The 57671-nt window shown below is 29.5% G+C and carries 48 protein-coding genes, 2 tRNA genes and 1 other annotated feature (2 of these 51 cut by a window edge); of the genes, 15 read left to right on the top strand and 35 right to left on the bottom strand.

What is annotated here, in order from left to right:
- From F3K33_RS01560 to F3K33_RS01550, 3 genes are all read right to left on the bottom strand, one after another.
- A protein-coding gene (locus F3K33_RS01560) for a FadR/GntR family transcriptional regulator (protein ID WP_011967659.1) crosses the window boundary here: on the bottom strand, window positions 1-679 show its 5' portion. Its footprint begins 23 nt before the window's first position; 679 of the gene's 702 nt are visible here — the first part of the coding sequence; the start codon lies at window positions 677-679; its stop codon lies off the left edge, out of view.
- Between the two features lie 183 nt (window positions 680-862).
- Window positions 863-1705: a patatin-like phospholipase family protein gene (locus F3K33_RS01555; RefSeq protein WP_023976421.1), complete on the bottom strand. Its 843-nt coding sequence runs from the start codon at window positions 1703-1705 to the stop codon at window positions 863-865.
- A 234-nt stretch (window positions 1706-1939) separates the two neighbouring features.
- Window positions 1940-3649, bottom strand: a complete 1710-nt coding sequence (locus F3K33_RS01550) for a methyl-accepting chemotaxis protein (protein WP_039772619.1) — start codon at window positions 3647-3649, stop codon at window positions 1940-1942.
- 587 nt (window positions 3650-4236) lie between these two features.
- Here F3K33_RS01550 and F3K33_RS01545 point away from each other — a divergent pair.
- Window positions 4237-6900, top strand: a complete 2664-nt coding sequence (locus F3K33_RS01545; RefSeq protein WP_039772621.1) for a cation-translocating P-type ATPase — start codon at window positions 4237-4239, stop codon at window positions 6898-6900.
- A gap of 103 nt (window positions 6901-7003) precedes the next feature.
- Here F3K33_RS01545 and adhE read toward each other — a convergent pair whose 3' ends face one another.
- From adhE to F3K33_RS01525, 4 genes are all read right to left on the bottom strand, one after another.
- Window positions 7004-9598: a bifunctional acetaldehyde-CoA/alcohol dehydrogenase gene (gene adhE, locus F3K33_RS01540; protein ID WP_023976424.1), complete on the bottom strand. Its 2595-nt coding sequence runs from the start codon at window positions 9596-9598 to the stop codon at window positions 7004-7006.
- Window positions 9599-9896: 298 nt separating this feature from the next.
- Complete coding sequence (locus F3K33_RS01535) at window positions 9897-10223, bottom strand: DMT family transporter (protein ID WP_069187767.1); 327 nt, start codon at window positions 10221-10223, stop codon at window positions 9897-9899.
- 8 nt (window positions 10224-10231) lie between these two features.
- A complete protein-coding gene (locus F3K33_RS01530; protein ID WP_011967653.1) occupies window positions 10232-10621 on the bottom strand; it encodes a YvaD family protein in 390 nt (129 codons plus the stop codon).
- Between the two features lie 120 nt (window positions 10622-10741).
- Entirely contained in the window at window positions 10742-11185 is a 444-nt protein-coding gene (locus tag F3K33_RS01525) for a MarR family transcriptional regulator (RefSeq protein ID WP_236887883.1), read from the bottom strand.
- 203 nt (window positions 11186-11388) lie between these two features.
- On the opposite strand from F3K33_RS01525, the gene hydE reads away from it, so the two are divergent.
- Window positions 11389-12435 carry a [FeFe] hydrogenase H-cluster radical SAM maturase HydE gene (gene hydE, locus F3K33_RS01520; protein ID WP_039772624.1) on the top strand — a complete coding sequence of 349 codons (1047 nt, stop codon included), beginning with the start codon at window positions 11389-11391 and terminating at the stop codon, window positions 12433-12435.
- Between the two features lie 241 nt (window positions 12436-12676).
- Here hydE and F3K33_RS01515 read toward each other — a convergent pair whose 3' ends face one another.
- Entirely contained in the window at window positions 12677-13432 is a 756-nt protein-coding gene (locus F3K33_RS01515; protein ID WP_023976425.1) for a DUF3298 and DUF4163 domain-containing protein, read from the bottom strand.
- Between the two features lie 406 nt (window positions 13433-13838).
- On the opposite strand from F3K33_RS01515, the gene F3K33_RS01510 reads away from it, so the two are divergent.
- On the top strand, window positions 13839-14798 hold the full coding sequence (locus F3K33_RS01510; protein WP_039772626.1) for a polysaccharide deacetylase family protein: 960 nt from the start codon (window positions 13839-13841) through the stop codon (window positions 14796-14798).
- Between the two features lie 15 nt (window positions 14799-14813).
- Here F3K33_RS01510 and F3K33_RS01505 read toward each other — a convergent pair whose 3' ends face one another.
- Window positions 14814-15845: an anti-sigma factor domain-containing protein gene (locus F3K33_RS01505; protein ID WP_039772628.1), complete on the bottom strand. Its 1032-nt coding sequence runs from the start codon at window positions 15843-15845 to the stop codon at window positions 14814-14816.
- A 381-nt stretch (window positions 15846-16226) separates the two neighbouring features.
- On the opposite strand from F3K33_RS01505, the gene ispF reads away from it, so the two are divergent.
- The gene (gene ispF / locus F3K33_RS01500) at window positions 16227-16703 is read left to right on the top strand and encodes a 2-C-methyl-D-erythritol 2,4-cyclodiphosphate synthase (protein ID WP_011967647.1); all 477 of its coding nucleotides are present in this window, start codon (window positions 16227-16229) and stop codon (window positions 16701-16703) included.
- Between the two features lie 103 nt (window positions 16704-16806).
- On the opposite strand, the gene F3K33_RS01495 is transcribed toward ispF, so the two are convergent.
- The gene (locus tag F3K33_RS01495) at window positions 16807-17403 is read right to left on the bottom strand and encodes a hypothetical protein (RefSeq protein WP_023974744.1); all 597 of its coding nucleotides are present in this window, start codon (window positions 17401-17403) and stop codon (window positions 16807-16809) included.
- Between the two features lie 429 nt (window positions 17404-17832).
- On the opposite strand from F3K33_RS01495, the gene F3K33_RS01490 reads away from it, so the two are divergent.
- Window positions 17833-18237 carry an HNH endonuclease gene (locus F3K33_RS01490; protein ID WP_011967645.1) on the top strand — a complete coding sequence of 135 codons (405 nt, stop codon included), beginning with the start codon at window positions 17833-17835 and terminating at the stop codon, window positions 18235-18237.
- A 120-nt stretch (window positions 18238-18357) separates the two neighbouring features.
- Here the strand turns inward: F3K33_RS01490 and F3K33_RS01485 are convergent.
- From F3K33_RS01485 to F3K33_RS01475, 3 genes are all read right to left on the bottom strand, one after another.
- Window positions 18358-18432, bottom strand: a tRNA-Gly gene (locus F3K33_RS01485).
- Between the two features lie 4 nt (window positions 18433-18436).
- Window positions 18437-18521: transfer RNA gene (locus F3K33_RS01480), tRNA-Leu, on the bottom strand.
- 90 nt (window positions 18522-18611) lie between these two features.
- On the bottom strand, window positions 18612-21089 hold the full coding sequence (locus F3K33_RS01475) for a methyl-accepting chemotaxis protein (protein ID WP_023974745.1): 2478 nt from the start codon (window positions 21087-21089) through the stop codon (window positions 18612-18614).
- A gap of 204 nt (window positions 21090-21293) precedes the next feature.
- Window positions 21294-21558: a binding site (T-box leader), on the top strand.
- Window positions 21559-21686: 128 nt separating this feature from the next.
- Here F3K33_RS01475 and thrS point away from each other — a divergent pair.
- Entirely contained in the window at window positions 21687-23618 is a 1932-nt protein-coding gene (gene thrS, locus F3K33_RS01470; protein ID WP_039772630.1) for a threonine--tRNA ligase, read from the top strand.
- Window positions 23619-23769: 151 nt separating this feature from the next.
- Here thrS and F3K33_RS01465 read toward each other — a convergent pair whose 3' ends face one another.
- Both F3K33_RS01465 and F3K33_RS01460 read right to left on the bottom strand, forming a co-directional pair.
- The gene (locus F3K33_RS01465) at window positions 23770-26379 is read right to left on the bottom strand and encodes a transcriptional regulator (RefSeq protein ID WP_039772632.1); all 2610 of its coding nucleotides are present in this window, start codon (window positions 26377-26379) and stop codon (window positions 23770-23772) included.
- A 34-nt stretch (window positions 26380-26413) separates the two neighbouring features.
- Entirely contained in the window at window positions 26414-27004 is a 591-nt protein-coding gene (locus tag F3K33_RS01460; RefSeq protein WP_023974748.1) for a 5-formyltetrahydrofolate cyclo-ligase, read from the bottom strand.
- A gap of 281 nt (window positions 27005-27285) precedes the next feature.
- Between F3K33_RS01460 and F3K33_RS01455 the strand changes: the two genes are divergently transcribed.
- Window positions 27286-27903, top strand: coding sequence for a HutD family protein (locus F3K33_RS01455; RefSeq protein WP_039772633.1), 618 nt, complete (start codon window positions 27286-27288; stop codon window positions 27901-27903).
- Window positions 27904-27986: 83 nt separating this feature from the next.
- On the opposite strand, the gene F3K33_RS01450 is transcribed toward F3K33_RS01455, so the two are convergent.
- The 3 genes from F3K33_RS01450 to F3K33_RS01440 all read right to left on the bottom strand — a co-directional run bounded on the left by F3K33_RS01450 (window position 27987) and on the right by F3K33_RS01440 (window position 31304).
- The gene (locus F3K33_RS01450) at window positions 27987-28403 is read right to left on the bottom strand and encodes a hypothetical protein (RefSeq protein WP_011967639.1); all 417 of its coding nucleotides are present in this window, start codon (window positions 28401-28403) and stop codon (window positions 27987-27989) included.
- Window positions 28404-28560: 157 nt separating this feature from the next.
- Entirely contained in the window at window positions 28561-29148 is a 588-nt protein-coding gene (rbr, locus tag F3K33_RS01445; protein ID WP_017209758.1) for a rubrerythrin, read from the bottom strand.
- A 152-nt stretch (window positions 29149-29300) separates the two neighbouring features.
- Complete coding sequence (locus F3K33_RS01440; RefSeq protein ID WP_039772635.1) at window positions 29301-31304, bottom strand: methyl-accepting chemotaxis protein; 2004 nt, start codon at window positions 31302-31304, stop codon at window positions 29301-29303.
- Between the two features lie 336 nt (window positions 31305-31640).
- Here F3K33_RS01440 and F3K33_RS01435 point away from each other — a divergent pair, with 336 nt between their 5' ends.
- The gene (locus F3K33_RS01435; protein WP_039772637.1) at window positions 31641-32312 is read left to right on the top strand and encodes a helix-turn-helix domain-containing protein; all 672 of its coding nucleotides are present in this window, start codon (window positions 31641-31643) and stop codon (window positions 32310-32312) included.
- A 133-nt stretch (window positions 32313-32445) separates the two neighbouring features.
- Here the strand turns inward: F3K33_RS01435 and F3K33_RS01430 are convergent, their stop codons facing one another.
- The 8 genes from F3K33_RS01430 to F3K33_RS01395 all read right to left on the bottom strand — a co-directional run bounded on the left by F3K33_RS01430 (window position 32446) and on the right by F3K33_RS01395 (window position 39863).
- Window positions 32446-34707 carry a glycogen/starch/alpha-glucan phosphorylase gene (locus tag F3K33_RS01430; RefSeq protein ID WP_039772639.1) on the bottom strand — a complete coding sequence of 754 codons (2262 nt, stop codon included), beginning with the start codon at window positions 34705-34707 and terminating at the stop codon, window positions 32446-32448.
- Window positions 34708-34995: 288 nt separating this feature from the next.
- Complete coding sequence (locus F3K33_RS01425) at window positions 34996-35703, bottom strand: hypothetical protein (RefSeq protein WP_039772641.1); 708 nt, start codon at window positions 35701-35703, stop codon at window positions 34996-34998.
- Window positions 35693-36328: an ABC transporter ATP-binding protein gene (locus F3K33_RS01420; RefSeq protein ID WP_023974754.1), complete on the bottom strand. Its 636-nt coding sequence runs from the start codon at window positions 36326-36328 to the stop codon at window positions 35693-35695. Before F3K33_RS01420 ends, F3K33_RS01425 begins: the two co-directional genes overlap by 11 nt.
- A gap of 11 nt (window positions 36329-36339) precedes the next feature.
- Complete coding sequence (locus tag F3K33_RS01415) at window positions 36340-37038, bottom strand: hypothetical protein (protein ID WP_011967632.1); 699 nt, start codon at window positions 37036-37038, stop codon at window positions 36340-36342.
- Window positions 37039-37067: 29 nt separating this feature from the next.
- Window positions 37068-37865: a hypothetical protein gene (locus tag F3K33_RS01410; protein WP_011967631.1), complete on the bottom strand. Its 798-nt coding sequence runs from the start codon at window positions 37863-37865 to the stop codon at window positions 37068-37070.
- Window positions 37866-37928: 63 nt separating this feature from the next.
- Complete coding sequence (locus tag F3K33_RS01405; protein WP_039772645.1) at window positions 37929-38354, bottom strand: hypothetical protein; 426 nt, start codon at window positions 38352-38354, stop codon at window positions 37929-37931.
- Between the two features lie 473 nt (window positions 38355-38827).
- Complete coding sequence (locus F3K33_RS01400) at window positions 38828-39358, bottom strand: methyl-accepting chemotaxis protein (RefSeq protein ID WP_023974757.1); 531 nt, start codon at window positions 39356-39358, stop codon at window positions 38828-38830.
- A 16-nt stretch (window positions 39359-39374) separates the two neighbouring features.
- Window positions 39375-39863, bottom strand: a complete 489-nt coding sequence (locus F3K33_RS01395; RefSeq protein WP_023974758.1) for a MarR family transcriptional regulator — start codon at window positions 39861-39863, stop codon at window positions 39375-39377.
- A gap of 168 nt (window positions 39864-40031) precedes the next feature.
- On the opposite strand from F3K33_RS01395, the gene F3K33_RS01390 reads away from it, so the two are divergent.
- From F3K33_RS01390 to F3K33_RS01370, 5 genes are all read left to right on the top strand, one after another.
- Window positions 40032-40610 (top strand): cyclase family protein, encoded by a 579-nt coding sequence (locus tag F3K33_RS01390; protein WP_023974759.1) that lies wholly within the window; start codon window positions 40032-40034, stop codon window positions 40608-40610.
- 229 nt (window positions 40611-40839) lie between these two features.
- A complete protein-coding gene (locus tag F3K33_RS01385) occupies window positions 40840-41313 on the top strand; it encodes a MarR family winged helix-turn-helix transcriptional regulator (protein WP_023974760.1) in 474 nt (157 codons plus the stop codon).
- A gap of 382 nt (window positions 41314-41695) precedes the next feature.
- Window positions 41696-41935: a hypothetical protein gene (locus F3K33_RS01380; protein WP_031275800.1), complete on the top strand. Its 240-nt coding sequence runs from the start codon at window positions 41696-41698 to the stop codon at window positions 41933-41935.
- A gap of 83 nt (window positions 41936-42018) precedes the next feature.
- Window positions 42019-42414 carry a metal-dependent transcriptional regulator gene (locus F3K33_RS01375; protein ID WP_039772648.1) on the top strand — a complete coding sequence of 132 codons (396 nt, stop codon included), beginning with the start codon at window positions 42019-42021 and terminating at the stop codon, window positions 42412-42414.
- 32 nt (window positions 42415-42446) lie between these two features.
- On the top strand, window positions 42447-43772 hold the full coding sequence (locus F3K33_RS01370) for a CynX/NimT family MFS transporter (RefSeq protein ID WP_039772650.1): 1326 nt from the start codon (window positions 42447-42449) through the stop codon (window positions 43770-43772).
- A gap of 214 nt (window positions 43773-43986) precedes the next feature.
- Here F3K33_RS01370 and F3K33_RS01365 read toward each other — a convergent pair whose 3' ends face one another.
- Window positions 43987-44535 carry a flavodoxin family protein gene (locus F3K33_RS01365; protein WP_039772652.1) on the bottom strand — a complete coding sequence of 183 codons (549 nt, stop codon included), beginning with the start codon at window positions 44533-44535 and terminating at the stop codon, window positions 43987-43989.
- A 41-nt stretch (window positions 44536-44576) separates the two neighbouring features.
- Window positions 44577-45782: an alpha/beta hydrolase family protein gene (locus F3K33_RS01360; protein ID WP_039772654.1), complete on the bottom strand. Its 1206-nt coding sequence runs from the start codon at window positions 45780-45782 to the stop codon at window positions 44577-44579.
- A 129-nt stretch (window positions 45783-45911) separates the two neighbouring features.
- Here F3K33_RS01360 and F3K33_RS01355 point away from each other — a divergent pair, with 129 nt between their 5' ends.
- Window positions 45912-46523: a TetR/AcrR family transcriptional regulator gene (locus F3K33_RS01355; RefSeq protein WP_039772656.1), complete on the top strand. Its 612-nt coding sequence runs from the start codon at window positions 45912-45914 to the stop codon at window positions 46521-46523.
- Window positions 46524-46689: 166 nt separating this feature from the next.
- Here F3K33_RS01355 and glmS read toward each other — a convergent pair whose 3' ends face one another.
- The 5 genes from glmS to F3K33_RS01325 all read right to left on the bottom strand — a co-directional run bounded on the left by glmS (window position 46690) and on the right by F3K33_RS01325 (window position 54766).
- Complete coding sequence (gene glmS / locus F3K33_RS01345; RefSeq protein WP_011967598.1) at window positions 46690-48516, bottom strand: glutamine--fructose-6-phosphate transaminase (isomerizing); 1827 nt, start codon at window positions 48514-48516, stop codon at window positions 46690-46692.
- Window positions 48517-49182: 666 nt separating this feature from the next.
- The gene (locus tag F3K33_RS01340; protein ID WP_011967597.1) at window positions 49183-50328 is read right to left on the bottom strand and encodes a mannitol-1-phosphate 5-dehydrogenase; all 1146 of its coding nucleotides are present in this window, start codon (window positions 50326-50328) and stop codon (window positions 49183-49185) included.
- A 1-nt stretch (window position 50329) separates the two neighbouring features.
- Window positions 50330-50770 (bottom strand): PTS mannitol transporter subunit IIA, encoded by a 441-nt coding sequence (locus tag F3K33_RS01335; protein WP_011967596.1) that lies wholly within the window; start codon window positions 50768-50770, stop codon window positions 50330-50332.
- Window positions 50770-52821, bottom strand: a complete 2052-nt coding sequence (locus F3K33_RS01330; protein WP_039772659.1) for a BglG family transcription antiterminator — start codon at window positions 52819-52821, stop codon at window positions 50770-50772. The genes F3K33_RS01335 and F3K33_RS01330 overlap by 1 nt, the downstream gene beginning before the upstream one ends.
- 538 nt (window positions 52822-53359) lie before the next feature.
- Window positions 53360-54766, bottom strand: a complete 1407-nt coding sequence (locus F3K33_RS01325; protein ID WP_039772661.1) for a PTS mannitol transporter subunit IIBC — start codon at window positions 54764-54766, stop codon at window positions 53360-53362.
- Between the two features lie 349 nt (window positions 54767-55115).
- Here F3K33_RS01325 and F3K33_RS01320 point away from each other — a divergent pair, with 349 nt between their 5' ends.
- Entirely contained in the window at window positions 55116-55601 is a 486-nt protein-coding gene (locus tag F3K33_RS01320) for a MarR family winged helix-turn-helix transcriptional regulator (RefSeq protein ID WP_039772663.1), read from the top strand.
- A gap of 184 nt (window positions 55602-55785) precedes the next feature.
- Here the strand turns inward: F3K33_RS01320 and F3K33_RS01315 are convergent, their stop codons facing one another.
- Both F3K33_RS01315 and F3K33_RS01310 read right to left on the bottom strand, forming a co-directional pair.
- The gene (locus F3K33_RS01315; RefSeq protein ID WP_039772665.1) at window positions 55786-56922 is read right to left on the bottom strand and encodes a trans-sulfuration enzyme family protein; all 1137 of its coding nucleotides are present in this window, start codon (window positions 56920-56922) and stop codon (window positions 55786-55788) included.
- A gap of 33 nt (window positions 56923-56955) precedes the next feature.
- Window positions 56956-57671: the 3' portion of a trans-sulfuration enzyme family protein gene (locus tag F3K33_RS01310; RefSeq protein WP_039772667.1), read on the bottom strand. 433 nt of this gene lie beyond the right edge of the window; 716 of the gene's 1149 nt are visible here — the last part of the coding sequence; its start codon lies off the right edge, out of view; it ends in the stop codon at window positions 56956-56958.

The raw sequence follows: 57671 nt of genomic DNA, 5'->3' as shown, positions 1-57671 counted from the left end.
CTCGAATTAAATCAAAGTGCTCTACCATAGCATTATGAGCTTTACTAGCATCTCTGCATTTCAAAGCTCTTACTAAATTCTCATGAATCTCTAATAAATTCTCCCTAGTTTTTCCTGTATGTAAAATTTGCGCTCTTGATTTTCGAATGAATTCATCCATAAGCTGAGATATAACTTCAAGAACATTTATAAGTAAAGTATTTCTTGAGGTTTTTGCAATTAAATAATGGAACTTAATATCAAGTTCAAGACTCTCGTCCTCATTTTCTGCTATATACATTCTATCTAATATTGCTGTTAAAAGCTCTAGCTCATTATTTTCTATATTTTTAGCGGATAACCTAGCGCAACGAAGCTCCAGCGTTTCTCTTAAATCATACATTTCTTCAATTGAACTTTCTTGTAACATAAACATGACAGAAAGAGGTTCAAATAATGAATTATCAAAATTAGTTTTTATATAATTTCCTGCGCCTTGCCTGCTTTCCACAAGACCTACCACTTCTAATGCTCTCAATGCCTCTCTTATGGATGCACGTGATACTCCAAGAGATTCTGACATTTCTCTTTCTGATGGCAATCTATCTCCCTTTTTTAATTTACCACTTTTTATGTTGTTCTTAATTTGTTCTATAACTTGATGATATACTTTAGGTGTTTTGCTATTGGATGTAAACATATATATCTCCCTTGTTCGCTTTATTGTCTAAAATTTTATATTTTATTAGTACATTATACATCAAAAACAGCTAGAATCCTACATTTGTAGATTTTATAATTCATTCTATTCTATTTATAAACATTCATAATATATATAATTTATCTATTTGAAAATACTTCTCTAAAATATTATATTTAAATACTATCCAATATATTTAAGTATTTTTTCTTTATTTTGAATAATCAAATCATACCCATTTTGATATATTGCTTTTAGTTTACTTTTATTTCGCTCAAATCTACTTATATCCATACTTATACTTGGTCTTATTATAAATGCTTTCCCACTTTCCTCTAATTCTTTGCAGTAATCAAGTTGCTCATTATATTTAATATGCCTATTTTTTAGCACATCTGCAAGCTTTGGATACTTATTTTTATAAAGCCTATAAGTTACTTCATTGGCTTTAGATTTTGTCTTTCTATACCCCTCATTCCTTGTTAATACTATTATATGTTTGTCATTACCATCCTCTATTGACTTATTAATTGGTATAGGCTCTGAAAGGCCTCCATCAGCGTAATATTGTCCTTCTATCTTTTCAAATGGAAATACTAATGGTATCGCTATGCTTGCTCTAAGAATTGAATTTCTCTTATCCAATAAATCTTTATCAAAGTACTCATTCTTTCCAGTCTCAATATTAAAAGCACCTGCTAACATCTTTCCATCAAATTCATAAAACGCCTTATAATCAAATGGACAATGCTTATTAGGTATCTCGTCAAATACAAATTCTAAATCCATAAGAGATTTACATCTAATTAAATTTCTATAGCTGATATACCTCTTATTATCCATAAATCTTTCCATTATCTCTAAGTTTCTTCCTCTTTGCCTAGAGACATAAGAATATGCATTAGTGGCACCTGCAGATACTCCTACTATATATTTTATTTCTGCCTTTATATCTAGAAATGCGTCTAACACACCTGCTGTAAATAATCCTCTGAATGCTCCGCCTTCAAGTACAAGTCCTGTCATAAAAAAACCTCCATACACAATAAATACTATTATATATTATAACTTAAATAATAAATTTAATCACATAAAAACTTACATCAATGGAATTTCTAGTTTTTTAATCAAGTCATTTATTCTTAGTTACTATATATTAAATTTCTTAAATTTGTAATAAAAATGAGAACCTCTATAATTCTAATAGCATAGAGATTCCCATGATAAACTAATATTTATCCATATTTAATTATTTTTATTTTAAAGAACAAACTTCTCAATTTGAGATGTAATCTGCTGCATTATATCTTTCAATTCTTCTGCAGATTTAGAAACCTTATATGCTGAATTATCCATTTCATGGGCTGATGCGGATATCTCTTGGGATGCAGCAGAATTTTCTTCAGATACAGCGGATGATAATTCCACATTTTCTACTATATTATTTTTTCTATTATTAATATCAACTATTGCATCATTTATCTCATGAACTTGAGGTACTATATCACCTATAGATTCTACTATTTCTTTAAATGAAACTATAGTTGATGCTATTGTATGAATCTGCTCCTCTAATTTCTTGTTAGCAATACCTGTTGTTTCTTCAACTAATTTAGTTTCGGAACTTATGTCACCTAGCAAATTATTAATATCTTCTGATGAACTTTTAGATTGCTCTGCTAATTTTCTAATTTCATCTGCAACAATTGAAAATCCCTTACCTGCTTCACCTGCTCTTGCCGCTTCAATAGCTGCATTTAAGGCTAACAAATTAGTTTCATCTGCTATTTCATTAATCATATTAGTTATTTCTGTTATTTTATTTACACTTAGGCTTAATTTATTAACTTTCCTTTGTGCTTCATTATAAGATTCTGCAATTTCATTTATCGATATACCTATATTTCTCAATCTTTCATCACTAATATTGGCTTCATTACTAATATTAATAGTGCTTTTATCCACTTTCTCTACAGATCTTGTTATTGAATCTAATTTATCACTAAAAGAACTTAAATTATTGTTTATTGACATAAGTCTTTCAGATTGTTCATTAGATCCTTCTGCTATATCATGAATTGAACTGGATACATCTCCTATATAATGCTTCATTTTTTCTGAAACCCTTGAAAGCTCTATTGATTGCTCTGTAACAAGGCTCGAATCCTCCTTTACTGTATATATAATTGATGCGATAGATGTTATGGTCTTGCTTAATGCATTCTTCATCACTCCAAATTCGTTTGCGGATTCAGTATCAAACTTTACAGTGAAATTTCCTTCTGATAAGATTGAAACTTTATGTACAAATTCTTTAATAGAATTCTTAATCATAAATATTATATATGCTGACATAAACGCTAGAGCCAGAATTGACACGCTCAATATACTTATAAACATAAATATATTTTTTCTATATGCACTCATAGATTTATTAATCTCATTTGTAGCTTTATCCTTTTGAAGTTGAACTAGTGCTTTATTATCTTGAGCAATTTGATTTCCGTATACACCCATAGCATCATTTGTAATCTTTTTATCTGGAGTTAAATCTTGTTTTCTTTGGTCAATAATACCTGGTATGTACGAATAATATTGTTCATATTCTTCTTTAAATTTCATAACTAATTGGTGTTCTTCTGAATTATTTTCTGATTCTTTAGCCTGCCTATTCACTATTTCCGTTATATTTGTATTTAATTCTAGCATGGCCTTTTCATTTGCCTCATCAAATGGTCTATCTATTATTTTTGTTAAAGTATTTCTTAAAACACCCATGCTGCCATTAACATCACCCCAATCACTAAGTTTTGGAATAACATTATTATACATTGTCAAGTTGGCATCGTACATTTTAGATGTATTTAAATAACCCAAAACTCCAATAGTAATTGTTGATATCAAAGATAAAATTACTATTATAATTATACTCCTTATGATTTTTACATCTTTTACTTTTTTTAATCTCACTTCAACGTCCCCCTATGGCTTAAATATATAATTACATACATAACATAATATTGTTAACGTGTGCAGTTATAATTATACATATTAACCAATATGATAACAATAGTTATAATTTTACATATACCTTAAACAGTAATTTACTTATTTATATTTTTGTGAAATATAAATAATATATAGTACAAAATACCCCTTAGTGTGTTGACTAAAACTATATAAAATGCTATAATCATTCTATAAAATAAATCACTATATTAAAAGGGAGTAGTTATAAATATAACATCAACAATCGCGACTATATTGTTAGTCTGGTGTTATATACCCTAACAGGTAACGAGACTTTTAATATAACTTCAAATTGTTGAAGTTATATTAAAAGTCTTTTTTGTTGTTAATTTATCCAATATCTATCATTAGTAACAACTCTTCTTCACTTGGGTATAACAACTGTACATTTCTGGAGTATGTACCACTTGAGGGTATATGTTCAACTAAATTCAGTCAGAGTTAAACTCTACCTGAAAATGTTCACTTTATAGACTTTAGTTAATTATATACTTATTAAATTTTTTCTTTGAAAGGAAGATGCCATAATGAAAAAATATTTTTCTAAAACAGTAGAAGAATCTCTTAAAAACTTCGATGTGACTTTAAAAGGGCTGACGAGTGAAAAAGCTAATGAAATATTAGACTCTGTAGGCGAAAATACCTTAAATGAAAAAAAGAAAAAAAGCATTTTATCTGTATTTCTAGAACAATTTAAGGACTTATTAGTAATTATATTGATTGCTGCTGCTATAATTTCAGCTATGACTGGAAATATAGAAAGCACTTTTGTAATTTTAGCTGTTATAACTATGAATGCTATTTTAGGTACTGTTCAATACGTTAAAGCTGAACAATCTCTAGCTAGTCTAAAAGCGCTATCTGCACCTAATGCTAAAGTTATTCGGAATGGAGTTAAAATTGAGATACCTTCTAAGACTGTAGTCCCAGGAGATATTTTGATATTAGAGGCTGGAGACCTAGTTGTTGCTGATGGTAGAATTTTAGAAAACTTCTCTCTCAAAGTTAATGAGAGTTCATTAACTGGTGAATCCGAAAGTGTGGACAAATTCTCTGATGTTATTGACAAAGATGAAGTTGCTTTAGGTGATCAAAAAAATATGGTTTTCTCTAGTTCACTAGTCACTTATGGACGTGCTACTGTTCTTGTAACGAATACTGGTATGAATACTGAGCTTGGTAAAATAGCTACCCTTATGGAAGAAACTCAAGAAAAAAGTACCCCACTTCAGATTTCCTTGGATGAATTCTCCAAGAAGTTAGCCTTTGGAATAATTGGTATCTGTGTTATTGTATTTGGATTAAGTATGTATAGAGGTATTGATCTATTAGATTCATTAATGTTTGCTGTTGCTCTTGCTGTTGCTGCTATTCCTGAAGCGCTTAGTTCTATAGTTACAATTGTACTTGCCATAGGTACACAATCAATGGCCAAAGAGAATGCCATCATTAAAAAGCTAAAAGCTGTTGAAGGTCTTGGATGTGTATCTGTTATCTGTTCTGATAAAACTGGTACATTAACACAAAATAAGATGACTGTTAAAAAGATTTTCGTTGATAATAAGTTAATTGATAGTACTAAAATAGATTTCAAAAATTCTGATTCAAATTTCCTTTTAACTAGCTCTGTACTATGTAACGATTCTACTTCAAAAGATGGTGCTGAGATAGGAGATCCAACAGAGGTTGCTTTAGTAAACTTGGGTCATAAATACTCCTTAAATGAAATTGAATGTAGAAATAATTACCCAAGGCTTAAAGAGATTCCTTTTGATTCTGATAGAAAACTAATGAGTACTCTTCACGAGATTAATGGAAAATATATAATGGTTACTAAAGGTGCTCTTGATGTATTACTAGATAGGGTAACTTCCATAAAAACTTCAGCTGGCGTAACAAACTTCACTAACAACGATAAGATCAATATAAATAATGTTAATAGAGAATTATCATCTCAAGGATTAAGAGTTTTAGCATTTGCTTATAGAGAGCTTAATGAAAATAAAGAACTCACTTTAGATGATGAATATGATTATACTTTCTTAGGTTTAATTTCAATGATTGATCCACCTAGAGAAGAATCTAAAGCAGCTGTTAGTGACTGTATTAAAGCTTCTATTAAACCAATTATGATTACTGGAGACCACAAGATTACAGCTTCTGCTATTGCTAAAGAAATTGGAATATTACAAGATGGTGACTTAGCTGTAGAAGGCTTGGAACTTGATAAAATGTCCGATGACGAACTCAACTCAAAATTAAAGCACATTTCCGTTTACGCAAGAGTATCTCCAGAACATAAAATAAGAATAGTTAAAGCATGGCAAAACAAAGGTAAAATTGTAGCTATGACTGGAGATGGTGTTAATGATGCACCTGCACTAAAGCAAGCTGATATTGGTATTGCAATGGGTATAACAGGTACTGAAGTTTCAAAAGATGCTGCTTCAATGATTTTAACAGACGATAACTTTGCTACTATTGTTAAATCGGTCACTAATGGGCGAAACATTTATGCTAATATAAAGAATTCAATAAAATTCTTACTTTCAGGTAATACTTCTGGAATTCTTGCAGTACTCTATTCATCAATATTTGCGCTTCCTGTTCCATTTGCTGCAGTACACTTATTATTCATAAACTTATTAACAGATAGTTTACCTGCTATAGCAATTGGTATGGAGAAATCTAAGAAAGATGTTTTAAAAGATAAACCTAGAGATGCTAAAGAATCTATTTTAACTAAAGATTTTATCATAGATATCTTCAGTCAGGGCTTGCTTATTGGAATATTTACTATGATCTCTTACCATATTGGTTTAGCTACAGGAAGCCATGGGCTTGCGATGACTATGGCATTTAGCACTTTATGTTTAGCTAGATTATTCCACGGATTTAACTGCCGAGGTAAAAAATCAATATTTGCTCTTGGAGTTTTTAATAATAAATTCAGTTGGATTGCCTTTATATCAGGCGTTGTACTTGTAAATGCAGTTTTACTTATACCAGCACTTCAAGGATTATTTGAAATAACTCCACTTACTAGTAATGAATTAATGTTAGTTCACTTATTTGCTTTCATTCCAACTTTAATAATACAAACTGTTAAGGTTGTTAGAGATTTTATTGAAGAAAACAATGAAAAGAATAGAAATAGAGACGCTAATGATTCAACTATGAGAGCTGCATAAAACAACCTTTGAGATTATATAATTAGATTAACGAAAGAGCTGTATCAAGATTACTTGGTTGTCTTGATATAGCTCTTTTGTTTTTGTTTATTATTTATCGTTTTTATTTATTGCTGCCATTATACGATTTTATATACATCTCTTTAATTTCGCTCATTAAAGGATATCTTGGATTTGCACCTGTGCATTGATCATCAAACGCCTGCTCAACCATTTCATCCATTGAAGCATAGAACTTTTCTTCTGAAACTCCAAATTCTTTTATGCTCTTTGGTATTCCAACTTTGGCCTTTAAATCATCTATTGCTTTAATTAATAATTCAACCTTTTCTTCTTCTGTATTTCCTCCTAAATTTAAATAATCCGCAATTCTAGCATATCTCCATCCTGCATTTGGATATTTATATTGTGGGAACGCTGCTTGCTTTCTAGGTGCATCTGTTGCATTAAATCTGATTACTTCATCTATTAATAATGCATTTGCTATTCCGTGAGGTACATGATGGAATGCACCTAACTTATGAGCCATTGAGTGGCATATTCCTAAAAATGCATTGGCAAAAGCCATCCCTGCTACAGAAGACGCATGGGCCATCTTTTCTCTAGCTTTAATATTTGTAGTTCCTCCATTATATGCATGGGGTAAATATTTAAATGTTAACCTTATTGCTTCAAGTGCTAATCCGTTTGTATACTCAGATGCTAACACTGAAACATAGGCCTCAATTGCATGAACTAAAGCATCTATACCAGAGGCTGCTGTTAATCCTTTAGGCATGCTCATCATAAGTTCTGCATCTATTATAGCCATATTAGGAGTTAATGCATAATCTGCAAGTGGATACTTAACTCCTGTTTGTTGATCTGTTATAACTGCAAATGGAGTTACTTCTGATCCAGTTCCTGCTGATGTTGGAATTGCAACTAAAATTGCCTTTTCTCCCATTGGAGGGAACTCATATACTCTCTTTCTAATATCCATAAATCTCATTGCTAAGTCTTCAAATCTAACATCTGGATGCTCATACATTACCCACATAATTTTAGCTGCATCCATAGGCGACCCTCCACCTATAGCTATAATAACATCTGGATTAAAGTCTCTCATTGCATCTGCACCTAAATTTGCAGCCTTTAATGTTGGATCAGGTTCTACATCTGAAAATATCTTGTATTCTATATGATTTTCACTTAAAATATCTGTAATCTTATGCGTATAACCCAAATCAAATAATACTCTATCTGTTACTATGAATGCCCTTTTCTTCTTCATTGCGTTTAATTCTTCTAAAGCAATTGGAAGACATCCAAATTTAAAGTAGATTTTGTCTGGAACTCTGAACCAAAGCATATTTTCTCTCCTCTCAGCAATTCTTTTAACATTAATTAAATGCTTAGGGCCTACATTTTCCGATATTGAATTTCCCCCCCAAGATCCACAGCCAAGAGTCAATGATGGTGCTAACTTAAAGTTATATATATCCCCGATTGCACCCTGAGATGCAGGCATATTTATTAAAGTTCTAGCGGTCTTCATGGCTACTCCGAACTTCTCTATTCTGTCTACTGATTCCATTTGATTTGTATAAAGTATTGATGTATGACCGAATCCGCCTAATTCTATCATTCTGGAAGCTAATCTTAGCGCATCATCAAAAGTTTTAGCTTTATACATACCTAATATTGGTGACAATTTTTCATGTGAAAATGGTTCTTCTAATTCAGGTGATTCAACTTCACCTATTAATACTTTAGCAGCTTCTGATATCTCTACTCCAGCCATTTTTGCAATCTTGTAAGCTGACTGACCAACAATCTCTGAATTTAAAGATCCCTTTGAATCTAATATTATACTTCTGACCTTATCAATTTCTTCACCTCTAAGTATATAAGCTCCTCTTTCATCTAATTCCTTTAGAACCTCATCATATACTGATTCCATAGCTATTATGCTCTGTTCTGATGCACAAACTACCCCGTTATCAAAAGTCTTAGAAAGCAAAATCGAGTTTACAGCCATTTTTATATGAGCTGTATCATCAATTATAGCTGGAGTATTTCCTGCTCCAACTCCAATAGCTGGTTTTCCTGATGAATACGCAGCTCTAACCATTCCAGGACCACCTGTAGCTAGTATAATATCAGATTCTGCCATAACGTTTCTGGATAATTCTATTGATGGCTCATCTATCCATCCAATTATTCCTTTTGGTGCACCAGCTCTTTCTGCTGCTTCTAGAACTATTTTTGCGGCTGCTATTGTTGAATTCTTTGCCCTAGGATGTGGACTTATAATTATTCCGTTCCTTGTCTTTAATGCAATCAATGTTTTAAATATGGCTGTTGATGTTGGGTTTGTTGTTGGCACGATTGCAGCTATTACCCCTATAGGTTCAGCGATATGAGTTATTCCGAACATTTCATCTCTCTCTATAACTCCACAGGTCTTTGTATCTTTATATTGGTTATATATGTACTCAGCTGCGAAGTGATTTTTTATTACCTTATCTTCTACTATTCCCATTCCGCTTTCTTCTACTGCCATTTTAGCAAGAGTAATTCTCGCATCGTTCGCTGCCATGGCTGCTTGCCTAAATATTTCATCTACCTCTTCTTGAGAAAATTTTGCAAATTCTCTTTGGGCTTCCCTTATTTGCTCTATTCTTTTTGTCAATTCTTCTGGATTCGTAACTCTCATTTTCTACCTCCAACATTATCTTCTAAATTTTCATACTCAAGCTGCTTTTGTATAGCAATTTTACTTACTATAAACAAACTGTGTATAGTTTATCCTGAAAATAATATTTAATTTATCCCATCTCAAAAAAATTGCTAATGAATCTAATGAAAATATAAATTATATATTCATTTGCAATGAGAATAAAGCACATATTATTCTATTATTTTCCAAAAAACATAAAATAATAGACATGATAGAATAGATTATTCTTTTTCCTATTCTACATGCCTCTAACAAAACTTCTTTTATATTGATATTAATGTATTGTAGATGTTAAATTTAATCCTATGACTCCTATTATTATAAGTCCTATAAAAACTGTCTTCTGCAGATTAATCGATTCCTTAAAAAATATAATCCCGATAGCTGACAGCAATATTATCCCAATGCCTGACCAAGTTGCGTATGCAACTCCAATTTGTACTTTCTTTAAAGCTAATGTTAACATGCTTAAGCTTAATATATAAAAACCTAGCATAACAATTGCATATTTTATATTTGTAAAACCTTCTGATAACTTCATTGATATGGTTCCTGAAACTTCAAATATTATGGCAAAAATTAAATAAATCCAACTTATCATAATACACCTCACTCAATAGCATCCGTTAATAAACTTTTTATAAAGAATAATGGATATATCATTAAATACAAATTAAAAATCCACCACAATAAATCGAAATCATATCTCATAGTCCAGAAAGAAATGGCTTGAAGTCCTGAACAAAAAGTTAATACAAGCGAAATCAGACTAAATTTTTTCCATAATTCATTTGTAGTGTAATACATATACAAACTAATAAATCCTGTTAATGAAATTAATAAATCAAGCGGTAAGAATGACCAATTCCATGATACTAAAATAGGATTTTCGTAATCTTTAAATAGCAAGCTCTCTGGAATCAGATGGAATAAGGTAATAAACCAGTAAACTATAAAACCAATATCTGTGACTAAAAAAAACTGCTTTAATATTTTCATTTTCACTTCTCCTATTTTGATATAAGATTCTAAATTCAGATTTTAATTTTCTTGCATATTAATTCAAACAATTTAATTAAATTCATTTAACTAAATTTCTAAAAAAATTTGTTTTTCCTATTATTCTTTACTTTTTAATACTTTAACAACCTTACTAAAAAGAATACTTAGCTCCTCTAATTTCTCCTCCGACGTAATTTCACTTATTAAATTAGCGAATTGCTTATAGATTGCATTGTCGCCTTCTATTATCTTTATCCCCTTCTTCGTAACTTTTAAATAATAAATTCTTCCATCTTCTTCTGATTTTACTTTTTCAACTAGTTCATTTTTTATTAATCTCTTAGCCAATGCAGATATTGCTGGTTTAGTCAGTTTTAATTTTTCTGCTATCTCTCCTAGATTTGGATTTTCCATATTATATATTGTTGTCAAATAATAATAGTCCGTTATGTTAAACTGCTTCTTTTCTTCAGTTGATAAAATTAAATTAATATTATTCATGGACTGCTGCCATAAATAATTTGCTATATATTCAAAATGTTTTTCAATCAAAATATTCATCTCCTAAAATAGTTCAATTCATTTAACTAATTCTATGGGTTTATATTAATTTATTTGTATACCTGATGTCAAGGGATATATTCAAAACATATGTTTCAATGTGAATGTCATATTTTACACAAACTACTATGTTGTTATGTTGTTAGATTGTATAGTATACTAATATCAGTTAGCTATTAATTTCTTTTAACTTAGGAGGAACTATGAATAAAATTATTGAAAAAGCTAAAATTACACATGAGTTAAATAAAGATGAAATACTTGAATTACTACAAAGCGATGATATAAATGAAGAACTATTTAAAGCCGCTGATGAAGTACGTCAAAAATACTTAGGGGATTATGTTCATTTAAGAGGGCTTATAGAATTTACAAATATCTGCAAAAGAAATTGCCTTTATTGTGGTTTACGTAGAGACAATAAAAATCTTGAAAGATATAGATTAACTGAAGAAGAAATTCTAGACTTTGCTAAAAAGGCTGTTAGCTATGGCTACAAAACACTTGTGCTTCAAGGTGGAGAAGATGATTATTTTACTAAAGAAAGAATGACAAACATAGTAAAAGAGATAAAGAAATTAAATGTCGCTTTAACCTTAAGTTTAGGTGAAAAAACTTATGAGGAATATAAAGCATTTAAAGAAGCTGGAGCTGATAGATATTTAATAAGAATTGAAACTACTGATAAGAAGCTCTATGAAGATATGGATCCTAACATGAGCTTCGAGGAAAGATTAAATTGTTTAAAGAATTTAAGAGACTTAGGATATGAAGTTGGAAGTGGTATTCTAGTTGGTCTACCAAATCAAACATTAGAATCTATAGCTAGTGATATACTTTTCTTTAAAGAAATTAATGCAGATATGATTGGTATAGGTCCATTTATACCAAATGAAGATACACCTTTAAAGGATGCTCAAGGTGGAAATCTTACTCTAGCATTAAAGGTTATGGCTTTAACCAGATTAATACTTCCTGATATAAATATTCCTGCAACAACCGCAATGGAATCTTTAACTCCAAACGGAAGAATAGTTGCACTTCAAAGCGGTGCTAATGTTGTAATGCCTAACGTTACTGAAGGTGAATATAGAAAGCTTTATGCATTATATCCAGGTAAAATATGTACAGGCGATACACCTGCACACTGCAGAGGATGCATAACTGGTAAGGTAACTGGAATAGGCAGAATAATTTCAGATGGTTATGGATTTAGAGGAAATCAAAACACTAGTGCCTATAATAATTAAAAAAATATTAGTAACAATAAGTTAAATCATAGTATTAAGTAGAATATACCATACAGGATAGATAATATAATCCTATATGGTATATTTTTATGAATTGCTATGATTTAACTTCTATTTATATTTCTTTTATTTAAATTTGTTCTATTATTTATTACTATCTATTTTAAGTCTATAAGTTAAAGTTGATCATGAGATGTCAATTAGCTTATTATTTAATGACCTATCTAATTAAAATTATTATCTACTTCTTGCTTCCCGAATCCCAATTTTTATAATAAACAAAATCCTTATCAAATAGTTTTAGAGGAATTTTAAATTCAGGGATTCCAAATACATATGGCGCTATATCATACAGCTGGTAGTATATTACTAGGTTATCGTCTCTTATATAAAAACTTTGATTTTCACTAATGCCCTTAAATACATTACCTGAATCAAAATAATTTTCTGGATTCTCTTTTATTTGATTTTCTATTTCTTTATTTATTATGTCAGAATAATTATATCCTTCACTGAATAATTCCTTTAAAGTTAGCAGCGCTTCTTTCTTCTTATCTATTGTATATGAAGTCCTTGTTGTCATACCATGAGCTCCACCAAGAAACTCATAATAGTCATTATATAAGCTAAGAATTTGATTATTATCTGCTGAGGTTGTGTATCTTGAATAAATTTCATATGGAAATCTTGGGGTTTCTTGTCCCTTTTCTCCGAAGTATTCTTTCGCCGTTTTTTCGGACTCCTCAGCTCTTGGCAAAATATCTTGATTAATTACATTATTTATCAAATTTATTCTTTTTTCATCATTTCCACCTACTAATTGAGGCATATTTATGTCTAATTTTAAGTAATTTAGATTTTTAGTTATAGATTTATCCACAATTTTAATTTTGCTTTCACTTTGCATTTTATTAGTTATAAACATTTCCTGTGGACAAGCAGTGGATAACATTGAACTTACTATTAATAGCCCCGTTATATTAGCTATAATACCCATTTTAGCGCCTCCCTGATTTATGCATTTTGCGACATAATATATTTTATATCCACAAAACCAACATGTAAAATTATGTATGTTAACAGCTTTATAACATTTTATCCACAAGCGAATGTGGATAATGTTAGTAAGTTGTACTATTTTTATATTATGCTACTTTTTTCAATAAGTTATTCCGCTAAAACTCTATAAAAATAAATTTTTTATATAATATCTTTCAATAATAAATTTACATTTGCCCCCCTGGTAATCTAAGGGCTCAATTAAGGCTGAGATTTAGAATTTTAATTAGAATATATATCACAAATGACTTATATTAGGTCTTGTAGTTTTTCTTTAAGTTTAGGGTATAATTATAAAAGAAAATTATATTTGTTTTAATTGCAAGGAGGTGAATAATAACAACATGTTAAAAGGAACTTTACCACCAAGGAACATTTCTTACAAAAGACTTTTCAAAAATAAAACTTCCTTAAGTATTTTGGTATTCAGCTTATTGTTTGTAATGTTTTCTATTTACCTAACAACACACAATATATCTTATAAAAATTCTATAGCTTCTAATCATGGTTCTGATAATACAAGTATTGATGAAAATCATGTTGGATCTGAAAATATATTAAAAAAAGATCCTTCCAATGTAGACAAAAGTACACTTCAAAATGAAAGATCTTTTAATAATTCAAATTTAATTACTGACAATAGAGGAGTTCCCGTATTATATTACCATTCAGTGAGAGAACCGGCTGAGAATGAGGTTACAATAACTCCAGAAAATCTTCGGATACAGCTTGAGTACATAAAAAATCAAGGTTATACAACATTAACTTTAGATGAACTAAAAAATTACTTATTAAACAATTCCCCAATTCCTGAGAAGAGCATAGTTATCACTTTTGATGATGGCTATATGGATAATTACTACAATGCTTTTCCAATTTTGAAAAATCTAAATATGGTAGCAACAATATTTTGCATAACATCAGATCTAGATGGTTCCTATTATTTATCAAAAGAGGCTATAAAAGAAATGTCTGATTACGGAATAGATATAGAAAGTCATACTGTTAGTCATCCCAAACTTAATCAGCTTCCATATGATAAGCAATTAAATGAATTGAAGGAATCAAAAGAAACTTTGGAATCAATAACAGGAAAAAAAGTTGAAGCTGTTGCCTATCCATTTGGAGATTTTAATGATGATAGTATTATCGCCGCTAAAAATTCAGGCTATACGTTAGCATTTACTACTAAGAGAGGACTCTCCGATAGAGATGATAATATTCTTAAACTTGATAGAATTTATATTAGCTCAAAATATGATATGAATACTTTTAAGGAAGTTTTAGCACAAACTAAAAAATAACTCTTAAATAAAGAGTTATTTTTTTTCTTCCTTGCTATCTTCAGTTGAGTATTTGGGTAATTTTTGTTGATTTCCTGCATTATTTATAGCTATAGGTATATTGTGTTCGTATATAAATTTATTTGTTTTAGTAAGCTCTCCATATTTTAAAGCTTGTCCATTAATTGTTATTAATGTTTTCCTACTTAAATCTAACATTTCATTATCCAATGCGTATTCAAATATCTCCGATATAGCATCATCAACATCCTTGTTCAAAACATCAATATTTCCTATAAGTTCTTTTCCTTTATCTGTAGGCGAATAGGCATATATAACTTTGTGAAACTTATTAATATGAATCTTTATATTAGAAGTTGTTTCTATCACTATTATGCTTTGTGTTGTCCTATATTCAATAGTTATACCACTACCAATCAATATTAATATAAATAGTAATATTGATATATGTATTTTGTACCCCCTAATCCCTTTCTTTTCTTTTCCTTCACATACATCTCCAACCTTTGATCTATTAGAAGTCTTTATCTTTAAAAATTCTCCTTTTGAAGTTAATATATATGCTGAATTTTTAAAGGCTTTTATTACTATCCCTTTATATAGCTGTTGATTTTTACTTGAAATGCTTACAACTTTATTATCTTCTTTTAATTTTATTCTTAGATAATCTTGAATAAATTTATAATTTGAATTAGTTATTATAATGCAATAAGCTATTATGTAGTCCCTAAGTTTATTTATAATCTCAGATTTTATCCTAGTTAACTTACTTATTTTAGCTATCGGTAAAACTCTTTTTTCATTGATTATTCTTAGTAAATCCTCATCACTAGCTATATAATAAGCTATATTTAAAGCTATATTTCTGTCAGCTTCTTTAATCGGAAAGTTTACTAAATCTTTAAGTAAAACATTATATGAGCTTAATTCATTTATAAATAAAGATATCTGTTTTTTTCTAATATCCTCTGCAGTATCTCCTATTAGGAACATTGACGGCATAGATGAAAATACATATTTGTCTTTACTAAAGCCCAAATTTTCCATAAAATTAACACCTCTTTAAAATATTAACCCTTTGTATAAGTTCTTCATACTATGATATTATAGCATATAAAGCTATTTATCTATAAAATTTTCTTTATCTAAATTTAATTTAAAAGCAATATTTTGGAGATTATTAATGAGAGGAAAAATTATATATGTAGATTTTGTAAAAAGACGTAGAACAACCTTTATACATTTTCATATAAATAGATTTATTTCTTGGTTTAACATTAAATTTTATATTAAACCCAAAACAAGCTCTTTGAACAACATGTCAACAAATAAACGTAGACGTATTTTAAATTAGTATAATTATTTATATAAAAAGCCTCATAATATGTTAAAATAGTAAAATAATAAAACACATAATGAGGTGATTATATGAGAATTGGATTAGGATATGATGTTCATAGATTAGTTGAAAATAGAAAATTAATTTTAGGTGGAGTAGAAATTCCATATGAGAAGGGGCTGCTAGGTCATTCCGATGCGGATGTTCTTATCCACGCTATAATAGACTCTTTATTGGGCGCTTGTGCTCTTGGCGATATAGGCAAACATTTCCCTGATACAGATAGTAGATTTAGTGGAATATCTAGTATCATACTTCTTGAAGAAACAGGTAAATTGCTTCTTAAGTCCGGCTATGCCATCAACAACATAGACGCTACAATAATAGCTCAAAAACCAAAAATGCTGCCTCATATTGAGAATATGAGAAAGAACATTTCAATTGCTCTGAATATAGATATTAATAAAATAAATATTAAGGCTACTACTGAAGAAGGCCTTGGCTTTACTGGTGAGATGCTTGGAATTTCTTCTCAAAGTATCTCTTCTGTTGAAAGTATAATTTAAAAATATACTATTCAAAGTTTATAGTGCTTTATAATTAAAAGGGAGCTATAATTAGCAGATTCTAATCTGCTAATTATAGCTCCTTAAATTATATATTAATCTTTTAAAATACTTCGCTTAATTTTTTTAGTAGAATCTCTCTGAATACTTCTCCTTTATTAGGATCACTTATTGCATTTTTGCAGATATCTTCCCACTCATCAATAGACATTCCTATTCTATTTTCTAATTCTTCTTTTGTATTTGTTAATAACGAAGATGAAATTACAAATTCTCCAAGTTCCTCTGGAGTCTTGAAAATTTTTATATATAAAAATTCTGTGTTATCCCCCATCCACTTCTTATTAAACTCTGCTGGGAATTTATCTAATCTAGCTTGAGCCTTTTCAGATGGAATATTCCATAAGCTACTTAAGAAATCATAGTCTCTCCTCATATTACTTGCAACTTCTTTGTCTATTTTCTTTAGTTTTTCTCCCTCACGAATGATCTTATCAACAGTTAAATGTGGAATCCTAGTAATTAATTTTTCTTTTCCATATATCCACTTATAAAAAGCTTCCTGCAAGAACGAATATTGAAGATAACCAATCAAACACTTTCTATTAGGGAAATATCCCCATATATTATTTATACCATTATTGTTTCCAAATATAAGGGTATGAAAATAAATACTTCTTTCTGTTGGTGGTTTCTGCATAAACATATGTCCTCTTATTGTCTTGTTCCTACTGATAACGTTTTCCCAATAATTAAATGAATTATAAACTTCCCACACTTTACTCACCTTCCCAACTAATATTTTATAAAATATATTATTAATAGTTATCTTTTGTTCTCTAATTATATTATAACTCATTTATCTCATAATTGTTTATTCTTGGATAAATTTGTTTAATATATACATATTAATATATTATCCCCATTTTATTATTTTATTACAAAATTTTAGACTTTTATTATAGATATTCAAATTGATATTTCTTATTTATTACTTTATAATATTAAATGTCAAGTTATTTACAGTTATCATATTATTATATTAAGAATTCTATTATTTTTTTAATTTAAATAAACTTTAACAATTAATATATTTTTATATAGGGTAGATTCTAAGGAGGATTAAAAATTGTCTTTATGTGAAATATGTAATGCCGAAGCTGATATACATCATATTGTTCACAGAAGTGAAGGTGGCTTTGATATAGAACTAAATTATAAATATTTATGTCCTTCCCATCATAGAGGAAAATATGGTCCCCACCAATCCAAAGAAGTTGATTATAGATATAAGTTAGATCTTCAAAATAAACTATACGATATGCTAAAAAAAGATTATTATTCTTTTAAGGAGCTAGCATTAGAATTAAATATACCTAGAAACACTCTTAAAAGAATTACAAGAAACTTAAAGCTTTATAAAGAAGGTTATAAAAAATCAGAAGTAATATTTAAAATAATGGGTGAAAAATTTTACTCTGAAGAAATGATTGTTAACTTAACTTTAGACAAATTGATTGAAGACAATTATTAACTTATTATGTTATATAATTAAATTTATCTTAGTAACCATGTGTAAATTAAAATAACAAATATCTAAAACAAAAATTTGTTTTAGATATTTGTTATTTTAATTTAATCTTTATATTCTTACTGGAGCGGAAAACGGGGCTCGAACCCGCAACGTCCACCTTGGGAAGGTGACACTCTACCATTGAGTCATTCCCGCTTATTGGTGCAGATGAAGGGAGTCGAACCCTTACACCAAAAGGCGCTAGATCCTAAGTCTAGTGCGTCTGCCAATTCCGCCACATCTGCCTACCAATATTATACATCTATTCAATATATTAAATCAATATTAAATTTTATACATTTGTTATGATTTTTTAGATATATTTATATAACAAACTATGATATATTATATCTTCCTAAATCATCCTCCGGGCATTCTCCTTCATCTTTTTGCTTAATATATTCTTTAATTTCTGTTATCTTAGAGCATCCCCATCCAAAATCTTTAGTTGATGTATCTACTTCCAACTTTTCCAGCGGAGACACACTTAAATCAACAAAGTGTTCTGCCAGTGATAAATCCAGATCACTTGTCTCATAATTACTAAATTCCAAATTAATTTCTTCCTCCGGTAACATTGATAATTCCTTTAATTCTTTTTCCAAATCAAGATCTAGATTTCTTTCATATTGATTAATATCTCTTGAGTCTTCAAACTTATTTAATAAATTCGTTTTTTCTAAACTCTTATTCTTAGTGTCTAACTCTCCTCCCCCACTGGAATATGATTTTTCTTCATATTGATTATTTGCTTTTGAATTTTGTTCAGATATGTCGGTATCTTTTGTTAAATCCTCTTCTTTGATTTTAAATTGATTAACTTTTTGAAGCAAATCATCTGCTCTATCTAGTAAAATATCAGAACTACTGTTAACTTTCTCTGCAAGTCGTGCAAGCTGCACTGATGAATTAGTTACTTGCTCCAAGGAATTTGATGTCTCTGTTATTTCTCCTGATAACTCATATACAGTTTCAACAATTAAATCTTTGCTGTGATTAATATTATTAAACACACTATCTATATTAGATACTTTAGGTGCTATTTCTTTAACTAGAAGTGCTATTTCTGAAAATGAACTTGATGCATTATAAATCATTTCCTTCTGCTCATGCAACTCACTCTCCATATTTTTAGACTCTTCTACAAGTTTATTTATTATATTTATAAGCCTATTTATTATCTTATAAATATTCTGTGCAGACTCCTTACTTTTATCTGAAAGCTTTTTCACTTCTAATGCTATTACGCTAAACCCTCGTCCTGCATCACCTGCACTAGCTGCTTCAATAGCTGCATTAAGTGCTAGAAGATTTATTTGTTCAGATATTCCATTGATAATATTCGTAATTCCATTAACATTTTTCATATCGCCTTGTATATACTCTATGCTGATTAAAAACTTTTCAAAACTATCATTAACACTTATAATTCCACCATTTAATTCTTCTATGTCTTTAGTTCCTTTTAAAGATTTATCATTTATTATTGCAATATCTTCATTAATTGAATGAACATTATTCTTAACTTCAGTTATATTTTCACCAAAGTTTTCAAGCTTAGTGCTTATCTGTACAAAGTCATGGCTTTGTTTATTAGTATTATTAGAAACCTCTCCTATGGATGCTGATATTTCCTCTGTAAGAATTGATAGTTCTTCTGCAATTTGATTTAATGATACAGAGCCTTCTCTAACTATATTTGAATCCTCTCTTACTGCCTCTATCATTTTCCCTACTGACTCTTTAGCTTGGCTTACACTTAAGCATATTTCACTTATTTCATCATTACCTTTAGTATATTTATTATCAACTTTAGTATAAAAATCACCTTTAGCAATACTATCTACATAATACTTCGCCCCAAGTAACCTGTTTACAAATATAATTGTAAAGCCTATTATAATAGTTAATATTAGTAGCGTCATAATAACAGTCACTATAATATCAATAAAAGCTAAACTGTTTAATGCACTTAGTAGATCTTTTTCTTCTACTGTGATTCCTATGGCAAGACCTGTTTTCCCTATCGGGCTATATGATATATATCTTTCTTTACCCTCATAAGTATATTTTCCTGTTCCAGATTGGGTCCCAATTGTCATACTTTTTCCTATGTTATTTAGATCTTGTAAATTTTCTTTATCAGAGGTCATATTGGTTATATTTTTATTCTCATTTACCAAGCTCTCATCTTCTGAAACTATAAAATTACCATTACTATCTACAATTAATAAATTTCCCGTTTTCAAAAAATTAGTTTCTTTGTTTAAAGAAGCGAAATCTTTACAATCTTTTATTGAGGTAATAATTCCTATAATACTATTTGAAGAATCCTTGATAGGTACTGAATATGATATGACTTTTTTCTTTGTGACTGGATCTATATATGGATTGGTTATTGAATTTTCACCATTTATTGATTTCATAAAACTTTGTGTTGTCTTTATTGATTTCTTATTTCCTAAAGTATCTATTGAATTTCCATCTTTATCACTTATGCTCATTTCTAATTGTCCAACTGTTTTTAATGCTGGTTTAAGTATTTGAATTTTTTCTTCTATTTGCACATTCTTATCCGTTATTATCGGATTGCTTGCAATTACTTCAAGGTTCCTAATCTCACTTTTTATTTGATCATCTGCTCGTGATGCAGCAGTTTTCGTCATCTCTTCCATTACATTTAAGTTGCTCTCTTTTAATGACTTACTTGCAAATCTATATCCTATTCCCGACAAAGCTATAAATGCAATTAATAACATTGGTATTAGGAACATAATAATTTTAACTTTTATACTTTTAATACTTCTATTCATCTTTACCTCCTGAAAAAAATACTAAATACAACCTAATATACATAAATTTTATTTGATTTTAATAAATTCTAGGTTAAAGCCTTATTATAATTTTGTTAAAATATCCAATATATTCTGAGATTCTTAATATCTTTTGTATTTTTTTTGTTAATTAGTTGACATCTAAAAATCATGTGCTTATAATTAAGAATATTAATATAATAAATAAACACGTTGATGAGGACAGTAAGCTAAAATCTTATTTTTCAGAGAGAGAATATGTTGGTGCGATTATTCTTATATAAATTTAGACTGAAAACCACCTCTGAGTGGCCCTAATAAAGCCCGTAATTATCACGTTACGATAAATTTAAGTGACCTATTTAACTGATTTTTAAAAAGGTTTTTAATGTTTATTTTATTTGACCTATTTTAATCAGTTTCTTCTAGGTAATTAGAGTGGAACCACGGATATTACTTCGTCTCTATTTTTAGAGATGAGGTTTTTTTGTTTGCAAAAATGCATGATTTTAGTAATAACTTTTCTTAACGATATTATTATTAAAATTTAACAAGTCACAAAATCAAAATTTTCTTAAATCTGAAAGGAGTTTTAAAATGATAAAAGTAACTTTAAAAGATGGATCAATTAAAGAATTTGAAGCTGGTTTATCTATTTATGAAATTGCCAAATCAATTAGCGAAGGTTTAGCTAGAAATGCTTGCTGCGGTATAGTTAATGGAAAGGTTGAAGACCTTAGAAAAGAAATAAATGAAGATGTTGAATTAAGCATATGCACATTTGATTCTCAAGAAGGTAAAGATGCTCTAAGACATAGCATATCTCACGTTTTAGCTTATGCCGTAAAAAGATTATTCCCTGAAACAAAGTTAGCTATAGGACCTTCAATTGCAACTGGCTTCTACTATGATTTCGATAGAGAAATTGCATTCACTGCTGCAGACTTAGAAAAACTTGAAGCAGAAATGCAAAAAATAATTAAGGAAAATCCAGAAATATCTAGATTTGAGCTTCCAAGAAATGAAGCTTTAGAATTAATGAAGGATGAACCTTACAAAGTTGAATTAATAAACGATCTTCCTGAAAATGAAATAATCTCATTCTATAAAATGGGTGATTTCACAGACTTATGTGCTGGTCCTCATCTTATGTCACTAAAATCAGTTAAAGCAATTAAACTTACTAGAAGTGCTGGTGCTTACTGGAAGGGTAATGAAAAAAATAAGATGCTTACAAGAATCTATGGTACTGCATTCTTAAAGAAAGCAGACTTAGATGCTTTCCTAGAAGCTTTAGAAGAAGCTAAAAAGAGAGATCACAATAAGCTTGGTAGAGAGTTAAAGTTGTTTACAACTGATGAAAATGTAGGTCAAGGGCTTCCATTATTAATGCCTAAAGGAGCAAAAATAGTTCAACTTCTTCAAAGATGGGTTGAAGATGAAGAAGAAAAAAGAGGTTATCTTTTAACTAAGACTCCTCTTATGGCTAAGAGTGATTTATATAAGATTTCTGGTCACTGGGATCACTATAAAGATGGTATGTTTGTATTAGGTGATGAGGAAAAAGATGATGAAGTATTTGCTTTAAGACCAATGACTTGCCCATTCCAATATACAGTTTATAATGCTGAACAACACAGCTATAGAGATCTTCCAATCAGATACGGCGAAACTTCTACTTTATTTAGAAATGAAGCTTCAGGCGAAATGCATGGTCTTATAAGAGTTAGACAATTCACTTTAGCTGATGGTCACTTAATTGTTACACCTGAACAATTGGAAGAAGAATTTAAAGGTGTACTTGAATTAATTCAATATTTAATGGGAACTTTAGGAATTGCTGAAAAGATAACTTATAGATTCTCTAAATGGGATCCAAATAATACCGAAAAATACATCAATGATCCTGATGCTTGGAATAAAACTCAAGATACAATGAGAAATATCCTAGATCATTTAAATATCAATTATGTTGAAGCTGATGATGAAGCTGCTTTCTATGGTCCAAAACTTGATTTACAATTTAGAAATGTTCATGGTAAAGAAGATACTTTATTCACAGTTCAAATTGACTTTGCTTTAGCTGAAAGATTTGATATGAGTTATGTAGATAAAGACGGAGAAAAGAAACGTCCTTATATAATCCATAGATCATCAATTGGATGTTATGAAAGAACTTTAGCTATGCTTATAGAAGAATACGCTGGTGCTTTCCCAACATGGTTATCTCCAGTTCAAACCAAAGTATTACCAATCTCTGATAAGTACAATGATTATGCTGAAGCAGTTACAAAAGCCTTAAAGAATAAAGGTATTAGAGTTGAAACTGATTATAGAGCTGAAAAGATTGGTTATAAGATTAGAGAAGCTAGACTTGAAAGAACTCCTTACATTTTAGTTGTTGGAGAAAAAGAAGCTGCTAATAATGAAGTATCTGTAAGAAGCAGAAAGAATGACGATGAAGGCGCTGTTAAATTAGATGCGTTTATCGAGAGAATCGTTAAAGAAATAGAAAATAAAGAATTATAAAATTTATATAAAAAATGAGGATGCCCTTGTAAATAAGGCATCCTCATTTTTTTAGTTTACACAATTTTTTTTACAGAGCCTAGGCTTATGTTCTTTCTGTAAAATAATATAATATTCAGTAAATCATAATAATATATCTACAATTAACCTTTTAGTAGCCACCTTCTATGTCTATATACGCATTCTTCATAGTAGTTAACTGCTTCTGCAAGTCAATAATTTTACTTCCTATATTATCAACTAGTGCATCTTTGCTTTTCAGCATCTCCTTATTTTTTTCCATAGATTCATTCACTTTTTGAATTTGATCTTCTAATTCTAAGAAGACTGAATATTCTTTTTTAAAGTAAGGCTTTTGCTTTGCTTCTTTAATTAGCAACTTTTCAGCTTCTAGCATATTGGATTCATTAATAAACTTATTCGCTTGATCCTTCCAAACCTCTATAGAGAAAATGCTTTTCAATGTTCCGATTTTATTTTTTGATTCATTGATATGCTTTTCTGCTAACTTTTTCTTATTGCACAAATCATCATAGTAAAAATATGATGGCAAGAGAACTCTTTTTTCTGAATTCATAACTAGATTTTTAAATTCACTCTCGTAGCTTCCATACCTTCTCAATAATGAGTCATAGGCTTCTGATAATTCTTTCTGGTTAATTTCTAATTCTAATTTTTCTCTCATTAGTAGTGCTAAGCTACTTTCCTCTTCCTCTTTCTTCATACAGATATCGTTATATTTTTGCTGTTTTTGTTTCCATAACTTGACCAAATCATTATAACCTTCCAGATTTATAAAATCATTATCTGAGACTAAACTTACACTCGTTATTAACATCACTGCTAATGGTACTAATTCTTCTTGCTGATTTTGGCTTACAACTATTGCATCGCTAGATAAATATAATAGAACCATAAAATAGGTATTAGAAAAATTTTTAATTAAAGACCTTTTCTCAATTAAATTTTCAATTTGAAATATAATACTAGACATATCCTTATATGAATCAATGCTCGCTAAGTCTGCTATCATATATAGAAATGTATATGGTTGAGATTTTATAACTGCTTTAATGGTCGACTCCGTCATGACATCTAAATCGAGTTTTTCATAGTAAAGCCTTTTCTCTTTATTTTCTGGTCTTTGTCTTAATTTTGTGATTATATCATAAATCTTTTCTATAAGCTCTTCTGTAATATGTGTATTTGAACCTTTATTTTTTAATGCCGAGATAGTTCTATTCATGTAATATTCATTTATTGCATCTAGCTTTTTTGTTCTTGCTTTAAAATCCTTTTTAGTGGCTAAAAGACTATAAGCTTTATCTACCATGTAATCCAATGTCTGTACAAATTTTCTTCTATTGTATATCTTCCCATAAGGCGCATTTGACAAACTTATTAATTTATAATATAAAATTAGCTTTATTTCATTATCATTAATGTTTTTTAAATTCTCTAAATTTCTATTTAGTAATTCTAAAAACTTATCTTCATTATATCTACCCAATAATTCCTTAGGTTTACTTATCAAATTAAAACTTGAAGTAATATTATTAATGATTGTATATACGATTTTAAGCTCTTTTCCTGATAGTCTTAAAAATCCATCATAAAATTTTTCATGCCTAATTTCTCGTTTTATATTTTCATTTACTAGTTCTTTAAATATTAACGCTTTTCTTTTATACTCCACTGTATTTTTATTGTAAATAATTATATTCTCATTAAATACAGCATCTTCAAAGTTTATTTTTATTTGAATACTGTTCTTTTTAGCTTCTAATTCTTTTCGTAGCTCATTATCATATAAAAATTCTATTGTTTCAACAATATCATTATATTCTTCTGTTAAGTTTAATAAACTTTCATATGCGTGTCTTAATATTCTTAATTCTTCATCCAGTGATACTTTCATCCTTTTTATTGATTCATCTTCGTCATCTAACTCCTCAGTCGATATTTTCAATTCTTGATTTTGTATCTCAGCCTTCAGAAGCTGCCCCTCTTTTTCTAGAAGAAGTTCTTCATTCTCATTAAACTTAATTTTCATTTCATTAAGCTTTTTTTCATATGTTTTATAATCCGTTTCCATATTCAATACACATTTATTTTGCATTTCTACTTTTCTATTTAATATATCTTGGATTTCTTCTAAATAAGCTTTTTCTTCTTTTATTAATATTATGATGTTATTTATTTCACTTATTCGCTTTGGAGAACTATCTACCTCAAGAATCTTTTTCCTAAGATTATTGATTAAATTTTCTCTTTGAGCAATATCGTTATTGATCTTTAAAAGTTCTTTCTTCATATATTCTATAGTACTAGGAGCACTAAAACTTAAATTCTTTATATCTAGCATCAAATTTTCTTTTTCTTTCAAATAGTAATATAGAACCTTCTGAGCTATTTTTAAAATTTCTATTGGATGTTTAGGTATCTTTCTATTTCTATCTCTTTTTGAAATGTTCTCATACCCGTTAGCCAATATAATCTCTATATTATTATAAATTTCTTCTGAAAAAGAAATATTAGACTTTAACTTAATACCATTTAGTAATGTAAGTGCAGAAACATTCATATCCATTCCACTGTCCTGCGCTATATCTCTTAAAAGCATTTCCATTACTTTTCTAACAATAATCTTTGTAACTATTGGATAATACTCGCATAAAAATTCTGCTTTTATCAGATCATCGTAGTACTTTTCTATTTTGGTTCCTTTTAGGTAACCAAAATTACTTTCAATGTATTCCATATATTCCCCCTGTTTATTTTAATCCGCCATTACATTATTCCAACTTTATAAATTCTTTCTCAGTTATAATGTAATCTACTGGTACATCATGATAACTGGTTGGAACTTTATCAAGTACTTGAAAATCATATGCTAATGCTAATTTTGTAATTCTTTTTATATTATCCTTGTTAATTTTCTTGAAATATCTATCATAAAAACCTGCTCCATAGCCAACTCTTCCCCCACGCCTGTCAAAAGCTACGCCTGGAACTATAATTAAATCAAGTTCGTTTGGATCAATATATGGATCATTTATAGATGGTTCTGGTATTCCATATGAACTCTCCAACAAATTATCCAGTGATTTAATTTCTACTGCATCCATAAGTCTAGTTTTAATTTCCGTCCTTGGAACATAAATTCTTTTATTATTATTTAAAGATTCCTTTATAAAATCTCTTGTATTTATTTCAGTGTCAAACGATATATAAACAAAAATTTTTTTTGCCAATTTATAATACTCGCTACTATAAACTGTTTCTAATATTCTTTCATCCATTTTTTCTTTTTCTGTTGCATCTATTTTTTTTCGCTTATCTAAAATTTCTTTTCTTAGTATTTTCTTATTAATAAAGCTTTCCATACAAACAACTCCTATAATTATACTTCATATCAATCATGAACTTTATATTGTTCTCAAATTAATAAATCTATAGATATTTTATCTAGCTATTCACTTTACTTATTATTTTAATTTTACTTACTAAAACATCTTATGTCTATTCTTTATATATCTAAAAATAGTAAACCTTACATAGTAGTAAAATTAATTATGCTTTATATTGTACTTATCTTTATTGATTATACATATATCTTTTAATATAATGAACATAAAATATGTGATAAATAAAGGGAGAGTAATTTATGAACTACGATGTTGAATTAATAAGAGAAAAGAGCTATAAGCCGACATTTTGGTCTGGTGGAATGGCGACAGAATTAATAACATATCCAGTAGATTCTGATTATGCAAGCCGGAACTTCTTATGGAGACTTGGTATAGCTAAAATTGATATACCGGAATCTACTTTTAGCGATCTTACAAATGTTTCACGTAAATTTATGGTTACTGAAGGCAAAATAACCCTTGATCATAAAAATAAGTATAGGAAATTACTAAAAGCCTTTGAACAAGATAGCTTCATGGGTGATTGGAAAACAAAAACTTATGGAAAAGCCTCTGTTTTTAACTTAATGACAAGAGAGAATTATAATGGTGAATTAGTTCATTTAAATATTACGCCTAGAAAAAAGTGTGTATTCAAATATCAAGTTCAATTAGATAAGGAACTTATAGCCATTTGTTTTTATGTTGTAAGTGGTAGCTTTAAATTTACTATTAACAATAAAATTTTCAAAGCTAATACTAATGATTTGCTATTGCTTAAATCCTTAAACCTAAGTTCTATACATGAATTTTTACTCTCTAGCAATTCATTAGAAATTACTAATATAATAGCAAGCGTAATTTATAGTCAATAATACTAGAATGCATTAAAAAGGCTTCATCTCAAATTACTTCTAATTTGAGATAACTCCTTTTTATTTTTCTTTTAAAATACATATTATAAACTGAAGTCCTTAATTACTACCTTAGGCTTCTTAAAGACTACCTCCTTTGTTATTTCATAGCTATCTTTATCTATAGTTATTCTATAAATATCAGGACAACCTTCTTCTCTCCATTTTTTCATATATTTTGCGGTAGCATCTATATCTGTATAATAATTTTCATCATAATAATCTGAGAATTCCAAATAAGATAATATGCATCTCTTATCTAATACTAAATTCTCTCTACCTACATTTTTACATATTGGAATAAAGAATCTTAAAGGTACTTCATATTGATATCGTCCCTTAATTTCTTTTGATTCCATAATAGCTCTTTTAAATAAAATATTTTCTTTATAATCGCTATCTATTTTTAATTTAAATATTATTTTTCCACTTTTATTCTTTTCTAATTTAGCTTTAATCATATACTCACCATCTGTCTTATTTTTATATACTTCTTTTATTTTAACACGGTAAATATGAACTGTCTAAATTTTCAAAAATACCAACGCAAAAAAGGAAACACTTAATTTAAACTTAAATATAAGTGTTCCCTCAATGCATGTCTATTTGATTTCTATATTAATAATTTTCAACAAATACTTCAAAGTATGCTTGTGGATGTGCACATGCAGGACATGCAACTGGTGCTTCTTTGCCTTCATATATAAATCCGCAATTGCCACACTTCCAAAGAGTTACTTCATCCTTCTTAAATACTGTTCCATCTTCAATATTTTTAGCTAGTTTTTTATATCTAGCCTCATGTCGTGCTTCAACTTCACTTATCTTTCTATAAACTACTGCAATTTCTGGATATCCTTCCTCTTCAGCTGTTTTTGCAAAACTTGGATAAAGGTCTGTCCATTCTTCATTTTCTCCTGAAGCTGCTGCAAGTAAGTTTTTCAATGTACTTTCGTGGAATGAGACTGGGTAAGATGCTTGTATTTCTATCTGCTCGTCAACATAATCATCCTTAAGGAATTTATAAAACCTTTTTGCATGTTCTTTTTCTTGTTCTGCTGTTTCTAAGAATATGTTCGCAATTTGCACAAACCCTTCTTTTTTAGCAATACTAGAATAGTAAGTATATCTAGTTCTAGCTTGGCTTTCCCCTGCGAATGATTTCATTAAATTTACTGCTGTTTTGCTTCCTTTTAAACTCTTCATAATCATACCTCCAATATACAAATTCTCTATATAATGATACCACTAAATAATTAAATTATCTAGGATGCTTTTAACTCTAATTCATTATTATTCCTACAAATAAAGAACAAGTTGAATTAGATTCTTACATCAAATTCAACTTGTAATTCTACCTATGTCATTTTAAACTTACTTATTTCTTCATCTAACTTTTCCGCCAATAATTGTAGCTCATCCGCATATTTTGTGAATCTATCCATAACTGCTGTTATTTCCTCTGTTGATGCAGTTACTTCTTCTGAAGCTGAAGCAGTTTCCTGTGATATTAGTGATATATTCTCAATTTCTAATACCGCTTTTTTCTTTTTCTCATCAACATCAATAATAGAAGTCTTTATCTCATCAACCTTGCTTATCATTGTTTCAATTGATCTAAGGATTTCGCTAAATATCTCCTGTGTCTTTCCTACTGCTAAATCTTGCTCTGTCACTACACTTTCTGTAGATTTAATCGCTTTAACCGCTGTATCAGACTTACTCTGGATATTTGTAATAATAACTTTGATTTCTTCTGTTGATGATTTTGATTGTTCCGCGAGTTTTCTTATTTCCTCTGCTACAACTGCAAACCCTTTTCCTGCTTCCCCTGCTCGTGCAGATTCTATACTTGCATTTAGTGCCAGTAAATTAGTTTGCTCTGTTATTTGCGAGATTGTTTCAGATATAGTATTTATCTTTCTAGTACTTTCATCCATATCTCTAACTATGCTATCAACTTCACCTGTAGCTATTTTAGTTTTCTTTGATTTCTCTATTAGTGTATCTATCATAGATAATCCTTTAGCACCTAATTCTTTGGTGCTTGCTGATAGTTTGTCCATTTCATTAGAATTTACACTTATTTTATCTAGTCTACTAGATAAGTCATTCATTTCTGTAACTCCATTTTGAGCATTTTGCGATTGATTTGTTGCCCCTTCTGATACCTCTTCTATTGCTTTTGCAACCTCTCCTATAGATGCAGTTACTTCCTCAGACATACTTGCAAGATTCGATGACGTTTCCAAAACTGTTTTTGATGATTTAGTTACATTGTTCATAAGCTCTGAAATATTCTTTAGCATTTCATTAAATGAATTAGCTAAATCCATAAATTCATCTTTTGTAGATGAAGTAATAGAGACAGTTAAATCTCCACTTGAGGCTTTTTCAAATACTTCTTTTAATTTCTTAATATTATGTGCTATTCCTTTACTTAATAATAAAGATAAAACTATTGAAATAAAGCATATAACTACTATTATAATTAAAGTTGTAGTTAATATTGAATTTGTATCATTTGATAGCTCTTTTTCATCTAACGTCGCTACTAATTTCCAACCTGTAATATTATTAGTTTCATATACTCCAAACTTCTTTGTATTATTAAAGGTATACGTTATAAATCCCTTTTCATTAGTCTTAGCATCATTCCAAAAAGATTGTTTAGATGCTGCATCAGTTCCTAATAAATCTTTATTGGGATGCGCTATCATACTTTTACCTTCTACATCAGAAATAAAAACATATCCTGTTCTTCCTATCTTTTTCATACTTATTTTTTCTGTAAGTGTCTCTAAAGAAACATTCATAGCGCAAACTCCTATGACTTTCCCATCTCTTTCCACTGTCTTTGCAATAGACACAACATTTTTCCCTGTCTGAGCATCTGTAAACGGCAACGTTATTATTACTTTTCCTTTATTATCTGCAGCTTGCTTATACCAAGGCCTTTCTCTTGGATCAAATCCTTCTGGCATTTTACTATTAGGATATATATCAAATTTCCCATCAGTAGTTGCAAAATATGAACTAAAAATATTACTATTACTTTCTTTTAAATTCTTTAGACTTTCTGGTATGTATGCTGCTTGCTCACTCTTATCACTGTTAACAAAGTTATAATCTGTGGATGTCATAGTTATCATATTACTGAATCCATCAAAATAGCTGCTAATTCCATCATTCACTTCTAAAAGCGTTTGCTGGCTTGTTAATTTTAGTTTTTCATTAAGGATGGATTTAGCCTGTATATTGGCACCATAACCTAATATTATTAGGGGAATCACACAAATTCCTATTAAGCTAATAACTAGTTTGCTGCGAATAGTGTTAACCCTAAACTTTTTCGTTTTCATTACTATTACCCCTTTTCATAAAATTGAACAAATAACAATTTAACTTAATCAAATCTGTTATCTATTTGCATTATTTTCCCTTTTAATTTTTACAATAACAATTTACATATTCTTTTTATTATCGCACTGATAGTTCAATTTCTTTACATATATACTATAATATTATTAACTTTTAGCATAAAATCGAGTCGAAAATTATACTATTTTTACCATATTAATCTTCATTAATTACATCTACCTTACTTACTAATACTTGATTGTACTTGTACATATTTAATATAATATGTATATATTTAATATATATTTATAATAGTAGAGTGTGTGGAGGAAATTACCTTGGATAATTCATTCATATCAGATATGAGTATTTTTAATAATGACATATCATTCTTAATAAAACTTAGAGCAAAGCCGCAAATCTTAGAAATAGTTAAAAAAAAGCATTCCGATGAAATTTCCGATGAGATATCTATACAGGATAAGAAAAACGATTTGCTTATTTGGAATGCTATGTATACTAGAGAAATAGTTGAAAATGGCATTTTAACGAGATATCTTCATCCAATATACAACAAATTCTATACTTTAATCCCTACCCTTAATACTATAGACGATTTACAAACTATTGAAATACAAATGATAGATACATACATTAATCTCCTTATAAATGACGTTGAAGTGAAAGATAACTTTGTCATAAATAGAATTCTGAAGCACTTACATCTTAATATTGAAAGCCAAATCTCATTAAAAAAATTATCTGGAGAATTAAATCTATCTGAAGGCTATATATCAGATTGCTTTAAAAAACATATGGGCATGACTATTATGAAATATGCAAAAAAAATAAGAATTGATAGGGCTAAAGTATTGCTTGTAACTACAACTAGTAGCATTTTAGAAATAGGCTTAACCTTAGGTTTTCATGATCAAAGCCATTTCCATAAAGTATTTAAATCATTTACTGGTGTTTCACCTTCTGAATATAGGAACAATAATTTTGGATAATAAACAAACTTTTACTTTAATAAAAAGAAGACTAAAAACTTGAACTCTCAAATTTTTAGTCTTTCTTATCAGTTAAATTTGCTGCTAACCGGGATCGATACCACTTAAACTAAATTATTATTCTATTTATAAATTATAGCTTCCAAATATCTTCATTGTATTGAGCAATTGTACGATCTGAAGAGAAAAATCCCGCTTTGCTAATATTCATTAACACTTTTTTGTTCCAAGCTTCTCTATCTTCATAATCTTTAAATACCATATCTTTTGTGTTTATATAATCCTCAACATCAAGTAAAGTCATGAACCAATCCTTATTAACTAATTCTTTATGAAGTCTTGTAAGATTTTCTTCATCCCCAACTTTTATCATTTCATCACTTATGATAAAGTCAACCAATTCTTTTATTTCTGGCTTTTTATAGAATTCATTAGAAACATAATCTGCATTCTTATAATGCTCGATAACTTTTTCAGAAGATTCACCAAATATATAGATATTTTCAGCTCCAACTAATTCGTGAATTTCAACATTAGCTCCATCTTCAGTTCCTAGAGTTAATGCACCATTTAGCATGAACTTCATGTTACCAGTACCTGATGCTTCCTTAGATGCAAGCGAGATTTGTTCAGAAACATCACAAGCAGGTATTAACTTAGAAGCCTTAGTCACATTATAGTTTTCAACCATAATAACTTTTAGATATTTATTAACTTCTGGATCATTATTAATTATTTCTTGTAGACAAAGAATAGTATGAATTATATCTTGTGCAATTACATAAGCTGGTGCAGCCTTAGCTCCGAATATCATTGTTATAGGTGTAGTTGGCCTATTCCCCTTCTTTATATCCAGATATTTATAAATAATATAAAGTACATTCATTTGTTGTCTCTTGTACTCATGAAGTCTTTTAATTTGAATATCAAAGATAGAATTTTCATCAATTTCTACCCCTTGTGTTTCTTTTAAATATTGCTTTAATGCAATCTTATTTTCTTTTTTAATTTCCCCAATCTTACTTAACACTATTTTATCATTTATGAACTTATCTAATTCTTCTAGCTTAGCAGCATCTTTCTTATATCCATCTCCGATAAGTTCTGAAATATAATTAGCAAGTTTATTATTACAATAAATTAACCATCTTCTGAAGGTTATGCCATTAGTTTTATTATTGAATTTTTCTGGATATATATCATAGAATGGCTTTAACTCTTCTTCTTTTAAGATATCAGTATGGAGAGCAGCAACACCATTTACACTATATCCATAGTGAATATCCATATGAGCCATGTGCACTCTCATATCTTTATCTATAATAGCTACTTTTTCATCTTTAAATTTAAGTTTAGCCCGATTGTCCAATTCTCTAATAATTGGTAATAAGTGTGGAACAACCTTTTGCAAATAAGCTATAGGCCACTTTTCCAAAGCTTCTGCTAATATTGTATGGTTCGTATAGGCACAAGTCTTAGATACTATTTCAATGGCTTCTGACATAGGTATGCCTCTTTCCCCGAGCAGCCTTATCAATTCAGGAATAACCATAGATGGGTGCGTATCATTAATTTGAACAACAACATGTTCATGTAATTTATGAAGATCATACCCATTTTCATCTGCTTCAAGTAATATTAATTGTGCAGCATTACTAACCATAAAATATTGTTGATATATTCTTAATAAGCGTCCAGCCTCATCACTATCATCAGGATATAAGAATAATGTTAAGTTCTTCTTAATATCTTCTTTGTCAAAATCAATTCCTTCTTTAACTAAAGTTTCATCTATTGTATCTACATCAAATAGATGAAGTTTATTTGATAATTCTTGATTATAGCCAGTTACATCTATATCATAAAGTGTTGAAGTGACTATGAATCCTGCAAATGGAACTTCAAACTTAATATCAGATTTATTTAACCAACTTTCACTTGTTATCCATGGATTCTTAACAGCTTTTTGCTTATGATCTTCAAAAACTTGTTTAAATAATCCAAAGTGATAGTTTAGTCCTACACCATCTCCATTTAATCCTAAAGTTGCAATAGAGTCTATGAAGCAAGCTGCTAATCTTCCAAGTCCACCATTTCCTAGCGAAGGTTCTAATTCAATTTCTTCAATTTCAGCTAACTTCTTACCATTCTTAGTCAAAACATCTTTAACATCTTCATAAAGACCTAAATTAATTAAGTTATTCGATAGTAATTTGCCAATTAAAAATTCAGCAGAAATATAATATAATTTTCTCTTCCCTCTATTAACACTCTTTTTCTTGATTGTTCCCTTTGTTAATTCTAATAATGCTAAATAGATTTCTTCATTACTCGCTTCTCTTGCTATCTTATTAAACCTTTTCTTTAAGATTTCGTTTAAATTTTTTTCTAACATATAATTTCCCACCTTAAATAAATTATTTATTTTTATACCCATGAGTAATATCTTCGATTTAGCCTTATTATATCAATTTACATTCAAACCGATTGTATATTTCTATTATATTTTGTATATTTATCATGTGAATTTTAGGTTCATAAATTTCTATAAAAATAATTTATGATTAGTCCTCAAAAAAATAGCCTATAGGATAGACTTTTATAAAATTATCTATCCTATAGGATCAAATTTAAAATTTATATACTTAATATTTAAATATTTATACCTATTATATTGGAATTATTAATTTATTATCTGCATAAGTTGTTCCTTACATTTAAAATAAGTATCCATACTTTTTTTAGATGAAAATATTTGTTCATAGTTTGCATACTCATTATAGTTGATATTATTATCGAATTCATTTTCCTCTACAATTCTAAAATCCGAGCTATCATTCTTTATAGGGAACTTCCCTAAAAATGGGTTCTTATATATGTATGAATTTTTCTCTTTATCTGTGTAAGCATGATCTGCAATATTAGAAAAATCGTTTATGCAGAAAACATACTCTTCATCATTTTTAATTAAATTGTAACCTAACATAGATTCAAGCTGTTTGGAATGATTTCCACCTATTTCTATAGATACAGGTTCATAAATATAAATACTTTCCTTATTAATATTCCCCTTGATAACTTTGGTAATGTTAATCTGAGTCAAAACCGCACTATCTAAAATTTCATGTTCACCTGTTGCAACTCCTTCTACTATATAATCTGAAAAATCACTCATATCAATATTATTTTCATCGCTTATATCTGTGAATACACTACCTGAATATCTTAAATCTTTATATGGATAATATGAATATTGATTCTTTTCTGAGAGAAATTTATTATAATCATAATTGATGATAGATGATCTTAATATTAATGATGATATTATGCCTATACATATTATTAAAAATATAATAAGATAAAATAAATTTTTTTCTGATTTAAATTTCATATACTCTACCAAGATCAACTTTAAACTTCTTATCAGCTAACCTATCAATGTCCTCACTAATATGACTAGCTATTAAAATAGTTGCTCCTCTGCTCCTTTCTTCTCTTAATATATTTCTCACTCTGATTGCCGACTCTTCGTCCAGAGAATTAGTAGGTTCATCTAATATAATAAGATCTTGAGATTCCATAAATGCTTGTACTAAAGCTAATTTTTGTTTCATTCCTAATGAATATTTTCTAAATTTTCTTTTATCTTGTGGATTTAACCCTATTCTTTGCATTGATTCCATTATAGCTCTATCATCCACTATATTCTTTATACTTGCTATATTCTTCAAATTATCAAATCCAGTTTGATCATTCCAAAACCCTGTATTCTCAATAGTTATACCACATGATTCAGGGAAATCAATTTCTTTTCCAATCACTTTGTCATTAATTGAGACCTCACCACTTGTTGGTCTAATTAATCCTGAGATAGTTCTAAATAGCATAGTCTTCCCTGATCCATTACTCCCTAGGAATCCATAAATTTTTCCTTTTTCTAAAGATAAACTTATACTATCTAAAATTTTAGAATCTTTTACTACTTTACTAACATTCTTTAATTCAATGTAACTCATAACTCCTCCTACTAACCTTCAAAATTAAACATATCTCTTTTTTTCTTAATTGATGTAGATATAATATAAAAAATCAATGCTATAATTAATGTTTTCCTACATACTTCATAAATAATGAAATCATTAGAACCGCAAGGTATTGAAAAGCTTGCAGAAATATTAAGATATTGATTCAATAGAAAGTTATCAATTAAGTTTAATATGGAATATATTATGAAAGGAATTGTTATAGCGAACTTTAAATTCAATGTTTTGAAATACACTAATGTAGCAAAAAAACCTACTGACATGAATGCAGCAGCTTGAGTTATTGTATTAATTGCTAGATACATCTTCCAATTGTCATATTTTATAACAGATGAATTTAAGACTATATATATGACTGGTATTACATTCAATATAAGTGTAAAAATTATTGCTAGGAATATTTGGTTCTTTATTATAGACAATCTCCATTTCTCTATAGTTTGAAATCTGATTATTATATAATCTTTATCATAATAATCTATAAGTATACTCAGCAATAGTAAGTATGCTAACATGATTGCTCCTATTCTGCTGAAAAAGCCTACCCCGATATCATAAATATCGAAATTACTATAATTCGCAGTTGTACCTATTGAAAAATTATATATTAAAACTGCAAATATAAATAGAAATAAAAAGATTGATTTAATATCTAATAACGCTTTCTTTAAATATATGCTCATAAACTATATGCTTTCCTTTCTTTTTATAACTAAATAATTTCTTTCTTTATTCCTATCACAAATGTAATCACTGTTAGTAATATCCAAATAGATAATACCATTAAAAATTTTTTAAACTCAGCTGGCCAAGTTTGAATATACATTTGCATTTGATAATCATCAGACAAAAACATTTCAGTCCCATTAACTATTAAAAATGTTATAATAACCATTATTATTTTATTTATTTTAAATATCATCGATAAATTAAATGCTATTAATGAGGATATTGAACAAAATAATGCGGTAATAATAATAATAATAAAATTATATAAGTGCGGAAATCTATCATAAATATCTTGTAAAAAATACTCTGCTTTATTATTTTGAATTATTAAGTATGCAGGTTGTCCATTATTGATGCCTACATCAGGTATTGATATCCATGTTAATATTTCATTAAATCCAAGTATAAAAAATATAGAAACAAATGTAACTGTAAATATTGTAATTGTTTTGGCTATTATATATCTTTTCTTACCTGATCTCATTAAAAAAATTGAATACATGTTATTCTCTCTCTGCTCTATAAAAGAATCACTATACATTAAGGTACATATTAACGGAGCAATTAATACAAATGTTAAAAATATAGTTCTTATATCACTAGAGCTAATTATCATACTGTAATCTGTCGTCTTTCCCAATTGTAATGAATTGCGCTGAAATGTTTGTTTAAATAACATTGCATATGATAAAATTGTTAACCCAAATAAAATAGAAAAACAATATTTAAACTTCTTACTATTTAAACATCTGCTAAATTCCATTTTTAATTCATTCTTCATTTTTTTCCTCCCATTTGATTGTGAAAAGAGAGCATTTAAGCTCTCTTTTCACAATTAAATTGTTTATTGATAATCTAATTCTCCATCAGTGATATAGCTAGTATTTTTATGATCATAATGATCACGAAGTTGCATATCTATTGGAGATCCCTTTTGGATTACTGTTCCGTCAACAGGATGAATGGTACAATTTTGCCAACCTGAATAGGTACTAATGCTCTTCCAATCCAAAACAGAATTTCCATTAGCATCTAACGCACGCATATCAACTTTTGTTGTACCTTGCATGCTCTTTGCTAAAATTGCTACCTCTTTATCATCATGATTTTTTGCGCGGTATCCCATATCAGTTACTTGTTGATGTGGTTGGAGTATTGCATTTGAGCTATTTAATGGTAAAGTTTTGTAGTGCGAGCTTGCTGCTGCTGGTATAATGCTAGCGCATAGTAATGCTCCTAAAGTGATTTTAGCTATTAAGTTTTTTTTCATGGTTATTCTCCCCCTTTAAATTGTAGATTATTTACAATTACATATTCTCACAATATTGTAATTAATTAAATAGCTTTTTCTCTAATCATACAAATTTATGCATTAAACGTAAACTTTTTGGTACTAAGTTCAAATTATCAAAAATTTTCTTTTTATTCCAAAAAGCAGCCGTTTTATGCTAATAACCTATAATTATTCTTAATAAAAATATAAATAAAACCAAATTGCCCAATCTAAATTTAAATATTTTATCTCTTACTTTATTATATATAACATTGCTTAGATTCTAATTTTAATTCGAATTCTTTTAACCTGATAGAACTTTTTTTAAATCTATAAATTATCATATATTATGCTTCCTATAGTTAGTTTCGAAAATAAAATAAGCATAAAGATTCAGAATTAAACCTGATTTCTTCATGCTATATATATTTGGAATAAAGCTCTATCAAAATATTTTTTTAATATACTAATTAATATGCCATTTTTCTCAATTCATCAAATTTACTGACTATAATATCTATTTCATTACTTAATTTAGAAAAGTTATTTCTAGATTGCTGAATATTTTTTAACCGATTCTTTAATTTTTCTATTTCATCATTTGCATCCTCAGTCAAACAATACATCTTTTTCAATGTATCATTCATACTTAAAACCAATTCTTTAGTGCCAATAGAAAGCTTTTTAACTTCATCTGCCACTACCGAAAATCCTCTTCCAGCATCACCTGCTCTTGCAGCCTCTATTGATGCATTAAGTGCTAGCAGATTAGTTCTAGACGCAACATTATTTATCTCAGATGATATATTTTCTATAAATTTTGTATGAGCTAAAAGCTCTTCAAAGGTTTCAATAAAACTATTCATTTCATCTCCTCTGTTAGCTACTTCCTCTGAGAAAGTTATATTTCCTCTCACTTCATTTAGTAAATTAGATATAGTTTCAATGCATTCTTTTGTCTGAATTTCTCCATTATTTATTAAATTGTTATTTTCTTGCATTATTATCTTCTCCTCCCTAAAGCTCGCTTATTAAATCATCTAAAAAACTACTTATAATACCTAGTTCCTCTTTATCATATTTACTTAATATTTTCACAAACTTCTCGCTCTCAATTTTATGAAGCATTTCATGTACTTTAAAAACTTCTTTGCCTTGCGCTGTCAGTGTATAATAAATTTCTTTTTTATTATTTTCTAAGTGATTTCCTTTTATCAATTCTTTCTTTAGCAACTTACTGGTAATCTTAGATATAGCACCTTTCGTCATATTTAATTCTTTTGATATAAATGTTGCATTAATTAATTGATTTTTTCCAATACAATCAATTACGTGAATTTCCGAAAGCATTAGACCCATATCATAAAGATCCTTATGATTATATTGGATTAGCAAATTTTTTATTTCATCCCCGTGACTGTCCATTGAATTATTTATATGTTCAAAAGCTGTTACAAGCTTATTTATTGTTAAATCCATCTCAAATTTTGCATTTTCTTTGTTCATAATTGTAATCTCCCTTTAAAATTAATTTCTTTGGAAACAACTATATTATAACTGTTATTATGCACATATTCAATATTATTTTCAAAAAAATAGTTTACAAGGAAATAATATTATGATATTATGATGTTGTTTCCCAGGAAACTATTCAAATATATTGGAGGTTATAAAATGAAAATTGATTTAAGTTTTAAAATTAAAAAAGAAATGTTAGATGAAATACACGCTACTACTAAAGCCACTAATGAAGCAGCTGAAAAATCTGGACATATAGGCACTCATTTAGATGTCATGAATGGGGAATTTTCACTAGATAATATTATTACAAACGGTAAAATATTTGATATAAGCCATATAAAAACTGGTGAAGTAAAATTAGAAAATTTAGATTTAAGCGACATAAAAGAGAATGATTTTGTATTATTTCATTCAGGGATATTAAAGCAATATGGATATGGTACAAAAGAATATTTTTCAACATACATCGAATTATCTGATGAACTAGTAGATTATCTTATTAATAAGAAGGTAAGCTTTATAGGAGTAGATATGGCAGGAGCTAAAAAACCTAAAGATCATCATCGTATTGATTTACATTGTGCAGAAAAGAGAATTTTCATCATTGAAAATCTTGTTAATTTAGATTTATTATTAAAAGAAGCTCCTAAAAAATCTTTCACAGTATATACTTTCCCTACAAACATGAGCGGCTTCTCTGGTCTATCTTGCAGAGTAATTGCTGATATATAAACTTATATTAAATTTCTATTAATATATAATATAAGCATGCATGAAATTTACTTACACGAACTTATGCATGCTTAATATTTATAGAAATTATGTCACAGTCATATTTCTTCTCCTTTTATAAAAGTGGTTTTTTAGCATTTGCCCTGCTGTATATCATCTCATTACGATATATAAAATATTGATTCAACGGTCACTTGACAAAAGTGTATGGTAACCATATACTATTGTCATGGATAGATTTATAGATAACAAACATAAAATTGCATATGATTCTCTTGATTTAGCATTTGCCTTAATCGATCTTGATAAAAAGACACGCTATTTCGGAACTGATGTGCCAATTTTTCACTCTGAAATTCATATAATAAAGGCCATTGCTGAACATCCTGGTATTCATGTGGGTGGATTAGCAGATATTCTAGGAGTAACAAAAGGGTCTGTTTCCGAAATCCTCAAAAAGCTAGAGAGAAAGGCTCTGGTTGTAAAGGAAATTGATAATCTTAATTTATCTAGATATTCGTTGAATCTGAGTGAAAAAGGTAAAAAAGCTCATAGCAGCCATATGTACTATCATTCTATTTTGAACAGAATGTTTGAAGATGAGCTACAAAATGCTTCCGAATATGAATTAGAATTTTTGTCAAACTTTTTATCGTCTATGATAAACAAAGTTAAATTCTTTAATGAAAACTTTGATGAATAAATACTTTACGCAAGTGCATGGATTCTATATTCATTATAATTTAAGCTAGAAAATGCTAATATCAAAAAGAGAAAATTATCAGAGGTCAGATATGACTTCTGATAATTACAAAATATGTAAGTGAATATATAAACAATTACCCCAAAGTATATGGCAACCATACACCATTTATCTATAATCAAAGCAAGAAACTCATAGTAACTATGTGAACTACCATTCTATTGTTGCAAATACAGTTGGATATGAACCACAAAATGCCTCCAAACATGAATTGGAATTTTTCTCATTCATGATAAGCAAAATTAAATTTTTTAATTAAAATTTTATGCATGTGTATGGATGCTATACACTTTTCATCACAATTAAGTTAGGAGGAGATAATATGAAAAAGAAAAAATCATTAAAGTCATTTCTGAGTTTTGATAATAGTAAAGTGAGTAAGAGAAAGCCACTTGATGCTGATGAAAGAGGTTTATGGACTACTGAAATGAGTTTATGGACTATCTATACTTCTTTAGCCTCATGCGTTCTCTTTGGTTCTTATCCATATGAGTGTCCAATATTTCCACCAACGAATCTTTCCAATAACAAATTGGAAAGCAATAAATTTGATGGACTCTAAAAAAATAAGATAAATGAAGAATTGTACCAAAGTGTATACCACCAATACGCTTCAATCTATAATTAATGCAAGGAGGATCAGTGATGTATCAAAATAGGCGTTATTCCCAGAAAAAACTTAGTCCTTCAAAAGAAGAATATTTAAAAGCCATATATAAGTTATCTGAAAAAACACAATCGGTACGTTCGATTGACCTTGCTGCTTATTTAGGATTTTCAAAGCCAAGTATTAATAATGCTGTGGCTATCTTGCAAGAGGCCGGATTAGTTGTTAAGCCTTTAGGCGGGGAAATCCATCTCACTGATGAAGGACGTAAACAAGGCCAAATAATTACAACTAAGTTTCAGCTAATAAAACAATTCTTAATTGTCTATTGCAATGTTAATGAGCAAACAGCAAGTGAAGATGCCTGCAAAATGGAGCATATTATCAGTGATGAAGCTACTTTTGCTTTAAAAAAATATTTAAATCAAGTATAAACATATGATAATTTTAAGGAGAAACTATATAAATGAATCAATTACGTAATGAACAGAAAAAGAACCTACATCCATATTCAAGAAGATCTATACAAATAGTGCTGATAATCGGAATTACATTTACTGCAGCGAATTTGCGTGCACCTTTAACAGCAGTTGGCCCGTTGATCGATGAAATTCGTAGAAGCTTACATATTTCAAATACATTGGCGGGTATGATTACAACACTTCCGTTATTCGCTTTTGCAGGATTTTCACCTTTCGCTCCAAATTTGGCGCGAAAATTTGGCACTAAGTTAGTGCTTTTTTGGTCACTTATCTTCCTGACTTTGGGAATTATATTACGTTCGTTGTTTGGAGATTTAGGACTGTTTCTTGGTACAGTAATCCTTGGATTATCAATTTCTGTAGGTAATGTGCTGATTCCCAGCCTAATAAAACACGAATTTCCTGAACGGGTCGGTGTAATGACAGGCATCTATACTGCTTCTATGGGCCTTTTTGGCGCTATAGCGTCCGGTATCAGTGTCCCCGTTGCTTCAGAATCAGGATTAGGATGGGGAGTAGCCTTAAGCATTTGGGCTGCACTTAGTTTCTTATCCATTATCCTCTGGATACCTCAAATTACACGAAGAAAACAAAAAATATCTATTGTTCAAAGAACGGTTCATAATGGCATTAGAATAAACGCCAAAGACATCCACGAAAAAAAAGGTGAAATGGAGATCGTTAAGGCAAATGGTACTAGTATTAATAAGATTAATCTCTGGAAATCTCCTTTAGCATGGCAAGTGACAGTATATATGGGATTACAGTCTATGCTACTCTATTGCATGATTGCGTGGTTACCAGCTATTTTAGTTCATCAAGGTATGGATTCAAGCAAAGCAGGATGGATGCTCTCCCTTTACCAACTGGTATCTCTTCCTACATCCTTTGTTGGTTCTGTACTTGCTGGGCGTAAGGCTAATCAACGTCCACTAGTTATCACTGCTTCCATATGTGTTTTGGTAGGGCTTTTGGGAATATTCCTCGGAGAAACAGAGCTTACAGCACTATGGATGATTATATTAGGTATTGGCGGAGCGCTTACTTTTTGCTTAGCTCTTATATTTTTCAGCTCTCGTACAAGAAATGCAGATGAGGCGGCAAGACTGTCCGGCATGGCGCAATCAGGAGGCTACTTGCTCGCTGCTTTCGGGCCGATGCTTTTTGGTTTTCTGCATGATGCAGTTAACAACTGGACGTTGCCACTTATTATCTTAATCTGTGCTGCCGGATTATGCTTATTGGCCGGTCTAGGAGCATCGCGCAATCTTTATGTTAGTAAAAATACTAGCAATAAAGCCACCATCTAGATCTTCTATCTATAATCTAGATTAATGTAGTAAACTATTTTTAATTTAAAAATAACATCCAAAAAGGTGGTTTTGATATGAAAACCACCTTTTTTCCAATACAGCTAGCAATCACATTATTATGGCAGCTGACTATATGGCAAATTCTCTTCCTGCATGATGGTGTTATGTGAATATCTTAGACACAAAAGTTAAACTTTTAAAATGCATTTTGTTAAGCCAAATTTTCTCCATCTTTAAATGCTCTTAAAGATAACTCATTAAAAACTTCATCATCTGTTCCACAGTAGTGGATGCAATCTTCTAATTTCCAACCAAATACATCAAAAATATTATTAACATATTTAATGGCTTCTGCACCCTTTTTAGGATCTAAGCTTCCTTGAGCAAATACAGTTATTAACTTTTTACCTGGATGTCTAGGAATAAACTTATTTGGAAGCTCTTCAACCATTGGAAACGTACGATCTAACCAAGTTTTTGCTTGACTTGTAATTTGATACATATATATTGGGGAACCAAATACAATAGCATCTGCCTCAGCAATAGCTTTATACATTGGTTGTAAATAATCATTGACAGCACAGCCATCATGAGTACGACAATAAAAACAACCTTGACATCCACGGATTCCAGTATCATTTAAATCAAATTCAATGACCTCAGCACCTTTGGATTTTGCTCCTTTTGCTACTTGATCTAATAATTTTGTAGTATACCCATTCTTTCTTGGACTACCCTTAAAAATAACTACTTTTGACATTTTTCATCTCTCCTAAATATAAAAATTTGAATCCTGTGTTTCTATATCTTCCTTAGTATCTTTTCAATCCAACTAAAAATACGTTCATTTGCAATTAATTTAGCTCCAGCTTGGCAATGAAATTCAGCACCTTCTTCAGCTGTAAATAAAATAAAATCTTTATAGCAGGTAATCTCCTCATACAATTGCCTTGCTTGATCTCTAAGCAGTTTGTCATTTTCCGAATCAACGATTAAGGTAGGGCATTGTATTCTTTCTGCTAATCCTTTCATATAAAAATCTCCAACCTTTAGAATGAATTCAGCAGGGGTATTTACACCAAATACATACATTCCATGTGAAAAACTCCATTTTGCTTTTGAGTTTAATTCCATTTTTTCCTTAACAGCGTTATTAAATCCCTCTGAATCAGAAAGTGCGAAATTTAAAAATTCTTCTCTTGGCATATTAAAGATACTTGTAAATCCTCCTAAAAAGTCATATACTCCTCCATTTGCTATGCAGCCTGCAAGTCGATGTTCAAAAGCTGCAGCTCTAGGAGCAAGATACCCACCTAAGCTTTGTCCCCATAAGACAATTTTATTTGGATCAACTTCTTTTCTTGTAAGCAGATAGTCTACAACTGGGGTTATAACCTTCTCGTAGTCATGTCTGAAAAATAGTTGTTGTTTATGTACGGCCTCTCCTTGTCCTGGTCCCTCGAAAGTAATACAATGCATACCGTGTTCAAGTGCATCCATTGCCATTCCGTAAAATGCTTCCTTTGTTCCATCAAAGCCAGTCATAGCAATTAAAACTGGTTTAGGTTCCTCTGAATCCTCTAATTTATAAAAATGTCCTGTAAGTACTGTATTTTCATATGGAATTTTCACTTCTTCAATAACAGGCTTATTAAGTTTCATAACATTAGAAAAGCAATCTAGGCTCGCGTTGTATAACTTATCTATCTTTGGGTCTTCTGGATTTTCATGAAGGTAAAATTCTGCAATTCTATAATAATTAGATGCTCTAAGATAGGCTTTTCTTGCACTTATCAAGTGACCATCTGAATAGCTATCCTCTGCAACTTTTTGCAAACGCTTGGCTGTTTTTGTCCATTCTCCACACCAGCTCTCATAATCTCCTTCTTTTATCTTTTCTGCTGTTGAAACCACCTCTCCTATATCAGCAGCTTTGAAAGCAGTGTCTCCAAGAAGTCCTAATACCTTAGATGCGAATTGATCATCTTTAAAAATCAAATTATTCATAGTTATTCTCCTTTGCAGTATTTATTGTTTATGCAACACCTTGTTGCTATAATTTAAATATATCAGATATAGATTTGTATTCAACCAACAATATTTATAGTTTGTTTTATATACAACAAAGGAGTGAAAATGTTGCAGAATAAACATGATATTCGAACAAAAAGGACACATCAGCAAATAAGAGATGCTCTTATTGATCTTATTTTTGAAAAACATTTCGATAATATTACAGTCGGTGATATTACTAATAGAGCCATGATTAATCGTTCTACCTTTTATAGGTATTATCAGGATAAATACGATGTTGTACTAAAAATCTTTGAAGAAGCAATGGAAAGAATGAAGAAAGATTTAGGTCCTCCTAAAGAAAGCCTTAAGTATCTTAATGAAGACCAAAGATCTGATCCCTGGGTGAAGCTATTTGATCACTTTGCTGAAAACAGTAGATTATATCTTGCAATGCTGGATGATTCATGTAACATATGGTTTATGTCTAGACTGCGCAGCAACATCATCTCAATGTTAAGAGAGCGCGAAAACTTGCGAAGCTCTTTTCTTGTAAGTGATAAAGACTGCTCCCCAGAGATTCAGGAAATGGCGTTCTTATTTACCGCTAATGCTTTAATCGGTACTATTGATTGGTGGTTAAAGTCAAACTGTACTCCAGATTCAGAGAAAATGTCTTATTTATTTAGAGCTTATTTTAAAAATGGATATGTAGGAATGCTGAATAGAGATTAATTTTGTCTGCTGCTCTTACTACTTTTATTCCTGCCCCCCTTCCCTTAGGCGAAACATCTTCAATATTGATCCCAACTAAATATTCTTTACTATAATTAATTGCAAAAATAAAAGAAGCATGAAGATTCAGGATTGCCCCTGCTTTCTTCATGCTCAATATAAATTATTATTCTACTGTTACAGATTTAGCTAAGTTTCTTGGCTTGTCTATATCGCAACCTTTATTTCTAGCTGTATAGTAAGCTAAAAGTTGTAATGCAACTACAGCAACTATTGGTGAAACTAAGTTAAGAAGTTCTGGAATTCTAATTACTTTATCGAAAATTGATTCATCTAATACATCATTTTCGTAAGCAATTGCAATTACTTCTGCTCCTCTAGCTTTAACTTCAACTATATTACTTACCATCTTTTCTCTTAATGATTTTTGAGTTAATAATGCTATTACTTTAGTTCCTTCTTCAATTAAAGCAATTGTTCCATGTTTTAATTCTCCACCAGCATATGCTTCTGAATGGATATATGAAATTTCTTTAAGCTTTAATGATGCTTCTATAGATAATGCATAGTCAGCACCTCTACCTAAATAGAATACATCTGTTTCATCAGTTAAAAGATTTGCAATTTCTTCTACTTCACTTGCTTTATCTAAAATTACTTGAACCTTTTCAGGTACTAATAATAATGCTTCTTTTAATTCTTTTTCTAATTCCTTAGTCATTAATCCCTTTAATTCACTGAAATACATTGCCATCATATACATAACAACAACTTGTGTTGTATATGCCTTAGTAGAAGCTACTGCTATTTCTGGACCTGCCATTGTATATAATACGTCGTCAGCTTCTCTAGAAATTGTACTTCCTACAACATTTGTTATAGCTAAAGTTTTAGCTCCAGCTTTCTTACAATCTCTAAGAACCGCTAATGTATCAGCAGTTTCTCCTGATTGGCTTAATGTTATTACAAGGGATTTATCAGTTACTAATGGGTCTTTATATCTAAACTCTGATGCTATATCAACTTCAACTGGAATTCTTGCTAATTTTTCAATTGCTACTCTTCCCATAAGTCCTGCATTATATGCAGTTCCACAAGCTACTATAAAGATTCTATCTATATTATTAAGATCCTCTTTTGATAACTTAAAGTCTCCAAAAGTGATATCATGACTCATTGATAATCTTGATGCCATTGTATCTCTAATAGCTTTTGGTTGTTCGTTGATTTCCTTTAACATAAATGAATCATATCCACCCTTTTCAGCAGCATCTTCATTCCAAGTTACTTTGAAAACATCTTTCTTTATTTCACTTCCATCAGCGCTTAAAATTTTAGCGCCATCTTTGCTTATAACAACAAATTCTCTATCTTCTAAAAGATAGATATCTCTTGTATAGCTTATTATCGCTGGAATATCTGAAGCAATAAATGTTTCATCTTGTCCTAAACCAACAATTAGCGGACTATCTTTTCTTACTGCAATTAGCTTGTCCGGTTCTGCTCCAGTTACTACACCTAGGGCATAACTTCCTTCTAATCTTTCAGTAGCTTTAACTACTGCTTTAAAAAGATCTCCTTCATAATAGTAATGAATCAAATTTGGTATTACTTCAGTATCTGTTTGAGATACAAATTCGTATCCTTCTCCTTTAAGCCATTGTCTAAGTTCTAGATAGTTTTCTATAATTCCGTTATGAACTACAGTAATATCTCCCTTTGAACTTTGGTGTGGATGTGAATTAATATCTGATGGCTCTCCATGAGTTGCCCATCTAGTATGACCGATACCAAGTGTTCCTTCAGCTTTGCCTTGTCCTAAATTATCAGTTAAGTTAGTAAGACGACCTTTATGCTTTTCGATACTTACTTTACCATCATTAACGACTGCAATACCCGCTGAATCATAACCTCTATACTCTAACTTTGATAATCCATCTACTAAAAAAGATTTTGCTGATCTACTTCCTAAATATCCAACTATTCCGCACATATTTATTCTTCCTCTCTTTTTTCATATAATATTTAATTTTAATTCTTCTTTTAACTTCATTCCTAGCACAATTATAAAAGGGCATAGTAATCCTAGAAATTAAAATTAAAACAAAGGTTTTAACACCAGACTGAATTTGTCCTGTGAATCACTTCACAGTTTTACCAGTCGTTTACGGTAGTGCGATACCGTGGGGCACCCGCCGAAGTTTCGATACTCCCCAACCTCGTCGACGTAAATGAAACTCCAAATCTTCGATTTGGATAGTTGAATTTACTCAGTGAACGAACCGTGAGTCGAGTTTCCTTTAAAAAGATTTCATTAGCTATTCGCGTAGCTTATATCAAAGCTTACTATTAACTAAATTCCTTTTATAAAAACCAACCCTGTAAAAATTCACTTTCAACTAAATTCCACTTAGTCCTGGCGCTTTTTATTGATTTTAAGAATTTCTTTCTTCTCCATTCATCACCTCTGTTTTCTTTATTTATGCCTCTTTGACTATTTTATCATATTATTTTCAATTGTCTATATTTATATATATATTTTATTATTACTTTTTGGTTACAAAATCATCTTCAGATAATTAATTATTAATATGTTAAATCACTAAAAATTATTAATAAAATATTTAAGGTGGATAATTATCCACCTTAAATGAGCTTTCTATATTGCTAAAACGTCATTATATGCCTTTTCTATCTTTTCTAATAAGTCATTATCATCGATATTAGCAACTTCTGCTATAGCTCCTTTTACGCCCTTTTCTTTTATTAATTCTTGTAGTTTTACACTTTGTGTATCTTCTTGATTATTGTAGTGTAATGCTGCACCTACTCCTAGTAATAAATTGTCAACGCTTAAGTCAAATCCTCTAGCAGTCATTAATGGTTTTATTAATCTATCACTATCACTTAATTTTCTAAGTGGCTCTCTTCCAACTCTTGATACATCATCTTTTAAGTAAGGATTTTTGAATCTTCCAATAATCTTATCTATATATTTGAAGTGAGCTTCTTTATCAAATTTATGCTTTTCTACTAAGCCCATTCCACTTTCTGTCATTGCTTTCTTAACAACATTATATATTTTTTCATCAGCTATACTTTCATCTATTGTTCCATAACCTTTTAAATTTCCTATATATGCTGTAATTGCATGACCAGTATTTAATGTGAATAGCTTTCTTTCTATATAAGCCATTAAATTATCTGCTAAATTCATTCCTTCAATTGCTGGAATACTTCCTTTGAATGCTTTTTCTTCAACATTCCATTCATAGAATTTTTCAACTACTACATCTAGAATATTTTCACTCTTAACTGGTGGAACAATTCTATCTACAGAGCAATCTGGGAATCCAACAAATTCTTCTAAATAAGCTTTTTCTTCTTCGCTTAGGCATTTTTCAACTTCTGCTTTTAATTGAGAACTTGCTTTTATTGCATTTTCACATGCAATTATATTTAATGGTGTTTTGATTCCTGCTTCTTTTCTAAGTTGTATTCCTTTAGCTATTGTTGGAGCTATTCTTGGTAATACAACAAGACCTACTGCTGTTGTTATAATTTCAGCTTCTTTTATTTCATCTAAAATTTCATCGTTTATAGAAATAACTCCGCTTATGTTTTCAACTACTATTTCTTCACAATTTACATCCATTACATGTATTGTGTATTTTTTATCTTCATTGATTTTATCAATTACTTCTTTATTTACATCAGCAAATACTACGTGATATCCTGCTTTTGAAAGTAATGCACCTATGAATCCTCTTCCTATGTTTCCTGCACCGAATTGAATTGCTTTCATATTACATTTCTCCTTCTTCTATAATCTCCATTATTTCTTCTGGTGTCTTTGCTTTTCTAAGTCTTTCAACATTTTCTTCATATTGAATAGTTAAAGCTATTTTTGATAATATCTCCATATGTTCATCGCCTTTTCCTGCTATCCCTATTACTATATAAGCAGTATTGCCTTCACCAAAATCTACACCATTAGGGTATTGAGCTATAACTATTCCTGTTTCAAGTATTTCTTTCTTGTATTCATTCATACCATGAGGAATAGCAACACCATTTCCCATGTAAGTTGTAACTTCTTCTTCTCTAGCTTTCATTCCCTCTATATAATTGTCTTTAACGTATCCTCCATTAATTAAAAGTTTACCAACTCTTTCTATCGCCTTGTCCTTAGATTCTGACGCAACATTTAATACTATTCCTTCTTTTACTAAAATTCCTTTTTCCATTAGTCTTCCTCCTCGTTATTTATAATATTAATTAAATAATCTCTAATATCTATAGTGTTACTTAGTCTTAGCATTTCAACAAATTCTTTCTTTTCTATTAATGAAACGCTTATTTTCCCAAGAATCTTAAGTATATAATTACTTTCAGTATTTCTTGCAAACATTACTATAAAGGTATCTACATCTTCTGTTGAAAATCCTATACTCTTCATAGATAAAGGTTTATTTATTCTATACACTCCTACAAATGGAGCAGTTATTGTATCACTTCTTGTGTGTATAAGGGCTACATGAGTTCCCGGAATTACAACATTTCCATTTTCCTCTCTCTTAAATATAAGATCCCTTATTACTTCTTTATCTGTTCCAATATCAATCCTGTGAATATCATCTACTATATAATTTATTAAATTAATAAATGAATCACTATCTGATTTTTTTAGCTGAAAATTCTTAACCATTGTATTGGCTAATTCATATTCGTGATTTGTTACTGTATTGTCTTTTGTTTGAGCAAATAATTCTAATTCTCTTTCATTATTACTAGCTTTAAAGTTAGAAATAAAATTACTTATATTCTCTATATCTACTTCAGTCATAAAGTGAGAAACAACAATCAGGTTATGTTTGGTTTTCAAGTTTACAGGAACAGTAGATAGGATCAAATCATATTTATTTTTATCAATTATACTATTAATGTCATGTAAGGATACAACATCAATAACATTGATTTCATTAAATATAGACTTTACTTTACTACAAAGTATTCTTGCAGTCCCTATGCCACTTGGGCATAAAACAAGTGCTTTTATATTCTTTGACATCGCTTGTTGCTTTTGCACTGCAACAGCAATATGCATTGTTATATATCCAACCTCTTCTGGAGGAATCTTAAAATTGTACCTGGAGAATATTAATCTGCAAGTATTTTTTATGATTTTATATAACTCTGAATAGTGTTCCTTTATTTCATTAATCAAAGGATTTATAACTTTCAATCCTAAATTTAACATATAAAATGTTTGTTTAAAATGCTGAGTCAAATCCCTTATTAGCTGCTCATCTTTAGTAATATCTACATATATTTTTGTTGATATTTCCTCTGTAACCTCTTTAGCAATATTCTCATAATTAATGTCTGATTCTATAAGATGCTTATTGTTAAAAAAGTATTTGTAATCACTTAAATATAAACATAAGTAAACAAGTTCATCTTCACATATATCTATATTATTCTTTTGCAGAACACTACCTAAATATTGTATTTTTTTATATTCCTCTAAAGATAATATACTATTTTTAATCTCTTGAGGTAAATATATAATTTCTCCATTCTTTGTCTTTTTTATAGATAGCAATACTTGGATAAACAAACTAAAGTATTTGACATCATTTCCTTTAAGATAATCAAAATCTATATCTTTTAATATATCCTTTACTAATTGGATAGCCTCATTCCCAAAAACAATGTTAAACAAAGTTTTAACTATCGGATCAACTTTTTCATCATAAAGAAATGCTATTAAATCTTCAAAAGGTTTAAAATCAAAGAATAGCTCCACTAATGCATTTCTCTTATTCCACTCTGACCCTTGAATACTTATCCCATAGCTACGTTTTCTAATCACACATAAATTCTTAGATATTAGCCTTTCTTCAATATTGTCTATATCAAGGCTTATACTTCCCATTACAACATTGAACTTATGACAAAAGTACGAAGCTTTTAGTGGCTCATTACTAACTAATAATTCACATATGATAACTATTTGTCTCTGTTCTTTACTTAATAGCCAAGGAATCGGAACCATATCTAATGATTTCTTTATCTCCTCTATATTTTCTTTATTACCTGAAATACTTAAATTCATATTTTCGTCATTAAATATAGTTATACTATTCTTCTTTAATCTTTTATTAATAGAAGAAAGTTCTCTTAAAATAGTTCTCTCACTTATGTCAAGATCTTTATGAAGCCGTTTTATATTAAAAGTTCCTTCATTTAATACTGTACTTAATATGAATTGTTGTCTAGGCGTTAAATTATTCATAATATCTCACCTGATTTATCTATTATTTTGTATATATTGATAGACTGATCATATCTATAACAATTAATTTTAACTTGAAGTAGAATCTTCAGATGTCATTAGATTTTGAATTTCTTAAATTCTTTTAAAAATAGATTTTCCTATTAAAGAAGATCCAATACACACATCTTAAATAAAACTGCTAATTTAAAGTTAATAACCCGTTGTATCATAAACGTTATCATCAGATCTACCAGTTTATCCAAAGTTCAAGTTGGAAGTCACTTTGTCTAAATAAAGTTTTATATAATAAAACCTCCTATTTAATTACTATAAATTATTGCTTCTTTCAATATATATATTACTCTATATGAAACATCCTTTCAATTCAAACAAGTTCAAAACTGTGATACATTTCTAATGACAAATTTAAAGTTTGACTATCATCCACTCTCATCTCTATTATTTATCAAATTTAAAAATGGCATTGGTAAATCAGTCCGTTTACCAATGCCTGTAAGTTATATTACTAAATTCTACTCTAGTTAATAATATCTTATTATTTTAATGTGTTAATAAACTCATCATACTTAGAACGATCTAAGAAGTTTTTAACTGTAATTATATTAGCAGTTTTAGCTGATTTTCTTGCTCTTTCAACTAAGTTTTCTTGAGTAAATACAACATCTGCTTCTTGTGGAATGCTATCAACTGATGAATGCTTAACTCCAACATCAGTAATTCCAGCATCTTTTAATGCTTTTTTAAGAATAGATTCTCCCATTGCAGAAGATCCCATACCTGCATCACAAGCAAAAACTATTAATTTAACATCAGCTTTTGATACATTAGCCGCAGTTTCTGAAGCTTTTGCGCCTTTACTTTCTGCTTTCATATCTTTCATCTTAGCTTGAGCTTCATCAATGTCTTGTTCTCCATTATCTTTTGATGCCTTAAGAATTATTGAACCAACTAAGAACGATACAATTGCACCTACAGCAACTCCTGCTAAAACAGATGCATAACTACCTTTTGGTGTCATCGCAAGTACTGCAAATATACTACCTGGTGAAGCTGGTGCTGCAAGTCCAGCATGAGTTAATACAAAAGTTAAATCTGCACATATTCCACCAGCTATTGCTGCTAATATTAATGCTGGTTTCATTAAAATGTAAGGGAAATATATTTCATGTATTCCTCCAAGAAAGTGAATTATTATAGCTCCTGGAGCTGATTGTTTTGCATTTCCTTTACCATAGAAAGTGTAAGCTAAAAGTATACCAAGACCTGGACCTGGATTTGCTTCAAGTAAGAAGAATATTGATTTACCAACTTCTTGTGCTTGTTGTATTCCAAGTGGAGATAATATTCCATGATTAATTGCATTATTTAGGAATAATACTTTAGCTGGTTCAATGAATATATCTATTAGAGGTAAAAGTCCCATATTTGTAACTATAGTAGCTAAACTTCCTAATGTGTTTGAAAAAGCTGTAACTACTGGTTCAATACAAGTATAACCTATAAGTGCTACGATTCCTCCAAAAATTCCAGATGAGAAGTTATTAACAAGCATTTCAAAACCTGTTGGAACTTTTCCTTCTAGGAATTGGTCAACTTTTTTAATTACAAATCCACCGAATGGTCCCATGATCATTGCTCCTAAGAACATTGGGATAGAAGCACCAATTACAACTCCTGTTGTTGCTATTGCACCAACTACTGCTCCTCTTTGACCATATACCATCTTACCACCTGTATATCCAATAAGTAATGGTAATAAGTAACTTAACATAGGGCCTACCATTTTACCGAAATATTCATTTGGAATCCATCCTGTTGGAATGAATAAAGCTGTAATTAAACCCCAAGCAATAAATGCACCAATGTTAGGTAATACCATACCGCTTAAAAAACTACCTAATCTTTGCACGCTTCCTTTAAGAGACGATTTGTTAGTTTCCATAATAAAACCTCCATCTATTTTTATTTATATAATTTATTATTAGTTCTTTCATTTACTATCTTAAACTATGAAGAATACCTTTTCAATTTAAACAACTTCAAATTTGAGTTACGTTTTCAATGACAAATTTAAAGTTAATGTTAAACTGTTGAAAATACATGGTTATATCCTAAAATGATCGAAAAGAAAGCATACTTTTATTATCTTTACAAAACAAAAAAATATACTTAGTAAGTGTTTTTAACCTATTAAGTATATTAAATATTACAATAATCCTTATCTATTGTCTTCAATTTATCAATAGTTTATAATTTACTAATATACCACCTCAGGAAGGATTTGTTTTAATATGGAAAAAGAAAATTTATTTAAAGTTGCAGATTCCTTAATTAACTTTTTATGGATTATTCAAAGTAATATATTCAAAGTACAAGATATATCTAAAATTTTTCAATCATTACATGAAAATAATAAACAATGCTGCTCCGATTTTTCTATTCCTCCTTCACACGCCAGAGTTATATTCTATCTTTTTCACAGTAATTCATCTCCTATTTCTCAAATAGCAGATAATATAGGTATATCAAAATCTAATATGACTCCAATTATAGACAACCTTATTAATTATGAATTAGTTAATAGATATCCAGATCCTAATGATAAAAGGATTCTTAGAGTTGAACTAACACCAAAAGCTTATGATTTACTGAATTCTCTTCGTAATGCCATCTGTAGCTCTTTCGCTGAAAAAATTTCTTCTCTTTCTGATGATGAAGTAATTACGTTAGATGATTCCATAATAAACCTTATAAATATATTAAAAAAATTAAAATAACACTTACCTAATCACTTGCTTACATAAAGGATATTTTTTAAATTATAATATCTCGATTAATTCTATTTCTTTCATTTCACCAAATTTAATCGAATTATTCCTCTAATCAGAAGCATGAAAAAAGGATGATCATATAAATCACCCTTTTTCATCAACTTTTATATATAACTTATCTCTGTAATTTTTATTTTTCCATTGCTTCTCTAAATGACTCTATTAAATCATCTATATCTTCTAATCCTACGGATACTCTTATCAATGTGTCTGTTATTCCAAGCTCTTCTCTTTCTTCTTTTGGAATTGAAGCATGACTCATCTTAGCTGGATATGAAACTATAGTTTCAACACTACCCAAGCTAACAGCTACCGCTACATTCTTTACATTATTTAAAAATACTTTTGTTCTCTCAAATGTTTTAAATTTAAATGATAATACAGCGCCTGCTCCATCAGCTTGTTCTAAATGTAGTTCTCTTCCCTCCATAGAAGGTAATCCAAGATAATATACCTTTTCAACTTCTTCTCTTGATTCAAGCCATTCTGCTAGCTTTTGGGCACTTTTTTGAAGTGCATCTAGTCTAACTTTTAATGTTTTGATACCTCTAACCAAAAGCCACGAGTCTTGTGGTCCAAGTACTGCCCCAAAAGTATTTTGTATTTGATACACCCTATCTCCTAATTCCTTTGTTTTAGTTACAACAAGACCTGCTATAACATCACTATGCCCTCCAAGAAATTTAGTTGCACTGTGAACAACAATATCTACTCCTAGTTCAATAGGTCTTTGCAGATATGGTGACATAAATGTATTATCCACTATAGTTATTGCTCCATTTTCTTTAGCTAAATTACTAGCTGTTCTTAAATCTATAACTTTTAGCAGTGGATTTGAAGGTGTCTCTAAATAAAGACCTTTAGTATTTTCTTTGAATGCTTTTTCTATCTCTTCAATATTTGATGCATCTACAAAAGTGAATTCTATATTGAATCTTGAGAATAATTTTGTAGTAGCTCTATATGTCCCCCCATATACATCTCCACATATTATAATATGATCTCCTGAAGAGAATATTGATAATACAGAGCAAATAGCTGCCATTCCTGATGCAAATGCAAATCCGCACTCGCCACCTTCAAGTTCTGCAATTAATTTCTCTACCACATCTCTGGTTGGATTACCTGATCTTGCATAATCGTATTTTCCGAAGTTTTCTATATCAAATTGGTGAAATGTTGATGTCTGATATATTGGAGTGCTTACTGATCCTGTTGCCGGATCTATATCTCCACTTGCATGTATTAATTTAGTTCCAAAATTCATATTTAACGCCCCATTCTATTTTAATTATAAACTTTATTTTCCTATAGCATTTTCTAAATCCTTTAGCAAATCTTCTATATTCTCTATTCCCACTGATAATCTAAGCAGATATTCATCTACTCCAAGTCTTTGCTTAATTTCTTCCGGTATCTCTGAATGTGTTTGAGTAAATGGATATGTTATTAATGTCTCTACTCCCCCTAGGCTCTCTGCAAATCTTATTACTTTAACTCTTTCTAAAATCTTGGCAACTAATTCTTTTTCTTTTACTCTAAACGATAATGTTGCCCCAAAACCTGTCGATTGTTTCTTATTTAATTCATAGCCTTCAAAACCTTCTAGACCTACGTAATACACCTTTTCTACTTTAGGATTACCTTCTAAAAACTTAGCTATCTTAAGTGTATTCTCTTGTGACCTTTCCAACCTTATATGTAAAGTCTTTATACCCCTTAAAATTAACCATGAATCAAAGGGAGATAAAGTTGCTCCTGTTGACATGTGAATTCTTCTTAATTTTTCTAATATTTCTTCATCATTTGCTACTATGAACCCTGCAAGTAAATCATGATGCCCACCTAAAAACTTTGTTCCACTGTGAACAACTAAATCTGCTCCTAGTTCTAGTGGTCTTTGATAGTACGGAGTTAAAAAAGTATTATCCACAATTAACAGTAAATTATTTGTTTTTGTTATTTCTGCAACTGCTTTTATATCTGTTACCTTCATCATAGGGTTAGATGGAGTTT

The organism is Clostridium beijerinckii (assembly GCF_008705175.1).
Taxonomy (GTDB): domain Bacteria; phylum Bacillota; class Clostridia; order Clostridiales; family Clostridiaceae; genus Clostridium; species Clostridium beijerinckii.
The sequence above is the reverse complement of the archived record's forward strand: the minus strand, read 5'-3'. Positions and strand labels throughout refer to the sequence as shown.

Coding starts and splice junctions, on each gene's coding strand:
- F3K33_RS01555 (WP_023976421.1), bottom strand. CDS start 1,705: ATGACAGGACTTGTACTTGAAGGCGGAGCATTCAGAGGATTATTTACA.
- F3K33_RS01545 (WP_039772621.1), top strand. CDS start 4,237: ATGAAAAAATATTTTTCTAAAACAGTAGAAGAATCTCTTAAAAACTTC.
- adhE (WP_023976424.1), bottom strand. CDS start 9,598: ATGAGAGTTACGAATCCAGAAGAATTGACAAAAAGAATAGAGCAAATA.
- F3K33_RS01535 (WP_069187767.1), bottom strand. CDS start 10,223: ATGATAAGTTGGATTTATTTAATTTTTGCCATAATATTTGAAGTTTCA.
- F3K33_RS01530 (WP_011967653.1), bottom strand. CDS start 10,621: ATGAAAATATTAAAGCAGTTTTTTTTAGTCACAGATATTGGTTTTATA.
- F3K33_RS01525 (WP_236887883.1), bottom strand. CDS start 11,185: ATGAATATTTTGATTGAAAAACATTTTGAATATATAGCAAATTATTTA.
- hydE (WP_039772624.1), top strand. CDS start 11,389: ATGAATAAAATTATTGAAAAAGCTAAAATTACACATGAGTTAAATAAA.
- F3K33_RS01515 (WP_023976425.1), bottom strand. CDS start 13,432: ATGGGTATTATAGCTAATATAACGGGGCTATTAATAGTAAGTTCAATG.
- F3K33_RS01510 (WP_039772626.1), top strand. CDS start 13,839: ATGTTAAAAGGAACTTTACCACCAAGGAACATTTCTTACAAAAGACTT.
- F3K33_RS01505 (WP_039772628.1), bottom strand. CDS start 15,845: ATGGAAAATTTGGGCTTTAGTAAAGACAAATATGTATTTTCATCTATG.
- ispF (WP_011967647.1), top strand. CDS start 16,227: ATGAGAATTGGATTAGGATATGATGTTCATAGATTAGTTGAAAATAGA.
- F3K33_RS01495 (WP_023974744.1), bottom strand. CDS start 17,403: ATGCAGAAACCACCAACAGAAAGAAGTATTTATTTTCATACCCTTATA.
- F3K33_RS01475 (WP_023974745.1), bottom strand. CDS start 21,089: ATGAATAGAAGTATTAAAAGTATAAAAGTTAAAATTATTATGTTCCTA.
- thrS (WP_039772630.1), top strand. CDS start 21,687: ATGATAAAAGTAACTTTAAAAGATGGATCAATTAAAGAATTTGAAGCT.
- F3K33_RS01465 (WP_039772632.1), bottom strand. CDS start 26,379: ATGGAATACATTGAAAGTAATTTTGGTTACCTAAAAGGAACCAAAATA.
- F3K33_RS01460 (WP_023974748.1), bottom strand. CDS start 27,004: ATGGAAAGCTTTATTAATAAGAAAATACTAAGAAAAGAAATTTTAGAT.
- F3K33_RS01455 (WP_039772633.1), top strand. CDS start 27,286: ATGAACTACGATGTTGAATTAATAAGAGAAAAGAGCTATAAGCCGACA.
- F3K33_RS01450 (WP_011967639.1), bottom strand. CDS start 28,403: ATGATTAAAGCTAAATTAGAAAAGAATAAAAGTGGAAAAATAATATTT.
- rbr (WP_017209758.1), bottom strand. CDS start 29,148: ATGAAGAGTTTAAAAGGAAGCAAAACAGCAGTAAATTTAATGAAATCA.
- F3K33_RS01440 (WP_039772635.1), bottom strand. CDS start 31,304: ATGAAAACGAAAAAGTTTAGGGTTAACACTATTCGCAGCAAACTAGTT.
- F3K33_RS01430 (WP_039772639.1), bottom strand. CDS start 34,707: ATGTTAGAAAAAAATTTAAACGAAATCTTAAAGAAAAGGTTTAATAAG.
- F3K33_RS01425 (WP_039772641.1), bottom strand. CDS start 35,703: ATGAAATTTAAATCAGAAAAAAATTTATTTTATCTTATTATATTTTTA.
- F3K33_RS01420 (WP_023974754.1), bottom strand. CDS start 36,328: ATGAGTTACATTGAATTAAAGAATGTTAGTAAAGTAGTAAAAGATTCT.
- F3K33_RS01415 (WP_011967632.1), bottom strand. CDS start 37,038: ATGAGCATATATTTAAAGAAAGCGTTATTAGATATTAAATCAATCTTT.
- F3K33_RS01410 (WP_011967631.1), bottom strand. CDS start 37,865: ATGAAGAATGAATTAAAAATGGAATTTAGCAGATGTTTAAATAGTAAG.
- F3K33_RS01405 (WP_039772645.1), bottom strand. CDS start 38,354: ATGAAAAAAAACTTAATAGCTAAAATCACTTTAGGAGCATTACTATGC.
- F3K33_RS01400 (WP_023974757.1), bottom strand. CDS start 39,358: ATGCAAGAAAATAACAATTTAATAAATAATGGAGAAATTCAGACAAAA.
- F3K33_RS01395 (WP_023974758.1), bottom strand. CDS start 39,863: ATGAACAAAGAAAATGCAAAATTTGAGATGGATTTAACAATAAATAAG.
- F3K33_RS01390 (WP_023974759.1), top strand. CDS start 40,032: ATGAAAATTGATTTAAGTTTTAAAATTAAAAAAGAAATGTTAGATGAA.
- F3K33_RS01385 (WP_023974760.1), top strand. CDS start 40,840: ATGGATAGATTTATAGATAACAAACATAAAATTGCATATGATTCTCTT.
- F3K33_RS01380 (WP_031275800.1), top strand. CDS start 41,696: ATGAAAAAGAAAAAATCATTAAAGTCATTTCTGAGTTTTGATAATAGT.
- F3K33_RS01375 (WP_039772648.1), top strand. CDS start 42,019: ATGTATCAAAATAGGCGTTATTCCCAGAAAAAACTTAGTCCTTCAAAA.
- F3K33_RS01370 (WP_039772650.1), top strand. CDS start 42,447: ATGAATCAATTACGTAATGAACAGAAAAAGAACCTACATCCATATTCA.
- F3K33_RS01365 (WP_039772652.1), bottom strand. CDS start 44,535: ATGTCAAAAGTAGTTATTTTTAAGGGTAGTCCAAGAAAGAATGGGTAT.
- F3K33_RS01360 (WP_039772654.1), bottom strand. CDS start 45,782: ATGAATAATTTGATTTTTAAAGATGATCAATTCGCATCTAAGGTATTA.
- F3K33_RS01355 (WP_039772656.1), top strand. CDS start 45,912: ATGTTGCAGAATAAACATGATATTCGAACAAAAAGGACACATCAGCAA.
- glmS (WP_011967598.1), bottom strand. CDS start 48,516: ATGTGCGGAATAGTTGGATATTTAGGAAGTAGATCAGCAAAATCTTTT.
- F3K33_RS01340 (WP_011967597.1), bottom strand. CDS start 50,328: ATGAAAGCAATTCAATTCGGTGCAGGAAACATAGGAAGAGGATTCATA.
- F3K33_RS01335 (WP_011967596.1), bottom strand. CDS start 50,770: ATGGAAAAAGGAATTTTAGTAAAAGAAGGAATAGTATTAAATGTTGCG.
- F3K33_RS01330 (WP_039772659.1), bottom strand. CDS start 52,821: ATGAATAATTTAACGCCTAGACAACAATTCATATTAAGTACAGTATTA.
- F3K33_RS01325 (WP_039772661.1), bottom strand. CDS start 54,766: ATGGAAACTAACAAATCGTCTCTTAAAGGAAGCGTGCAAAGATTAGGT.
- F3K33_RS01320 (WP_039772663.1), top strand. CDS start 55,116: ATGGAAAAAGAAAATTTATTTAAAGTTGCAGATTCCTTAATTAACTTT.
- F3K33_RS01315 (WP_039772665.1), bottom strand. CDS start 56,922: ATGAATTTTGGAACTAAATTAATACATGCAAGTGGAGATATAGATCCG.